Consider the following 57,671-nt stretch of genomic DNA (forward strand, 5'->3'; position numbering starts at 1 on the left):
TTGCAATCTGGCTCTTTGAGAATCCTTTTTTCTTTAAACGATGTATCTCTTGGTAAATCATCCACTTTTCCACTCCTTATTTCCTCCCCCTTCGACATACTCCGATTTAAGTATACCGAAAGGGATATGGAATTAGTAAACCGTTTAGTCTTAATTGGTGAAAACTGTTTACTCTTATTTGTGGAAAACTGTTGAGTCTAGTTTAGCAGTTACAAATAGGCAAATTGCCTTTTATTAACTGATAAGAGGAACCGAAAAAGGCACTTTCTGATGATATTAAAGTAAACAACGGTAACTTTCTATATTAACCATTTTTGGTAAAGACATACATTGCCTTTTTAAGGATTTCATTTTCCTCCCTCAATTCTTGAATAATTTTATCTTTTTCATCGTCTAGGCATGAGGTGCCCTTACCTACGTCCGAAAGCTTTTCATCTCTCTCCTCCTTATAAGTATTGACCCAGTTTCGTAAGGTTTGTATAGAAACATCAAACTCCTCTGCTAATTGTTTAGGCTTTTTTCCTTCTTCTACTACTAATCGAGCAGCATACATTTTAAAATCCTTATCATGGTGTCCCATAAATGTACTCTCCTTTTACAATTTATTCAACAATTTACATATGTTAGTAATTTTATAGTGTTACTCTTAATTTTTTTACCAGTATATATATTGTCACTAGAACAACCAGTAGTATGATAAAAGAGACTAATAAAGAATGTATGTTAAGCCAAATGAAGCCAACATGCAGAATGGCAATAATAATTAAGAGTGGCAGTCCATAAAGTAAACTAATTAATACATTCGGATTCGATTTAGCCGCTTCAGACGGATTGACCCAATCAGTTAATGGTTTTTTACTATCAAAAAGCGGTGTTAACAAGTTGTAGCAGAACACTAAACCGGCTATAATCATTAGCATAACAACAGTTTCAAGTCTCCAATAGCCAAATACCGCAAATAAAATAAAGCTTAAGAGAACGGCTATTAAACTCATTGTTGACGCGATGATCACTTTAGAAAGGTACACGTAGCTTGAATTAAACGGGTTATATTTTAATAAGTCATGGTATTTCCCCTCCCTAGAGTAAGGCGTCCCACTAATATTGTTAATGCAACAAAGAAATAAAACCAGATACGAAAAGTATTTATCAAGAACCCCTTCTTCTGTTATATTTAGAGTTGCTGGAAAAACATCATATTGAATCAGGATTAAGAAAATCAATGAAATAACCGGTGGCAGTAATATTCCTAAAATAACCTGCATTTTAAAGTAAGCCTCTGACTTTATAACCCATACCTCTCTTTGCAAATAGTTAGTCCACTGATTTTCAGTAATATGAACACTCGATCCTTGCAAGTTCGTTTGAACAGCACTCTCATGTATACCATTTTTGTAGTAGTTAATGGATGTATTATAAATAGTGACAAAGTAAAATAGAGTACTTATTAGAATTAAGAAAATAGTAATCAATATAAATGGAATCGAGATGTCATTCGATGTAAATTGTTCAATGATTTCCCTGAGTAATGGAATTTCCATAACATTTTCAAAGAGATAATGGAGTATCGAATGAATCAAATTGATCAAGCCAGCCATTGATTCCAAACCCGTGATTTCAAATAATTCAACTATGTTTTTATTTTTTGAAAATGATGCATATAGTGCTATAGATGCAATGGGAAATAACGACATCAATATAAAATTTGTCATTAAATAAGATGTTTTATTTTTATATTTATAGTAAAACGTACTTACAAATGATAACACAAATAACAACGATAAGATGATGAATCCATTAATGATTGGCATAAGAATAATCAACTTAGCGATTTCTATCATCTTCAGATCAATGATTAACAGTATGAGCGCTGGTACCTGGATGATTAATGACAGGATTAGAGGTACCAATATACTGCTAATCAATTTAGCTGTTGAAATTTTTTTGTACGATATGGGATGAGACGCTAATGCTGGAAATTCTTTGAAAGAAAAGAATTGTATGGTCGACAGGTAACAAGTTAGGGCATAGATGAGAATACTTGAAATGGCTAAATTATAAAACATAAACAGATGAGTATCTGCAATGAGATAAATGGATATATCAACGACAGCAAGCTGGAAAAACATATAGAATAAGGCTATTAATAAAACAACCTGCAACATCTGTTGTTTTGGTTTTTTATAAAAAGATGAAATAAAAAATTTAGTAAGGTTGAGTGTCTCTTTCATAAATTTGCGCCTCCATGAAGATAGACTCTAATGAACTATCACCAATTATATTTTTCACTTTATCATGTAAAATAATTTTACCGTCTTTTAAAATAGCTATAGTATCACAAATTTTTTCTGCGACATCTAATAGATGAGTTGAAAAGAATATCGTCCCACCCCGTTCAACATACTTTTTAATCTCTTCCTTAAAACTGACAACGGCACTTGGATCTAACCCATTTATGGGTTCATCCATAATTATAATTGGAGGATTGATTGTAAAAGCCGCAATCAAAGACATTTTGTGCAACATCCCATATGAATAAGTTCCCATTGATTTTTTAATCGAATCCTCCATATCAAATACCTTTATATATTCATCCAACTTTTCGTTATCCTCGATATTAAATAAACTCATCAAAAAAAGTATCCAATCGTAACCTGGAACATTGTTAAACACATGGATTGTATCTGGAATGTAAAAGAACTGCTTTTTGTATTCCAGACCCGACTTATTAGTCAAGCCATTGATACTAACCGCTCCTTTATCACAATCTAAAATACCCGTTATGATATTTAGTGTTGTTGTTTTTCCGGCTCCGTTTCCCCCTACGAAACCTAAAATTTCTCCCTTCTGAATGTGTAAATTCACGCCATTCAATACCTTTTTGTTTGGATAGCTTTTTTCGAGCTCTGAAATACTTAACACAATCATCACCTCTTCATTTTCACTAAATTAATCAATTCGATACTTTTTTCTAGAGATCCAAGTATTTGATATGTTTATGGCTAACGCGGACAAAATTAAAGTGATTAAAATACTCCAAAAAACATTCGAATTCAATACTCCTCCGACTAATAGTTCCATTCCGTATGTGCTCATGCTCGCTGGATTTATAGTATCCAGAAATGGATTTAAACCAACGATTACTCGACAACCCAATAGAATGGCGATAGATAGTAAAGCAATAACTCCCTGACTATTGAAAATAGTACTAATCATTGTTGTAAATGAAACAATAAACAAAACCCATAGCAAGTATAATAGTAATGCTATACTTAAATCTTCCAAAGGGATTCCCGTAAACAAAAATTGAGTATAAATATATGAAACAATATATCCTACTGCTACACTAAAAGCGATAAATACATAGTGTGAGAAGACCTTCCCACTAAGATATGAGCCAACCTTGACAGGCCTTGTAAGAATAAAAGCTAACATCCCACTCGCTTTATCTGATTGTACAATTCCCATCAACGAAATTACGATAATCATAACCCCTAACTGATCAAATTGAGACCCCAATGTACTAGCAAGAACTTCACCTCCGCTTTGTGCCATCATACTAGGATCTATAGAAATCCCCTGTCCTCCACCAAGCATTTCTAAGATGGAGGGCATGTAATAACTAACAACAGGTTGAGTGATACCTAAGAAAATAAAGACAAGTGGAAACCAAACAAGCTTGATTTCACGTACCAATTGAATAAGTTCTTTCTTTACTAACACGGTAAACTGATTCATTTGTCCACCACCAACTTCAAGAATATTTCCTCAAGAGATTCACTATCTATTTTAAACTGAACAAGGTTTACATTATTTTTTAAAGCATTCTTCAGTAACATATCCTTGTTTAAACCAATATTATCCACTTCCACTTTGACTCTATTTCCAGTTAAATCCACATTCTTCACATAATCAAACGCTCCAATCTCCCTTACCCAATCTTTCACCTTTTCAGTAATTTCAAAGTAAAGTTTATCTTTATTATTTCTTTTTAAGAGGTCAATCATTGTCGCATCTTCTATTTTCCTCCCATCTTTTATAATGACAAATCTTTCACATATTTCTTCTGCATCCCCCAATATATGAGTCGATAATAGAATCGTTGTTTCTTCCTTAATTTCATTAATAATGTTTAATACTTCTCTTCTGCCAATGGGATCCAAAGATGATACGGGTTCATCCATTAATATTAAAGAAGGCTTATGTAATAAAGCCTGAGCAATACCGAGCCTTTGTTTCATTCCACCAGAAAACGTTCCAACCTTAGAATTCTCTTCTCCACTTAAACCTACTTTTGATAAAACCCATGGAATCCCCCTTTCCAAATCATTTTTTCCAATATCAGATAATCTTCCCATAAAGTTTAGCGTTTCATTGGCAGTCATCCATGGGAAAAAATTAGGGTACTGCGGCAAATAACCAATTTCCTTTTTCATTTTCGAAATGTTTTTCCCGTTTAGTAATACTTCTCCTTGATCAGGGTTCATAATATCTGAAATAAGTTTTATGAGGGTCGATTTTCCTGCTCCATTTGGACCTGCTAAAGCAACACATTCACCACTTTGAATCTCCATCGAAAAATGATTAACTGCTGTTTTAGTTTTAAATGACTTTGTGACATTTTTAATTTCTAGCTTCATCTTCCACCACTTTCCTTTCTTCCGATAACAAAGTACAATATCGAACCAATTGTATTAGCAAAAATAATAATAAGTGCCCACATTAAAACATTTTCTCTTCTTTCACGATGTCTATAAAGATCAATCAGCGCAGTTAAAACTAAAATGAGTCCAATCGCCACTATTGGTAAAATAATGGGAAGAAAAGCCACGATATCAAATTCACTTAAATCGTCTAGTCCATAATGTAATTTCATGAGTAGTCACTCCCTTATTCATTATCATTATCAATAATAATAACACAAAGTATAAAATAATACATCAATTTTTTAAAAATTATTGTTTTTTTTTCATTATTAATTATAATAATAGTTACTATACTATTTCTTAACAAGAGTATTCTTACTTAGATAAATCTATAGGAGAGATAAACCAATGACGAATAAAGTTGACATATTAATGCATCCAGTTCGAATAAAAATTTCTCAAGTTTTAATGAGGAACAAGGAAAATGGGTTAAGTCCACGGGAAATGCTTAAAAGTATTAAAGATGTTCCACAAGCAACACTTTATCGGCACATACAAGTATTGTTAGATGCTGGGATTATACGAGTTTTAAAGGAAAAAAAGGTCAGATCTGTATCTGAAAAGTATTATATATTAAATGCAGAGCAGGCACGCCTGAGCAGTGATGATTGGAAAAAAGCATCCTTAGATGAAAAAATAAACTACTATTCTTACTACCAATTATCACTGTTAAATCAATATAAAACCTATTTAACCAACTTAGAAAACGATAATTCTGAAGATGGTTCCACATTCTCAATCGTAGAATTAAATCTGGATGATGATAAATTCAAGGACTTTCAAGTGGAACTTAACAATCTGATGCTGAAATATTACAATGATACAAGTAAAAACAGTGAAAAACATGTACCAATTCGAACAATCGGTGTGACTATTATTCCGGATTCTTAAAATAATGAAGCAGCATATGAGCAAAATTCATTTAAACATTGCTGGTGCATGACAATCAAGCATTTTATACAGTTAATATGTCCCATCTAAATATCATACGCTTAATAACTTTTACGAACTATAGATTGGCGGATTTCCATATTACCCGCCAATCAATGTAATTGTAAGAGGGTACTATCTAGAAATCTCACATCCTCTCAAATTTATCGCTTACTTTTTTGTGAACATATCCATTTAAATTTTTGCCCACTTCTTCTCTTTTGTTCGTTATAAAGTGTATAACCCCCGATGTTTTTCTCATATTAATTTTAATTGTTCATTAAATAGAACGACATAAGAACGGGCAATAGCTTAAATAAAACAAAGATACTAGAACGAAATGACAAGTTTACAAGTGATGACTCTTTGTTGATAGAATTTCTCGGTGAGTTGATCGTTGCCTCTTAACCAGTAAGTTAGAATGGAATTATAATGTATAACGTGATTATTAAAAGGAATGTAGTACAAAATTCGGATTGTAAAAGCTTACAGCGGTAATCAAGTGCTAAATAAACCATTTATCTAATTACAAGTTGGAATGCTTTAAAATAATCGGAAGTGGTGATCTGCACCCTAAAGCAGTTATCCCCCAGCCTTCGCTTATCTTCCAATGCGTGCAAAAAAACCCGCTTTGTTATCTAATACAAAGCGGGGTTACCATACATGTTTTACATATTACTGGATCTTAATAATTTCTTCGTCACCAATTTCTACATTACCTTGTTTCGTTAAGCTGACAGTTTCACCTTCTTTTAAGTTTGTAAAAATGATTGGTGTCATAATCGATGGTGCATTTTCTTTTACATAACTTAAATCAACATTTAATAAAGGCTGTCCTACTTTGACTTCATCATCTTGCGCCACAAGTGCTTCAAAGCCCTCACCTTCCAATTTCACCGTATCGATTCCAAAGTGAATCAATATTTCACGGCCAGACTCTGATTCAATGCCAATTGCATGTTTGGTTGGGAAGAGGTTAACAATTTTCCCGTTCACAGGTGAAACGATTGTCCCATGTGTTGGTAGAATTGCAAAACCATCACCCATCATTTTTCCTGCAAATACAGGGTCAGGTACGTCTGTAATTGGTTTGATTTCACCCGTCATTGGGGAAACAAATGAATCATCCTGTACCGAGTTATTCGAGCTAGTCTCTGTTTTCTTTTGTTCTTCTTCTACTTGTGGCGTTTTACCTGCCATAATATCTTGCATTTGACCTTTAATTATCTCTGAACGCGGACCGAAAATAGCTTGTATGTTCTCTCCAACTTCTAATACACCAGAAGCACCAAGCTTTTTCAAGCGATCTTTGTCGACTTCACTTTGATTGTTAACAGATACGCGAAGTCTTGTAATACATGCATCTAAATGGGCAATGTTCTCTTTTCCACCCATTGCTTCAAGTACCTGGGCAGGTAAACTATTTTGATCAATAGCAGTACCTTCATTCCCGTCTTCACCATTAACCGCTTCACGTCCAGGTGTCTTCAGATTAAACTTTTGAATCATAAAACGGAAAATGACATAATAAATCACTGCAAACACAAGACCTGCAATAACCGCTAACCACCAAGGTTCCTGACCTGGCAAGATTCCAAATAGTAAGAAGTCTATTCCCCCGCCAGAGAAAGTGTAACCAATATTTACACTAAGGTATGTCATAAGCATAAAGGACAGTCCATCCAGGATTGCATGGATTAGAAACAGGATTGGTGATAAGAACATAAATGAAAACTCAAGTGGTTCTGTGATTCCCGTTAGGAATGAAGTTAACGCACCAGAACCGAGTAAACCAGCAACTAATTTTTTTCTTTCCGGACGTGCTGCATGATACATTGCTAACGCTGCAGCTGGAAGTCCAAACATCATAATCGGGAATTCACCAGCCATGAAATTACCAGCTGTTATTTCAACACCATCTCTTAGCTGGGCAAAGAAAATAGTCATATCTCCTCTAACTATCTCTCCAGCAGCCGTTGTATAGCTTCCAAATTCATACCAGAATGGCGCATGGAATATATGATGCAAACCAAATGGAATCAATAAACGCTTAATAAAACCAAACGCAAAAACGGCGAGATATGTTCCTTCTTCAATTAACCAAAGGGACGCGCTGTTCATTGCTTCTTGAACAGGTGGCCAAACTAGCAACATCAGCAAACCTGCAATGAATGAAAAGGCTGCTGTCATAATCGGAACGAATCGTTTACCAGCAAAGAATCCTAAGAAAGACGGCATCTCTATATCATGATAGCGATTATAAGCATAAGCAGCTATTAAACCGATTATAATCCCGCCAAAAACTCCTGTTTGTAATGTCGGGATTCCGAGAACACTAGCAAATCCCGGTTCTGATGCAACCTTGTCGGCAGATAGCCCTAACCATGATCCCATCACCTGGTTCATTACGAGATATCCAACTAACGCAGCAAGCGCTGCAGCGCCGTCACCCGCGAGTCCAATTGCAACCCCGACCGCGAAGATAAGTGCCAGGTTAGCAAATATAATATCACCTGCGTCCTCCATCACCCGAGCACTTAATTGTATCCAATCCGCATCAAGAAACGGCAAAAGCTGTAACATTGCATCCTGTTGCGCGGCATTTCCTAGCCCTAACAGTAAACCAGCTGCTGGCAGCATCGCCACCGGAAGCATCAATGCTTTACCAAGCTTCTGTAAAACACCAAAAAACTTTTTCCACATTTTCTTACTCCTCCAATATTTTTTTAATCGAAGCTAATAAAAACGAAATAAAAAAACAGGCATAAGTTTAGAAGACATTGAAAAGAAGCATGGAGATTCCCCATGTTAAGTCTCTTCAATTATCTTTCATACTTATGCCTGCCTAATCCAGTAACACGTACAGATATAATTGCTATTCATATTTTTTTAAACGTTGAAGATGCATCGTTAAATAAACCGCTTCTGCATCATATACCTTTTTCTTCAAAAATTCTTGCATAACTTTTATTAGCTTCCAAGCTAGATTATAGCATAATGGATATTCATATTTCAACAGCTGGGCAATTTTTTCTGGTTCTTGCACTTTTTCCCCTTGCACAACACGTTCAATCGTAAACCGCAAATGTCGGACAAGCCGCATATAATCCAGGCTTTCCTTATCGAGCTCAAGTTCAAAGTCACTTTCAATAAAATGAATTAATTTTGTAACAAGCTGTGAATGTCTATTTACCTCTCCTAGCTCTTTATTCATTAACGCACTATGTATGTGAAGTGTGATGAATCCAATTTCATCTTTCGGTAAGTAAATGCCTGTCTTTTCCCCAATTATTTCCACTGCATCTTTTGCTAATCCCTGCTCAAAGGGATAAAGAGTGACCGTTTCAGTTAAAAATGGATTAACAATTGTATGTCCACTTCGAACCCGCTCCATCGCAAGTAAAAGGTGGTCTGTTAAACCGATATGGATATGTTCATTTAACTTGCCTGACACTCGTTCACTAATATGGCCAATCGCTTCGATAATCGCACTTTGCCATGCTTCATCAATTTGCGGCAGCAGCTTTTTATATTGTTCTTGTTCTTTTTCATTTTTTAAAACAAATAGTTTTTCCGCTTGTGCTGCTGAGAGGGAATCCCCCTCTTTTCGATTAAAGCCAATTCCTTTCCCTATTACAATGACCTCTCCCTCATCAGGATGTTCAGCCATGACGACATTATTATTTAGAGCTTTAACGATTGTTATCGCTGCCAATGTATTTCCTCCTAAAAACGTACCGTATCTTGCAGTAAGATCCTTGCTGTTTTAATTTTTCCTGCCGATCAACCATAATAATTTACGCCCTTCTATTATATATAATTACAATCAATGAAAGTCAACTTAATACTTTATTTCAAGCAAGTTTTTGATGTGTATAGTTGTAATTACTGAAGTAAACCATCCAAAGTTTCTATTTCTTAACATAAAAATAGGAAACCAGAAAAAAATGGTTTCCCTACCTTATAAATATGAGATTACCTATGCTTAATAATATGGTGATATCATTAAATAGACCAATACTCCAGTAAGGCTCACATATAACCAGAGTGGCATTGTCCAGCGTGCAATTTTCTTATGCTTTTCCACTTGCATATTCAAACCTCTGCCAAGTGTGATCAGAGCAAGCGGCACGATTAAGGCAGCAAGTATAATGTGCGTGATGAGTATAAAATAATAAATGTACATCAGCAGGCCATCTCCGCCGTAACTAGTAGATGCAGCCATTGAGTGATACGTTAAATATGAGATACAGAATAAAAAGGTCGTTGCAAAAGCAGCGATGATGAATCTGCGATGTAATGTAATGTTTTTCTTTTTAATCATAACTAACGCAATCAATAAAAAGATAAAGGTAAAGCTGTTGAATATAGCATTCAGCATCGGTAATACCGTTAATTCGATTCCCCATATTGTACCACCTGGGATTTCCGGCAAGAAATATGTTGCCACTATAACTCCTACTACCACGATAGATAGTAACCAAATCAGCGGATTATAATTTCGCTGTTTAGCGTTGTTGATACCATTATTCATATGTTTTCTCCACTCCTATATAAAATCCCTTATAATAATCATAAGAAAAATAGTTGTAAAGAGCAATATAGAAAGTGGCTCGTTTGCTTTATAAACGGAAAATGTCATTTTTTAGACAAAATTTAAAGTCGATCGCCTTAATAAAAGAGGTGCGTTCTAGTTAAGAACAGTGCCTCTTTTATTCCCCTAGGCCTCACCTAAATAGACACTTAATATAGTCTTGTAATTTTTTACGTTAAAGTCAGAAAAACCTTAAATACTAGAAAACTGTGGAGGCTTGAAAGTAGGCTATTCTCCTTTTCAAGAAGCAGTTTTGTTAGAGTAAAAACTCTTACTTATACGGAGTTTGACTAAAGCATCGAACTCATGGTATGTTCGGTTATATAATCGAATTCATATACGATTAAGAGGAAAAGGAGCTGATTATTCATGGAAAATCAAGTTTCAGTATTCATCATGGATGTAAGCAATTCTTCTAAGGAAGACATTGGAAATGAATTGAGTGAATACCTCCAAGAGTTGCAGATTAGCATCGCTTACTGGACACAATATATTACAACAACAAAGGTTGCACACCGAGCTGGTGATGAATTAGTCGTTGTTAGTAATGGATTTGCATCTGCATATATACTCGCTTTCTATTTAAGTCGTATTTGGAAATACACAGACCATCCACCTTATTTCGGTCTCTCATTTGGCAATATCGAAGGGGAACTAAACAATCTAAACATCGAAACGTGGATTCACCCATTAATGAAACAAGCGAGATTAGCTAATGATTTCCTTAAAAATCAACAAAACAGAATGCAATTTCATTTTGAACTAGCTGGGGCCAAAGAGGCAAGTGGGTTCGAAGTTTATAGTAGCGAGTTCGCAACACTATTAAATACAAGTTTACTTTTACAACAAGAGCAAATAAACGAACAAACTGAGATACAGTCCCTCGTCTGTTCACTTTATTTAATGCTCGGCCAACAAAACAAAGTCAGCGAATATCTCGGCAGGACGAAGTCTACTATATCGAGTCATATGAAAAATGGCAAGACGGATGTCATTTTAGATACGTTTTATAATATTGTAGATGTGTTAAATTCATTGGAAATGGAACCGGTTGGTGATCGAACTGAGGAACTTCAACTCAATATTAGACAAAACGTAAACAACCGTTTACATGTATATTTACCTAAAGAAAGGAGAGTTTAATGGCTGTATTATTGCTGTTACTTGCCCACTTAATTGCTGATTTCTGGCTGCAGACAGATCAAATGGTTAAGGATAAACTAAAATACTTAAAGAAGCATTTTCTCCATCATTTACTGGTCTCGGGAATAGCGCTAGCCATTATCTGGGTCTATCTATTTGAATTTAAACATATCATTCACTATTTTGTTCTGCCCCTATCTTTTATTGTTATCACACACCTACTAATTGATTTACTGAAAATAAAACTAATAGACTCGATTAAGAGTACGAGAACAGATAATATGAAAAGAGTGGTTTTTTTCTTGATGAACCAAGTCTTACATGTGGTAATCATACTGTTATCCTGCACACTCTTCTTTCACATTAGTATTCCGGATATGACTGCAAGTTTTAAAGAGTTATCTGGAACAAGTAGTTTACATCTTGTTAATACGGTTTTATTTATTATTATAGTTTATATTTTAGCCACAAGTGTCAGTGGACACATTGTGAAAAACATTGTTGGTTCATTGCCATCGGAATTTGCGAACTTTGAAGGAGAATTGACATTACGTAATAAAATGATTGATGGAATCGAGAGAGATCAACCAAAGACAGAAAATAGCTTTACCGGGGAATACCACTATTTCACCTACTCTTCCCCAACCCGCTCTCGTGGAAAGCTAATCGGCTATATTGAAAGATTACTTGTTATCGTCCTAACTGTAATAGGCGCATACCCGTCCATCGCTATTATTATCGCCGCCAAATTCATCGCCCGCTTCAAACAGCTAGATGATCGCAACTGGGCGGAATATTTCTTGTTGGGTACTTTATCCTCTATCTTTCTTGGGTTAGTACTTGGTCTTATTGTTCAAGGTGTTCTTATGTAAGAAGCAAGAACCAACTAATATGTTTTTTAAAACTTTAAAAAGCAGCCCGAGTTAGACTTAGTAAAATATTACGACTCCTATGGATCATGCCCCTTACTGGGTTATACTCACAAAAAGTTTCGCTTCATCACTAAAATCATCAAGGGCTGCTTTTCAATTTAAGTTTAGTTTATGATATTGCTTTTATGTCAAGAGGTTTTCATTATTCTTTATTAGTAGCTCTTGCACCTTTCCAGCGATATAGTTTCTTAACAAGAAAAGTTCAGCTTCATCAAAAGGCTAGCTATCTTTTCCATCTGCACCTACAAAGTTATCATCTATAATTTCTTTAATCCTTTCTTTCAATTTAAAGATAAAGGTCTTTATTTCGGTAGCACACGATCTCCAATCATCACTCATTTTAAAACTCCTGACACTTTTTTACTAATTTGTCTCTATCCAATATAAGTTTATGGATTGCTCCAATTATTACATCCGGTCTATCGAGATGAATCATATGGCTTGACGTAGTTGCAAATATCAATTCACTGTTCTTGCTCAGTTTAGCTTGCTGCTTGATCAACTCTTGCCACTTCTCTTCCAATAAGCGTAATTCCGCTTCCGGTTCACCCTCCATCATTCCTAACCTGATGTTATACTCTTTATCCCGACCAATAACAACTAGAGGAATTTGTGGGAATTTCCCTAAGTTCTTAATCATATCAGCATCTTGTTTCCAATTATTTATTTCAGAATGCATCGTTCTATACATAAAAGGATTGGTATAAAAATCTAATAAAAGTTTTTGAAAGTGAAGTGATCAATTGAGGGGGCAGCAAATCATTAGTGGCTTCATCCCCTATATTGATAGGATTGATTTCCAAAGATTTTCTCTTCCTTATTAAAAAAACTGGATTTCATTACCTGAAATCCAGCTTTTATATTATGCTATGTCGTATCCTTGATCTTCAATTGCTTCTTTCATAGCAGGTACATTTACTTTGGAGTCATCAAAAGTGACATCTACTTGACCGGCATCTAAATTGACTTCAGCGTCTGTTACGCCGTCCAATTTTTTCAACGCACCTTCTACTGACATTTTACAATGGCCACATGTCATGCCTTGTACGTTTAACGTTTCTTTCATAATCATTTTCACCTCCTTTAAATTGAGCTGTTTTATCGTGCGGGGTGAAGAAAAATCCCCACTGATTGAAGTTTCACTTTATAATTTCACTCTCTTCAAGCGAAGTGAATTCGTAACAACACTTACGGAACTTAAAGCCATTGCGGCTCCCGCAATCCATGGAGCAAGCAGTCCGATTGCTGCAATTGGGATTCCGGCAGTATTATATCCGAATGCCCAGAATAGGTTTTGTCTGATGTTTTTAATCGTTTTATGGCTGATCTTGATCGCTTTAGGGATGAGCAATAGCTCTCCTCCCAGAATCGTTACGTCAGCGGCTTCAATAGCCACTTCAGTTCCCGTTCCAATCGCAATTCCGATATCAGCTACAGCAAGCGCTGGAGCGTCATTAATTCCGTCTCCAACCATCGCTACCTTCTTATCTTCAGCTTGAAGTTCTTCTATCTTCTCAGCCTTTTCTTCCGGTAACACTTGAGCGATGACCTTGCTGATGCCTACTTGTTTAGCTATTGCTTCAGCAGTTCGTTCGTTATCTCCTGTAAGCATGATAACTTCCAGTCCCTGGTTTTTCAGCTCTTTAATTGCATCTTTGGCAGTTTCTTTAACGGTATCCGCAACCGCAACAATACCACGGTATACACCATTGACTGCAATTAACATCGCTGTCTTGCCTTCGTTTTCCAATTGCACCATTTCTTGATCTGCATTCTTGATTTCAACTTGATTATCCTGCATCAGCTTTCGGTTACCAACAAGGATTTCTTGTTTGGAAATAACGGTTTTTATACCGTGCCCCGGTATTGCTGTGAAATCATCTACATTAAGAAATTCAATATCATTTTCTGTAGCATAGGCAACGATAGCTTCTGCAAGTGGATGTTCAGAACCTTTTTCCGCACTTGCAAGCAGCTGTAATGTTTCCGTGTCACCTGTAAAGTTCGTAACTTCTGGTTTTCCTTTTGTAATGGTTCCTGTTTTATCTAAGACGATTGCATTTAGTTCATGTGTACGTTCGAGATGTTCTCCACCTTTAAAGAGAATTCCACTCTCAGCTGCTTTCCCTGTTCCAACCATAATGGAAGTTGGTGTCGCAAGGCCTAAAGCACATGGGCAAGCAATAACGAGAACAGCGATAGAAACAATCAAAGCCGGTTCAACTTGACCGGGCTGGACAAACAGCATCCAAATGGAAAACGTCAATATTGCTATGACGACGACAATCGGTACAAAATAACCGGAAATAACGTCTGCGAGACGCTGAATTGGAGCTTTTGACCCTTGTGCATCCTCTACTACTTTAACGATTGATGCAAGTGCCGTATCCTTACCTACTTTGGTGGCTTCCATTTCGATCGTACCATTTTTATTGATTGTTGCCCCGATAACGTCAGCATCTATTCCTTTTTCAATTGGGATAGATTCTCCGGTAATCATTGATTCGTCAACAGAGGTTCGTCCTTTTACTACGGTACCATCCACGGGTATCTTCTCTCCGGGCTTTACAACTAAACGGTCACCAACTGTGACTTCTTCCACTGGAATCATTGTTTCGACTCCATCTCTCAGTACACGAGCCTCTTTTGCCTGCAGATTAAGCAAGGAAGAGAGTGCGTTCGTCGTCTGACTCTTCGCCCGAGCTTCCAAATATTTACCGAACAGGATGAGCGTAATAATCACCGCACTTGTTTCAAAATATAAATGCGGTTCATACGCTGGATTACCGATTGTGCTGATACCTTCATATAAACTATAGAAATAAGCAGCACTTGTACCTAAAGCAACCAGTACATCCATGTTTGCTCCGCCACTTCTCAAGCTTCTATAGGCTCCGGTGTAAAATTGCCAGCCGATAATGAATTGAACGGGTGTAGCGATTGCAAATTGAAACCACGGATTCATGAAGATTGCCGGGATTGTCATATTGAATAAATGGACGAACATTGTGATAAGCAATGGTGCTGTAAGTATTGCTGAAATAATCAGCTTTGTCTTCATGCTTTTGAGTTCTTTTTCTTTATGACTTTGTTTCTCTTCTGCTTCCGCTTTCGGTTTAGCGTCGTAACCTAAATTTTTAACTTTTCCGATTAGAGCATCGGTATCGACCAAGGCTGGGTTATATTCAACAACCGCTGTTTCCGTTGATAAATTAACTGTCGCAAGCTTCACTCCGTCTTGTTTATTCAATATTTTTTCAATTCGATTGGAGCAGGCTGCACAGGTCATCCCGAATACGTCCAGCTCTGTTTTATCAGTCAGAACACCGTAACCGATATTCTCGATTTTTTTCGTAATATCTTCTATCGACGTCTTATCTGCGTCATAATCAAGTGTTGCCTTTTCCGTCGTTAAATTAACCTGTGCCTCTACCCCATCCATCTTGTTCAATACCTTTTCAACACGGTTGGAACAAGCCGCGCAGGTCATGCCTGTTATGCCAATGGTTGCATGATTTCTCTCCCTCATGGTCATTCCTCCTTACTTGGAAAATTGCTTTAAGACACCCATTAATTCCTCAATCGTTTCTTTTCCTTCACCTTGCTGGATTGCATCTGTGACGCAATGATTAATATGTCGTTCTGTAACAGCGAAGCCTACATTTTTCAGGGCGGACTGGATTGCACTAATTTGCACTAAAATATCCATACAATAGCGATCTTCCTCCACCATTTTTTGCACGCCGCGTACTTGACCTTCGATACGCTTTAAGCGATTAATAACCTTATCTATTTCATTCTGTGTTCTTGGTTTTCTTGGGTGATCATGTAAAAACTTATCCAAATGAATCACATCCTTTTCCTTTTCTAACCACATCATACCCCCGTATGGTATGGTTGTCAAATGAAAATTATACTTGTTTTAAATTAACGTGTTATACGTTTCTCCTTCAATCGCTCGTTTTATCGTAGTTTATGCCTCCACCATATTCGTATTAAGTTTTTTGATTAAAGATAAGAAAATATAGGATAAATTCAGTTGACTTATCCATACTAAAAAAGACTAGCTAGACAGATGGAGGTCACGTATGCGCCCTGTAAAGAAACAAGCAAATCAAGTAGATTTTCCGCTTTCTATAGATGGATTGAAAAACAAACTGGAAACAGAGATTCTTAATAGTCAGGATCTAAGTTTCACGGTTTATAAACAAGAAAATAAGCAGATTGCTGTTTTTTACATCCCCTATCTCGTTGATCTCGCTAAAATCGAGCAACAGGTGTTAAGTAAACTATTGGATGTGCAGATAGATTGGACAATGGATTCGATATTAAGTGAGATACCGCTTTCTTCAGGTGAAGCGTTTTACGATGTCAAGACGATTATAGATAAACTTATTAATGGTTACATTGGCCTTTATGGCGAATATGAAAATGCGATTATTATGTACGAAATTGGCAAGGCAGAAAAACGTCAACTGGAAAAAGCTGAAACCGAATCGATGGTCATCGGTCCACAGATTGCCTTTACGGAATCACTTACGAGTAATATGAATGTCATCAACTGGCGAATGAATACACCAGACCTTGCAATGGAAAAAGTTGAAGTCGGAAAAAGAAATCCCAAAGAAACAAGAATAATATATCTAAAATCTGTCGCAAATGAAACTGACGTTAATACAATGAGACAACGATTAACAGATCTTGATGTCGATATGATTGAAGACATTCAAATGCTTAAACAATTTATTTTAGATTCCTCCACTTCTGTTTTCCCGCAATTTGTAGCCTCAGAATTGGTGGATCGTTCCATGTATGCAATAAAACAAGGGAAAATTATTGTTCTTGTTGAAGATAGTCCTTCAGCCTTTATCGCACCTTCGACACTGTTTAGTTTCTTTGAATCCACAGAAGACCGTTATTTTCATTGGGGATTAAGTACGTTTGTTCGCTTTCTCCGTTTTCTTGCAGCATTTGTTACTTTATTGTTAACACCGATGTATGTCGTTGCAACTACATATCACTATGAACTCATTCCATCCCAGCTCTTAGTTTCACTCGGTGAGTCTCGGGCTATCGTGCCTTTTCCACCCCTCATCGAAGTACTCCTGATTGAACTCGTAATTGAACTATTACGGGAAGCTGGAGCAAGGCTGCCCACTAAAGTTGGACAGACAATTGGTATTGTTGGTGGTGTGGTTGTTGGGACTGCTGCGGTCCAAGCTGGAATTACAAGCAATATCCTGATTATCTTAGTAACCATGAGTGCTTTAGCATCCTATGCAACACCTAGTTATGTCATGGGTAATACAATTCGATTTGTTCGTTTCCCATTGTTTATTCTTGCAGGTTTTTATGGAATTATCGGGCTGATGTTTGGTATTTGTTTGTTAGTCATCCATTTAGTCCGTTTAGAGTCATTAGGCAGACCTTATCTCTCACCACTTTATCCACTCCGGCTTGCAGATTTTAACAAGGCCTTTTTCCGTCTGCCAAAGCAAATGCAAAATGAACGATTTTTATCGTATCGTCTAAAAGATAAACAGTTATTTAACAAAGAGGAAGCTACGGAAAGAAGAGATATTGATGAGTAGGGATTATAAATGAAAGTTAATCTTCAGATACCAAAAGGGGAACAATTCCGTTCTTTCTATATGTTTTTTATTATCGCCTCCATGCAGCTTGGAGTTGGATTGATTGGAATTCCAAGAATTCTTTATTTGAAAGCTGGACATGATGCATGGATTTCGATTCTCCTTGCCTATCTATATATTGCCTTGCTCCTTTTTGTCATGTTATATATTTTAAGGCAATATGAAAACACGGATATTCTCGGTGTCCAGACCGATCTATTTGGCAGTTTTATTTCGAAAGTGCTCGGAACGGTGTACATCGTTTATTTTATATTTTATATTTTATCAACACTTGTAACCTATATCCAAATTATCAAGGTATTTGTTTTACCGAATAGTAATGTCCTCGTGCTGGGAGGTATGCTCCTTATCATTGCTGTATATACGGTATTTGGTGGCTTAAAAGCAGTGATTGGTATTACCTTTCTCTTTTTTATAGTCTCGACTTGGCTATTTCTTTTATTAATTGAACCCGTACAACAAATGGACTTTCTCAATTTCCTGCCTGTGATGGACCGAGGGGTAACAGATATATTACGAGGAACAGTTGCTACATCTTATACATTTACAGGATTTGAAATCTTGTTTTTTATCTACCCCTTTGTAGCCAACAAGGAAAAGATTGGGAAGCCTGTTTTCTTAGGGATATCCTATTTTACTTGCGTCGTCCTTCTTGCAACAAATATAGCAATCGGATTCTTAAGTCCAGCTCAATTGGAAAGAAGAATTTGGCCCGTATTGAACTTGTTTAAAATTCAAACTTCTCCCATCATTGAACGATTGGATTATGTTGCGATTGCGGAATGGATGATGGTTGCGATGCCAAAAGTTATTATTCTGATGTGGTGCATCACCTATATAGCAAAGCGCATTTATAATCTTCCGTCGAAAATTAGTGTTTATGCAAGTGCTAGTATCATTTTAATATTGATACCTTTTTTTAACGAGCATTTTAAAATCCAACATTTAATTGATAACGTTAGCATGGTATCTTATGGAATTGTCTATATTTATCCCTTCCTTCTATTGCCACTCGTTATTTTGAAGAAAAAAATAAGGAAAAATAAGGAGGGAAAATAAATGCGAGCAGTAAAATTATTACCGTTTTTTATACTTATCGTACTTCTGCAGGCTTGTCTGGAAACGAGGCAAATCGAGGAGTCGGCAATCATCAATACACGTGGGGTGGACCTGATAGATGAAGGGGAAAAACGAATGATTGAAACGACAATCATTCCCTATATTTTTGATCCGCATGCCCCGGATATGACAAGTCTGTTGATTGGGAGGGGGCATACGATTAAAGAGGCTCGCATTGAAGCTGAAAAACAATCACCGTACCCATTAGTTCCTGGAAAAATCAGTATAGAATTTTACGGAAAAGAGGCAGCTGAATCAGGTATTCTTCCCTTCTTGAACACACTAGTTCGTGATGCAACTGTTTCTGACATCATGCAGCTAGCCGTAACGAATCAAACTGCAAAGGAACTTCTCGAAGTAGAGCAAGAAAGTGTAAAATTAAATCGGACGGAGTATTTGGAAGACTTAATGAAAAAAGAAGTGAAAAAGGGTACATTGCCGCGGAATACCTTGGAGTTTTTCACACGATTAGTGCAACAAGTTGGTATTGATCCGATTCTTCCAGTAATAGATGTAGTAAACGGCAAACCCACACTGACTAGAGCAGCTGTATTTCGAGAAGACCGGTATGTTGGTAGCATATCCATAAAAGAATCATTTATGGCTAATCTTTTGAGACAACGTTTGGGTGGAGCTCCACTTGATGTAGGTGTACCTCTTGAAAATTATTTGGACGAGATTGCTTATCAAGGAGAAGCGACAGAAATGGAAGATACGATATTTCTTTCTTTAATGCTTAATACAGGTAAAGGAAAAATAAAAATTGTCGACGCTAGTTCCTTAACGTTTAAGGCAGATATTACGATGAAACTGGAATTATTAGAAACCTCGATCCCGATGAATATTAAATCAGAAGATACTTCTCGGAGATTCGAACGTGATATAGAGAAATATTTTGTAAGGGAGTACGAAAAACTATTCGCAAAACTTCAAGAGGTGAACTCCGATGCATTAGGTCTTGGCAGAAAGTATATTGCTTCAAGAAAAGGAAGTAAAACAACGGACAAGGAATGGATGGAAAAATACCAAGATGCCAGTATGGAATTTGATATTGATGTGACAATTATAAACTTTGGAGCGATTGATTAATAAAACGGACAGGCAAAACCCTAATGGGTTAGCTGTCCGTCTATTTTTGATTACAGTGTACGCACTGAAACCGAGCTAACCATTTTCAAAACATGTGACATTTATGAAAACTTTTGCTATGCTAGATTCGAACGAATTATTATGAAACTACTAGGGGTGCCCTAACTGGGCTGAGAGGAAAGTGTTTTTCCGACTCTTATCGACCTGATCTGGTTAGTGCCAGCGTAGGGAAGTAGTGAGATTTATTCTCATAACTATTTTCTTGTGAAGCCAGGTCTCATCATGACCTGGCTTTTTTAATTGGTTGATTCTCCCCTTCAAGATTGGAGGTCAAAGGATGAATAAAACACGTCTCATCACAACGATGGCCGTCTTTGTTGCAATTGGAACAATCAGCGCACAATTAATCTGGTTTCCTGCTGGTATTGCCCGTGCTTATCCGGTCCAGCATGCCATTAATGTCATGGCCGCTGTCACGCTGGGACCCGGTCCAGCAGTCGTGATTGCCTTCATGATTAGTCTATTACGCAATATGCTCGGGCTTGGAACTTTATTAGCCTTCCCTGGTGCAATGGTCGGCGCTTTTCTTGCAGGGTTCCTGTATAAGAAAACGAAGAAGAAACCACTCGCAGCATTAGGCGAAGGAATTGGCAGCGGTGTTATCGGTGCGTTGTTTGCAGTACCATTTGCTTATGTGTTTATGAGTTCGTCCGCCGGTGCATTTGCTTTCATTCCCCCATTCCTTGTAAGCAGTATATCCGGAGCAATTCTAGGACTGCTCGTTGTATCTAAGGTTCATAACAAAGGAATAATCAAAAATTAAGCATTATGTTGCTTGAAAACAAAATGAAAAAGGAGAATAATCAATGAAAAATGTTGCATGTGCTCTAACTATAGCGGGTACGGATCCGAGCGGCGGTGCTGGAATTCACGCCGATTTGAAAACATTCCAGGAATTGAAAACTTACGGGATGTCGGTCATCACTTCCATCGTGTCGCAAAATACGACAGGTGTTCAAGCGGTTTCTCATGTCTCCTTTGATATGATTGAACAGCAATTGGACTCCATCCTCTCCGATATGCCCGTTCATGCCTTTAAAACTGGGATGATTGCCAACCAGGATATGATGGAATTGATTTATAAGAAGATTAAACATTTGGATGCACCATTTGTTATGGATCCGGTCATGGTTGCTACAAGCGGTGACACATTGATTGAGCGTAATTCCCGTAATTATTTGCGGAAAAATCTGCTTCCGCTTACAACGATTGTAACTCCGAATATCCCGGAAACGGAATATCTAACAGGTGAAAAAATTGAAACAGATGATGACATGAAACAAGCAGCGGAAATGCTAGTGCGAAATTTCGGGGCGAAAGCAGCGCTAGTTAAAGGTGGTCACCGCGAAGGCGATGCGGTTGATTTCCTTTATGATGGTTCTAAGATTCATCGCTTTTCGGCTCCAAGAATAAATACAAAAAACACGCATGGAACAGGCTGTACTTATGCAGCAGCAATAACTGCTTATTTAAGCCAAGGCCTTCCTCTTTATGATGCGGTCAACCAGGCGAAAGAATATGTAACACTAGCAATTAAATATTCCTTGGACCTCGGAGCTGGAAGCGGCCCAACCAATCATTGGGCACCACGAATTGAAACAAGTAATTTAACGACAAACGAGGTGAAATAACGATGTCATCATTTAATCCATCACGATTAAGAAAATATTTCATTATGGGAAGTCAAAATGTTGAAGGAAATCCTGTAACTGTTCTAGAGCAAGCGGTGCAAGCTGGAATCACGATTTTTCAATTTCGGGAAAAGGGACCAGGCTCCCTTTCAGGAGATAGCAAATTGAAGTTAGGAGAAGAATTGCGGACAGTTTGTAGAGTGAATCAAATCCCCTTTATTGTTAATGATGATGTCGCACTAGTGGATAAATTAGATGCAGACGGGATACATGTAGGGCAAGATGATCAATCGGTGAAAGAATTACGTGAGATGTTTCCTGAGAAAATCATCGGACTATCCGTTTCCAATCAGAATGAATTAAATAATAGTCCGCTAGAATATGTTAATTATATAGGTGCTGGCCCGGTGTTCCCTACTACAACGAAAGTGGATGCGAAGTCCACTGTCGACTTGGATTGGATTCGCTTCTTACGTAAAAAATTCCCTAAGTTTCCGGTAGTAGGAATCGGTGGGATTGACACAACAAATGCGAAGAGAGTATTAGAAGCTGGAGCTGATGGCGTTTCTTTTATATCCGCTGTAACGAAAGCGGAAAATATTAAAGAAGCTGTGAATAAATTATAATGTTCTTCTCACTCATTTTCTAAAAATGAGATAAAAAATCAGGGATCCTAATAATAATGGAATCCCTGATTTTTCATCTAACTTTGCACTGCCATTTCACCTGAATGTATCTTCTCAATATGGTGACAAGCTGCGCGGTGACCTTCTTTCATATGATCGAGATTTCTAAGCTCCGGAACTTTCGTACGGCAAATTTCCGTAGCAAATGGACATCTCGTATGGAACCGGCAACCTTGTGGCGGATCGATTGGTGAAGGCACGTCGCCTTTTAATACGATACGTTCTTTCTTTTTCTCTGGATCTGGAATCGGAATTGCCGATAATAATGCTTTTGTATATGGGTGCTGCGGATTTTCAAATAAAGATTTCTTATCCGCAATTTCCACAATTTTCCCTAAATACATCACGATAATTCGGTCTGATATATGACGAACCACTCCTAGGTCGTGAGCGATGAACAGATAAGTTAGATTGAATTCTCGCTGCAATCTTCGCAATAAGTTCAGGACTTGCGCTTGGATTGATACGTCTAGAGCAGATACCGCTTCATCCGCAATAATTAGCTTCGGATCGACGGATAATGCTCGGGCAATTCCAACTCGCTGCCGCTGGCCGCCAGAGAATTCGTGGGGGTAACGGTCAATCTGTTCCTTATTAAGTCCGACCGTTTCGATTAATTCGATGGCGCGTTTTCGTTGTTCACTTCTTGGAACAACTTTCTGGATCTGCATAGCTTCCATTAAAATTTGACCAACTGTTTGTCTTGGGTTTAGAGATGCGTATGGATCTTGGAAAATAACTTGCAGGTCCTTACGTTTTTCTCTCATTTCACGCTTATTTAATGCTAGAAGATCTTCTCCTTCAAAATGGATTTCACCATCTGTTGGTTCTTCCAAACGTAAAATCGCCCTTCCAGTTGTAGACTTTCCACAACCGGATTCTCCAACGACACTTAATGTCTCCCCTTCATAAATTTCGAAGGTTATATCATCAACTGCTTTTACATGGTTTACCGTTCTTCCAAGGAAACCACCTTTTACAGGGAAATACTGTTTTAAATTATTTACCTTAAGTAGTTCTTTCTTCATTTCTTACACTCACCTCCGGATCTCCGTCCCAGCGGTCACTGTAAATCCAGCAACGTACTTCAGAGCCGTCTTCTTTCCGATCAAGCTCAGGAAGTTCTGTTACACATAGCTCCGTAGCAAACGGGCATCTAGGCGCAAAACGGCAGCCCTTTGGCATATTCCGAACGCTTGGGACATTTCCTTTAATCGGTTCAAGCTCATCAACATCCACATCATGCCGCGGCATCGAATTCAACAAACCAACTGTATAAGGATGTTTTGGATTTTTAAATAATTCTTTCACTTCCTGATATTCAACAACCTGTCCACCATACATTACCGCTACATAGTCACATGTTTCTGCAACTACACCTAAGTCATGGGTAATCATAATTACGGACATGCCAAGCTCTTCCTGCAGATCATTGATCAGGTCAAGAATTTGCGCCTGAATGGTAACGTCGAGTGCTGTTGTTGGTTCGTCAGCAATCAGAAGCTTCGGATTACAAGCAAGTGCCATCGCAATCATTACCCGCTGACGCATTCCCCCAGATAATTCATGCGGATATTGCTTCATCCGTTGTTTTGGGGACGGGATTCCAACTAATTCCAGAAGTTCAACAACCCGCTTGTCTCCTTCTTTCTTATCCATGCCTTGGTGTACTTTCAATGCTTCATATATTTGTTTTCCAATCGTATATACAGGATTCAAAGAAGTCATTGGCTCTTGGAATATCATTGAAATATCATTTCCTCTGATATCACGGATTTCTCTTTCACTTAGCTTCGTGAGATCTTTTCCATTGAAGAGGATTTCTCCTCCGACAACTTTACCATTTTTGGCAATCAGACGGAGAATGGAAAGAGCAGTGATACTCTTACCTGAACCGGATTCTCCAACAATCCCTAAGGTCTTACCCTTAGGCAATTCGAAGGAAACACCATCAACTGCTTTTATTTCAAAGTCTTCATCAAAGAAGGAGGTTCTTAAATCGCTCACTTCTAATATGATTTCTTCTTTCATGTTTTCCACCTCTTTCTTAAATCAGTAGTCTAATCCATATCGATTCGTTTATTTAGGAACTTATACGAAATATCGACAAGCAGATTAATAAACACGAAGACTACCGCAATAACTAGTATTCCTGCCTGGACGACCGGAAAATCGCGTGCAAGAATTCGGTCGACAATCAATTTACCCATCCCATTAATAGAGAACACCGATTCCGTAAGAACCGCACCTGCCAGCAAACCACCGAACTGTAGTCCAATAACCGTTACAACTGGAATAAGTGCGTTTTTAAGAGCGTGGCGGTAAGTAATAACTCGTTCTTTCAACCCTTTCGCTCTTGCGGTACGGATATAATCCTGGGAAATGACATCGAGCATACTGGAACGTGTCATTCTCGCAATTACAGCTGCTCCCGATGTACCTAGTGTGATGACCGGTAATAAAATCTGCGAAGCGGAACCCCAACCGGTAGGCGGGAACCATCCCAGATTAATGGAGAACCATTGCATTAACATTAAACCAAGCCAGAAGTTCGGCATTGACAAACCGAAAAGCGCGATAAGCATCACGCTGACATCCGCCCAAGAATATTGTCTGACGGCAGATATAATACCAGCTGCCATCCCGAATACAATACTGAATATCATACTATAGATCGCCAACTCTAAGGTGACCCAAAACTTCGGCCAAAGTTCCGTACTCACTGGCAAACTCGTTCTCCATGAGTTACCAAAGTCGAATGTTGCTGCATCTTTCACGAAATGAAAGAACTGTACTGGTATTGGTTCATCCAATCCAAGTCTTTTTTCTATTTGTGCAACTGTTTCAGGTGTTGCACTTTCCCCCGCAATGATTTGCGCCGGGTTACCTGGTGTCAAATGCATAAGGGAAAACACGATAATCGTTACCCCTAGTAAAACTGGTATCAGTTGTAATAATCGACGTACGATAAATTTTACCATGATTACTTACCTCCCTTACTTCATTTTCGGATCTAAAGCGTCTCGTAATCCGTCTCCAAATACGTTAAACGCTAGAACAATAAGCATAATAAAAAGCCCTGGGAAAAATGCGATATGTCCCGCATCCCAAATAAAGTCACGTCCATCACTTAATAATGCTCCCAGCTCTGGAGAAGGCGGCTGTTCACCTAAACCAAGGAAGGAGAGCCCACTGGCTGATAGTACAGCACTTGCGATGAAAACACTGCCTTGCACGATAATCGGCGATAAAATGTTAGGGAGAATATGTAGGCTGATAATCCGAATGTCTGATGCTCCTAACGCCTTCATCGCGTCAATATACTCGAGGTTTTTAACCGAGAGCGTCGAACCTCTGACAATTCTGGCAAATGTTGGAACTGCGAACAACGCGATGGCAATAATAACGTTCTGTCTGCTTGCACCAAGAATACTAATTAAAGCTAATGCTAACAGAATACCTGGGAAAGCTAGGAGAATATCCATAAAACGCATAATAATTGTATCAATTCTTCCACCGTAATAACCGGAAATAATACCCAATAAAATGCCAACAATTCCGCCTAAAATAGTTGAAGCAACACCAATTATCATCGTAATGCCTAAACCATGAATAATTCTAGTGAAAATATCTCTTCCATGGTGATCGGTGCCAAACCAATGTTCTGCAGATGGACCTTCTAATTTCACAGCGTAATCTACTTGGCTGGGATCTGTTGTTGTGATATAAGGTCCAACGATGGCAACAATAATAAGAAATAAAATCAAGTATCCCCCAATTAATGCCGTTTTGTTCTTTGCAAGCCGCTTGTAAAATTCCTTAAAATTATTCCAAAAGAGCGAGCCTTTCGTTGATTGCTCAGCTAGATACTCTTTGTCTTGTTGTGATTGCTGACTGGACATTCAAAAACCTCCTTTGTTACATGTTAATGTTTCACAATAAAAAAATTCTGACATGTAAAACACTAGTGTCCTTCTCCGACTTACTACTTACAATCAAACATTCAATTACTAGTTTTCAGACATTATAATTTTCGTATTCCTCACGATAATTTTCCTGGTAAAGGAAAATTATGAAAATCCACTCCCCTTTTCTATCTATTAATCTTACATATAGGATTATCACCATAAAAATAAGTATAAGATAAATTTTATTTTAAGTAAACAATTACTATGCAGAAGAAGTATAAACTTGCTTTTTATCAAAAAATATTCTAATATTAGAAAAGAATTATGCGAGTTTGCATAATTTAGGAAACATAAATATTTTAAGGGGGTATTAAGAGTATGAAGTCAAGAAAATTATGGTTTCTTGTGTCTCTCATTCTAGCAATGGGTCTAGTCCTAGCTGCTTGTGCGGGAGACGGCGAGCCGACTGAAGAGCCGGAAGATGATTCTGCGACTGAAGACGGTTCAGAAGAGACTGCAGAAGGTGGAGATGGTGGCGGTGACTTAGTCATTGCTATCGGAGCTGACGTTGTTTCCCTTTCTGCTCAAGGATCAAACGATGTTCCATCAAGTAACGTAGGTGAAAACATCTATGAAACATTAACAAGACTTGATGAGAACCAAGAACTACAGCCTGGTCTTGCAGAATCGTGGGAAGCAGTAGATGAGACCACTTGGGAATTTAAGCTACAAGAAGGTGTTACTTTCCATGATGGTGCAGAATTTAATGCAGAAGCAGTAAAAGCGAACTTTGATCGTTTAGTTGATGAAGATATTGCATCTCCTCGTGCATTCTTATTTGAGGCAGTAGAAAGTGTTGAAGTGGTAGATGATTATACACTTCGTATCAATCTAGAATATCCATACGCTCCTCTACTATCTAATTTGGCTCATAGTGGTACAGCTATCATGAGTCCAGATGTAATAGAAGAAGATTATGCACAACTGGAAGATGGCGGAGACGTTGATGCATACATCAACCAAAACCCGGCAGGTACAGGTCCTTTCAAATTTGACAGCTGGACACCTGGTGAAAGTGTTGTATTAACACGTAATGACGATTACTGGGGAGAAACAGCTAAACTGGATTCAGCTACATTTAAAGTTGTTACAGAGCAAAGCGCTCGTATTGCTGAACTTGAAACAGGAGTCAGCCATGTAGTTGACGCAATCGGACCGAATAACATTTCCCGTGTAGAAGGTGCGGATGGTGTAAGTGTTCTGCAAGAACCAAGTGTTTCCTTATCTTATATTGGCTTTAACGTTCAAAAAGAACCATTTGACGATGTAAGAGTTCGTCAAGCAATCTCAATGGCAATTAACAAACAAGAGATTATTGATGGTGTATATAATGGTATCGGAATCGAAGCTGTTGGACCTTTAGCTCCTCCAGTATTCGGTTATGATGAAAACGTAAGTGGTATTTCACATGATCTTGAAGGTGCTAAAGAACTATTAGCAGAAGCTGGATATGAAGATGGCTTCTCTACTACAATTTGGACAAACGATAGCGAGGAACGTGTTGACACGGCAATTGCTGTTCAAGCCCAATTGAAAGAAATCGGTATCGATGTTAAAATTGAAGAACTTGAGTGGGGTGCTTACCTCGAAAGAACAGCAAATGGCGAACATGACATGTTCATTCTTGGTTGGTCTGTTGTAACATCTGACGCTGACTATGGAATGTATCCATTATTCCACTCTTCTAATGTAGGTGAGCCAGGTAACCGTTCTTTCTTAGAAGATGAAGAACTGGATGGCGTTCTTGATGATGCACGTAGAGCAACTGAACCGGAGGATAGACAAGCACTTTACTCTGAAGCACAAGAGATGCTTGTAGAACTTGCTCCAATGCTTTATATTCACCACCAAGACTACCTATTTGGCGTTAGCGATAACGTAAAAGATTTCGCAGTCGATGCACAAGGTATTTATCAAATCAAACAAGCTTATATTGAAGAATAAGCATAGAAAACAGCCTCGTACATGTTGTACGAGGCTGTATTTTTATCTTGTTTTTCTTGGAAGCAATTGCTCATCAATCGGGATCTCCGGCCGGATGTCTAAAAGCGTGGAGATGAATTTCTCCCTGTCCTGCGGGGATACAGCTACTACATCGTACTTTCCGCAAGATATCTGTATTCGTTTAAAAGATAACGCTGGAGAATTAATCGGCATTTTTGAAATCATGATTAATTTTATTTCAGGTATATGAACCGTTTGACGGATTGGCCCATAATAAATTTTTATTTTATTCTCTTCAATTTTATATCCTGTACGGAACCAAAACCAGAGCAAAAATCCTGATAACCCGAGCATAATCAATGTTGTAACTACCTGTCCCTTCAAAAGTGGAAATAAGATGCCAAGAAGTGAGACGCTCCAGACAACACCTGTTATCCATTTATCTCTAATCGATGGGAAATACATATGCTTCCTCCCTACTTGACGGTTTCTGCAAACATACGATCCAAATTTTTGAATTCCAATGATTCAAGTTTTGGTTCAATTTTTGTTCGCTCAAATCTCTTTCTTGCTGTTTCCAGTTCACAATAAACGGGAACATCACATTTAATTTCGGCAAGTTTTCTGGAAAGATGGAGCATTTCAAGATCTGTTTCCAACTTCGTCCGGATCCCTTTCGTTAACTGTTCCATATTGGCAAGCAGGCCTTCAATGGAATGATGCTCTTTCATTAAACGGATCGCAGTTTTTTCACCAATCCCTTTTACACCAGGGTAATTATCTGCACTATCCCCCATCAATGCCTTCATATCAACGATTTGATGCGGGTGAATTCCCTTTTTCTCAAAGAAATTATCAATCGTGAATAATTCATAGTTTCCTTGTCCTTTTCTCATAATCGAGACATTAATATTCTGGTCAACGAGTTGAAGCATATCCTGGTCCCCTGTGAGAATAATGACTTCATGATTGTCCTGATACATTCTTGCAAGCGTACCGATACAATCATCTGCTTCATAGTTTTCGAGACCAATATTTGGAATATTAAAGGCTTCGACAACTTCTTTAATTAAGTCGAATTGGGGCACTAATTCTTCTGGTGGTGCTTCACGATTTCCTTTATATGGTGGATAAATTTCGTTGCGGAAAGTTTTGCTTCCCATATCCCAACAACAGATAACATGACTTGGCTCATACGTATCAACCGCATCAAGAAAATACCGTAAAAATTGGTAGATGCCATTTGTTGGTATGCCTTCACTTGTTTTCATAAAGTTTCCTCGGAAGGCCGTTGCGAAAAATCCTCTAAATAACAGGGCCATTCCATCTACTAATAAGATCTTATTATTTTCCATTTATAATTCTACTCCTACTTTCTCTTCTTTAACGAGTTCTTCCAGCTGCTGTAAATTAGCTTTTAACCTTGGAAGCTCGGCTGGTGTTGCAAGCATCGTGAAGTAATTATTTACTTGCTGATCCAGGCGCTTCACAGACGATTCTTTCATCCTGCCGATCAACTCCTCCCATTGCTTCCTGTAGCCTGATGTCATTTTATCCTTATTTACCTTGATAAAATGCTCAGCTAATGGGAAGAGCAACTCATACAGTTCTTCTTTCATCGTTTCTTTTTCATTTTGTACGAAAAATGCTTTCGTTCCTTTATATTTCCCGATAATATGCTGGAAGTGTTTCAGCTGGACGTCTATCAGCTTCTCTTCATAATCTGGTGTATACAATTCATAATCAAACTGATTCGGCAAAGCAAATAAAGCATCGATTTCTTTATTCCTTACTTGCATCGCTTGGTATACTTCATTTGCTAACCGGAGGACATAGTGTTCCATCCGTAATGAAACGGCCTGAAGTTCTTGATTCAATTCGAAACGAATATATTCGATTAAATTTTCCAAGGCGTTCTTCAATTGATTATTTGCTTTTCTGCCATTTTCCGTGATGGTTGTTGGATTGAACATTTCTTTGAACATGTCGTGATAGCGAATGCCAAGTCGTTCTAAGACATAATAGAGTTGTTTTTCAACCCGTTGCTCCAGTTGTTGCTTGTATACATCTGTTTCATACGTATTAATATAAGCAGCTGCTTGTGCTTTATCTTGTTTCATGCGTTGCTTTTGCTGTTCTTTACTAGCTTCATCAAGTGTGATGGAAGCTATGTAGTGATCCATTGTTTCATAGATTCGCCTCATATCCCATATCGCACCCTCGAGTGTGAGAGCTGCCAGGTCATGATGGATGAAGAAATAGAATTGTTGTTCAAATGCATCCATCTGTTTATTTAATGGGAGTTGCTGCAACTTTTCTTCCAAGGAAAGTTTACTGGATACTGGAAATAATCGGCCATTGCGAATGCCTAATTTTGTTAATTCATCCTTTACGTAGGAGGTAACGAGTTCCAGTTCTTCTTCGCTTTCCGCAAGATCAGCAGCATTAACAATGAAAAACATCTTATCGAGTTGGAACGCTTCCTTCACCCGACCAAGCTGTAAAAGGAAATCTCGGTCAGCGCTCGACAAAGCGTGGTTATAATACGTGACGTACAGGATTGCATCTGCGTGTTTAATATAATTGAAAGCTACGTTTGTATGACGGGCATTCACCGAATCGGCACCAGGGGTGTCAACTAAGGTAATACCTTGTCTTGTAATAGAGCTATCATAATAAACATCAATTGTTTCAACAAAACAAGCCATCATTTCATCGGCGACAAAGATACCAAATTCATCAAATGAAATTTCACGTTCTTTTCCAATATATTCTTTATTGGCAATATAGCCCTTCATCACTGCACGGATATATGCTTGGTACATCTTATTTAACCGAGCGTCTCCGGTAATATTCTTTTTTTCAATCCACGTAAGCAGCCGTTCCAAGTTCTCCCCCTTTGGAGAAAATTTACGCGTCATCGCCATTAATTCTTCATATAAATCTGTTTCTTGTTTCATCGTGACAATGACTGTTCCGTGTGGGTGTTCATTGGTGACGGGATGAATTCGGTTTACTGTTGCTGTCGTAGGATTGGGGGAAACTGGTAACACCTTCTCCCCGATTAAAGCATTCGAAAAAGATGACTTCCCTGCACTGAATGCACCAAACAAAGCTATAGTAAATGTTCGATTATCAAGCCTGTCTTGCTTTATCTTCAGATCCGCTATTAAATCTGCAAAACCGGGAAGTCCTTCAGTTAGCTTAATCGTTTGCTCAATTCGACTGAGCATTTGTTCAGCTGAGACATTGACGATGTCTGTTACCTCTTGGTTCGCATCATGTATTTCTTCCTCTATTTCCACCGGATTCTTTTCATAGACAGCTCGTTCCATGATAACAAATTTCTTTTGCTTTTGCTTCACTTTATTCAAGGTCTGTTCCCAGCTTTTATCATCTATCTGTGGTGTGTCGAACATGCGGTCGACTGCTCGTTGCTTCCCTTCCAACTCTTCATATATTTTATTGTATTTCTCGGTAACTATCCGTACTTCCTCCAGGTTTTCAATGGATGGTTGTTGATTATTTAACTTGTCCGCATGCTTCTTCGATAATGTTTGTTTCATCGTTTGCAATAAGCTTAAGGAGCGGCGTCTGAATTTAGCTTTAATATCGCTGGCAACGTCATTCGTATAGTTTAAGATATACTCTCCATTTACCTGAGCACCCTGCTTTAATAGCCTTTCAAAATCAGAGCTATCGTAGTGAATCGAAAAATTATTCACTTCTTCCATTAATGCTTGATCCGTTAGTCCATAATCTTTCGAAAGCTGCACGTATTTATCCCTTAGCTTCCACTGGACACTAGAGCGAATGGTTTCTTGTATTGCTTTTTCAAATTCATTTTGACGGTTTAGTTTTTCTTCCGTCGTTTTCTTTTTAGAGCCGAACAAACCTATTTTAAAACCTGGCTGTTCCGCTTCAAGAAATCGTGCTGCTAAATCACGTAATTCTTTAGGCATAAGATATGCGTTTTGTAACGTTTGTTTTAATTCTGCTTGAAACGCCTCTTCCAATTCTTCTGGTTCCCACTCCATGATTTTCATTTGTTCCTCTGCTTGTTCCATTTCAGTTAATTGCAGCCTGATGGCTTCATCAACATCAATTTTATTTTTTAAATCTTCATATTGCTGTTCGAGAAAAGCTTTATGCTTTTCCATTACCTGTTTTACGGAAGCTTGAATATTGAAATGGGTGTTTTCCGTATTTTTCAGGATGGAAAACAGCGTATTTTTCACGTTTTTAAATTCATTAATCGCTAAGGAACGATCATAAAGTGAAGTATAGAAAACATCTTTAGGGTAAATATTCCAAGCTGCAAAGGTTTGTCTGATGCTTTCTTTGAAACTTGCAAAGGATAATTCTTCTTCATTATGTTTATCAACTTGATTAATAATTAAGTAAAATGGGATACGATTATCTTGCAGTGATTGAAGAAAATATAAATTAACTTCCGATTGGACATGATTATAATCCATGACATAAAATAAACAATCGACTAAATGAAGTGAGCTCTCGGTCATTAAACGATCCGCATCATCTGCTGCATCAATTCCCGGAGTATCCATAATAGCTGCCGCCTGAGGTATGATTGCATCTTTCGTACTGATTTCAATTCGTTTTATTTCATCTTTATCTGTAGAATATGCCTTAATCATATCGAGATCATAAGGCTCTTTATATTCAACTGGATTACCATGCTTGAAGAACACTCTTGCCCAGCCTTCTCCAGACATTAATTTAACAGTATTTGCACTCGTTGGGATTGGACTCTTCGGCAAAATATCCTGTCCAAGCAGTGCGTTGATCATCGACGACTTCCCAGCAGAAAAATGACCAGAGAAACTCACAACAAGCTCTTTCTTTTGTAGTTTCTGATACAAATCCAATATTTTTTCCGCATTGTCCGCATCCTGATTCGCCTGCATCATTTGATAAAGAGCTGCAAATGACTCTTGCCTAAGCCCGCTCACTGTATTAACCTGTACCATGACTACCGTCTCCTGCCCCTCATAAAATAACGATTTCACTCTATTATACGCAATTATCACAAAAATTTCTACCAAACGCCTCTAATTAACATAATATAATTATTGTAGACAAGAGACGTGGGGTCAGAGCATTTGTCCCACTTTTTGCAAGAAAAAACCTTGACTTAGATTTCAAGCCAAGGTTTCTTTATTCAACGCTATTTCGAAATTAAACTGGGTAAACTCCATGTTTTCTTTCTGTAAATGTAAGATTTTTATCTTCGTAGATTTCGTATCGTTTTATCAATTCTTCCCGTAAGCGATCCGGGTGGATAATATCATCTATAACCATTTCAGAAGCCAAACGATAAATATCAATTTCTTCTCTGTAGGCGTCCTGCTTTTCTTGAATAAACGCACTTCTTTCTTCCTCAGAGAGCTGGGCGATTTTATTCGCATGAACCGCATTTACCGCTGCTTCAGGACCCATCACAGCAATTTGAGCGTTAGGGAATGCAATCACACTGTCAGGCTCAAAAGCAGGCCCTGCCATCGCATAAAGCCCTGCTCCGTATGCTTTCCTCACAATAACTGAAATCTTCGGTACGGTCGCTTCACTCATGCTGGAGAGCATCTTTGCACCATGCCTGATAATCCCTTCCCGTTCCACCTTCGTTCCAATCATAAATCCAGGGACGTCTGTTAAGAACAGGAGCGGAATATTAAACGCATTACAGAGCTGAATGAATTTAGCTGCTTTATCGGCAGAATCAGTAAAGAGCACGCCGCCTTTTACTCTGGGCTGGTTCGCGATAATTCCAACACTTCGTCCGTTAATACGCGCTAATCCGGTAATCAGTTCTTTTGCAAATTCTTTCTTCACTTCAACCAGACTGCCTTCATCAATGACTTGATCAATCAAATCCAGCATATTAAAAGCAGCATTCTGATTTTCGGGTACGATTTCCGCAATTGTTTTTTCCGACGCTTTCACGTCTAGCGGATCAGTTACGGGAGGATTATATCTGAAGTTCGCAGGGAAATAGTTAAGATATTTCCTTGCATACGTTATTGCTTCCTCTTCTGTTTTCACTAGAACATCACCAACACCAGAAATGGTACAATGCATTCTCGCTCCGCCCATTTCCTCTAACGTCACTTTTTCACCAATGACTTTCTCTGCCATTCTAGGTGAACCAAGATACATAGAAGCATTTCCTTCCACCATGACGACGATATCACAAAAGGCTGGGATATATGCCCCGCCTGCTGCAGATGGACCGAATAACAAACAGATTTGTGGTACTCTTCCAGATAATTTTATTTGATTATGGAAAATTCGGCCCGCTCCTCTTCGACCTGGGAACATTTCGATTTGATCCGTGATTCTTGCACCAGCTGAATCAACAAGATAAATAATCGGTATTTCAAGTTTAAGTGCCGTTTCTTGGATTCTGAGTATCTTCTCTACCGTCCGTTTCCCCCATGAACCAGCCTTTACAGTCGAATCATTAGCCATCACACAAACATTTTGGCCATTAATTTTACCAATTCCCGTCACAACACCATCTGATGGTAAATCTCCGGCCATACAATTAGCGAAAAAGGCGTCTTCAATCTCCATATCTCGGTCAAATAAAAGCTCTAAACGTTTCCGTACAAACAATTTTCCTTTTTTCGTGTTTGCCTCATGGTACTTATCTTTACCACCTTGTTTGATCGTTTCTGCTCGTTGTTCTAATTCCTCGATAAATGACATGTTTCAATCCTCCCCCAACTATTCACCTTTATAGATCGGTTTACGCTTCTCACTGAATGCTCGCAGTCCTTCTTCCCTATCACGTGTCGGTATCGTTTTCTGATAAGCTAGATGCTCGATTTCAAGACCGGTCATGAGATCTGTCTCCAGTCCGCGATTGATGGCAAGCTTTGCCTGCTCCAGCGCAACTGGACCTTTCGTTGCAATCGTGTCCGCAAGTGCTTTAGATCCATGAAGCAGTTCACTGCTGGAAACGACTTCTTCTAAAATACCGAGCTTCTTTGCTTCATGGGCGGCAACCGACTTGGCGGTATAGATAAGACGCTTGGCTTGCCCTGGGCCGATTAACCGTGATAAACGCTGGGTCCCGCCTGCACCTGGAATAATTGCTAATGAGGTTTCCGTAAGTCCAAGCTTCGCATGTTCTGCAGCAATTCGCAGGTCACAGGCAAGAGCCAGCTCAAGCCCACCCCCAAAAGCGACACCATTGAGTGCTGCAATAACCGGCATACGCATGCTTTCAACCCGGTTCACTGTTTGCCCAATATATCGAACGGCTCGAACAACTTCCCGGTCAGTCATCGTTTTCCTTTCTTTCAGATCGGCTCCTGCACAAAACGCTTTTTCTCCTTTACCTGTAAGAATGGTGCAAAAATTATCATAATTTGCGTCTACAGAATCAAGTGCTTTATTCATTTCATCCAACAATGCAGTAGACATTGCGTTCGCTGCTTCCGGTCGATTTAATGTAATGATGGATACATGACTTTCTACATGAACTTCAATCATATTGCTGCTCCTTTCCTCATTGACTATTCGATAATTGCAATCTCGTCTCCTTCATTAACAAAGTCTCCTTCAGCAACTTTCAATTCTTTAACAATACCGTCCCCTTCAGCTGAAATTGGAATCTCCATCTTCATAGATTCCAAGATAACGACATCCTCTCCTGAGCTAACTGCATCCCCTTCGTTTTTAACAATTTTCCATACATTTCCTGCCATACTTGCTACTATTTTTTCCATGAAAACGCCTCCTATGAATTTTGTATTAGTGGTATATAATAATCTTCTACAAAGCTAGTTGTTGTCGTTCCTTTTTGAAATTGGGGTATTGTGACCGTTTTAGCGAGCATGGGCAGATTCGTTTTGATTCCATCAATCTGATAGTTTTCCAATGCCTGTTCCAATAGATTAACGGCTTGTTCCCTTGTCTCCCCTTTTACAATCAACTTACCAATCATCGGATCGTAAAAAGGGGTTACTTGATAGTTTTCGGTGAAGGCGATATCATGCCGAATCCCTTCCCCTTCAGGTAAATTCACGCTTGTAATTTTACCTGGTGAAGGGAAAAAGCGTGCAGGATCTTCCGCATAAATTCTTGCTTCAATGGCGTGCCCGCTCCGCTTTATGTCCTGTTGTTCGAAAGGAAGCTTTTCGCCATTTGCAACCCGGATTTGCATTTCAATAATGTCGATACCTGTAATTTCTTCTGTTACCGGATGCTCAACTTGAACCCTTGTATTCATTTCCAAAAAATAATAATTCTCTTCTTCATCTACAAGAAATTCAATTGTGCCCGCATTTGAATAGGAAAGTGCTTTCGCTGCTTGAACGGCAGCTTCACCCATTTTAATCCGCGTCTCCTCCGATATGAATGGGGAAGGAGCCTCTTCTATTACTTTTTGATTACGGCGTTGGATGGAGCATTCCCGATCAAATAGATGGACGACATTGCCATGTTCATCTGCGAGAATTTGAATTTCAATATGATGCGCATTTTCAATCTTTCTTTCTAAAAACATGGAACCGTTACCAAAAAAATTCAACGCGCGTTCGGAATTGCTTGTAAATACCTTCCTTAGTTCCTCTTCTTCCCCGACAACTTGCATCCCAATTCCGCCACCACCTGCAGCAGCTTTTAACATAATGGGATAACCTATTTCTGCTGCAAATTCTACCGCTTGTTCCACGTCCGTAATTGCTCCCGCTGTTCCTGGTACAACCGGTACATTTGCTGCAATCATTGCATTCCTGGCGTTTACTTTATCCCCCATTTGTGTAATGACGTCACTATTTGGTCCAATAAAACAGATGCCTGCTTTTTCACAGCGTTCTCTAAATGCTGCATTTTCACTAAAAAATCCGTACCCTGGATGAATCGCATCTGCTTCTGATTTTTTGGCGACTTCAAAAACTTTATCTATATTCATATAGCTTTCATTCACTTGAGAAGCTCCTAACAAATAAGCCTCATCTGACGCCTTGACAAATGGCGCTTCTTTGTCGGCCTCTGAATAAACCGCAATGGAAGTAATCCCAAGGCGTTTACATGTCCGGATAATCCGGGATGCGATCTCCCCTCGATTAGCAATTAAAATTCTCTTAATCATTGGCTGCCCCCTCTAGAAAATTACTGTCATCATTTGACAAACTAGCATCCAAGATGTCTCGCAATCACGAGACGTTGAACCTCAGAAGTCCCTTCTCCGATTTCTAATAGTTTAGCATCGCGTAAATAACGCTCCACTTCATATTCTCTCATGTAGCCATAGCCACCATGGATTTGAATGGCCTGATCGGAAGTGCGTACTGCAGTTTCGGAAGCAAATAACTTTGCAAAAGCCGCTTCTTTACCAAATGGCTTATTTTGATCTTTCAGCCAAGCTGCTTTATGAACCATTGTCCGTGCAAGCTCAACTTCCATTGCCATATCCGCCAATTTAAATTGAATCGCTTGGAATTTTGATATGGACTGACCGAACTGCTTTCTTTCTTTTGCATATTCGAGTGCTTTGTCTAAAGCTCCCTGAGCAATCCCAACACCTAGTGCTCCAATCGATATTCTTCCTCCATCCAGCGTCGATAAGAATTGCTGGAATCCTTTATTTACTTCACCAAGCACATTTTCTTTCGAAACAACGACTTGATCAAGCACGATTTCAGCAGTATCCGATCCTCTGACACCCATTTTATCGTAATTGCTTGTAATGGTAACGCCTTCCGTGTCTGTTGGTACAATGATGGATGAGATAAGTTTCTTTCCAGATTCATCCTTACCGGTGACTGCAGTAACGATTAAAATTTTCGCGAAGCTTGCATTCGTTATAAAGCATTTCTCGCCATTTATAACATAGTTTTCGCCCTCCAGCACCGCTGTTGTCATTGTCCCTCCTGCATCCGACCCGGCATTCGGTTCCGTAAGTCCAAAAGATCCCAGCGCCTTTCCTTCTGCTAAAGGTTTTAAGAATTTCTCTTTCTGTTCATCGGTGCCAAAGTAATAAAGCGGACTTGCCCCCAGTGAAACTGCTGCCGCATAACTAAGTCCCGTACTGCCACAAACCCTGCCGATTTCTTCTACAGCAAGTGCATAAGAAACCGTATCTCCTCCAGAGCCACCGTATTTTTCTGGAAATGGAATACCGAGCAGTCCTAATTCACCAATCTGCTTAAATATATCCTCAGGGAATTCCGCCTTTGTGTCAATTTCAATTGCCCTCGGTCGAATTACTTCTTCGGCAAAATCTCTTACCATTTTCCTGATCATGACTTGTTCCTTTGACAATTCAAAATTCATCCGTCATGTTCCCCCTTGTTTTATTTAATGAAAGTGAGACCGACTGGTTGGTCGGTGCCGCATTAAAAAAATACTCCCTTAGGAAGTTCCTTCTCCCATGCGTATGTTTTCATTCTCACTAACTGCATGAAGAATCAAGTCAGTGTATATATCGGCTATTTCCTCAATCCGTTTTTCTCCATTTCTCTGATACCATTTATATGTCCAGTTCACCATACCGAGAATCGCCATTGTTGTAATTTCAACGGATAAATCACTGCGAAAATCTCCAGTTATAACCCCTTCTTCAATTACATCTTGAATAATCGTTTTAAATTCATTCCGTTTCTTTCTTACAATTTCTTCATGTTCTGTTTTTAGATAGATGCTTTCTTGATAAAAAACGGTTAAATGAGCTTTGTAAATATCGAATACGCTCACAAAGTCTTTGATGATTAGTCGCAAACGTTCTTTCGCTGGCAAGTTCTGTTCGTTTGCCTTACTTGCTCGTTCGAGTACATACGTGATGAAAATATCGTGGATGACAAATAACAGCTCATCCTTTGAAGTGAAGTGGTGATAAAAACCTCCCTTTGATATGCCGGCAGCATCAACAATTTGGTTGACTGTGACACCATGGAAACCATATTGTTCAAATAATTTTAGTGAAGCTTCGATGATTCGCTCTCGTAACTCCGCTGGAATCCATCCTCCTTTCCCTTGGAAGCGTTAACAATACTTTATCATATAATTTTAGAATGAGAAAGAATAAAATGAAATTTCATTCAGTGGGGGTATTAAGACCGTTAGTGCTTGATAAAAAAACAACTATCGCTTTCATACAGCGTGAGTGATTTGCTCATTCTCTAGACTGGAGTTCTAATCGCCGTTCAGTTGCCCGGTGGACGGATGCGCATCCTTGGGCACTGCTAGAGCTCCTCGGGCTGAGCACTAAGGGGTCTCCAGGATCGTGCTGTTCCCGCAGGAGTCACCGTCCCCCGGGCAACTGAACTGGTGAAGATGATTATGATAAATAGAAATTATCCCATCATTACAGCAGTGTGAGGAATGCATTTATAGAATAATAAATAGTGTTCTAAATTAGATTTTTCCTGGTAGCAGTCCAGACACCTCGAGACTCCTGCGGGAGGATAGGCTTGATGAGACCCCTTAATGCTCAGCCTGAGGAGGCTCGTCAGCCGCCCGCGGAAAGCAAGAAGTGTCTTTGCGGGCCTTCAGTGGAGAGTTTCGGAGGTTGGCACACTTACGCTGTATGAAGGCGTTGGTTGCTCTTTTTATATTGTAGATAGGAATGGAAATTAGGGTCATCATACTTGATATGAAAAAGCCTGGAGGCTGCTCCAGGCTTTTGGGTGATTGTTATTTATCTTGTTCTTCCAGATCTCCTGCTTGAAAAGGTTTTTCATAGGCAATTTCCTTCCATGCTTCAGTTACTTCGCCGTCATGGTCAGTGTCAATGACAAAGGAGCCGTTGCTGACTCGGTCGCTCATGGATAATTCAAGCGGATAGATTGAATGGGTGACTCCATTAGCGGTTTGGATGCTTATACTGTCATTATCACTAACTGTAAAGAACCCAACGACGCGATGCGGCTTGCTCTTCAATTCTCTTAACATGTGCAGGCCACGTTTTGCTCGCGTTGTTTTTTCAAACTCTGTAAGTCCCATACGTTTTACAGCTCCGCGTTGTGTAACAAGCACTAAGGATGGGTCTGCCAAGTCATCAAATATTTGACCACTTACAACGTATTCATCGCCCCTTAAATTCATCGCCTTTACCCCGGCTGTTCGCTGACCTGTCGGATTTACTTCTGACTCATGGTACCATAGTCCATAGCCTGTATTAGATGCCAGGAAAACATCCGAATAGCCAGTTGTTTTTTGCACATCAATCAATTCATCATCTGCCTTCAGATTAATCGCAATCATTGCTCGACCCTGTCTTTGGGTTTCATATTTGTCGAGTGCAGTTCGTTTAATCATCCCATCTTTCGTGAAGAAAATTAAATATTTCTGGTCTGAAAACTCCTGAACCGGGACGACCTGTACAAGTTTCTCATCTTCTTCAAGGCTGGAGAAATGTGAAATGTGGGCGCCCAAATCTTTCCAGCGAATATCTGGAAGTTCATGGACAGGGAAATAAATGAACCTACCTTTATTCGTAAATAGAAGAAGATGATCTGTCGTATTCAGTTCATAGAGCCCGATAAGATAATCCAATTCCTTCATCGTCAAATCATCGTTATTCGAAGCACCATAAGAACGTAAACTCGTACGTTTTAAATACCCATCCTTCGTAACAGAAACAACTACATCTTCACTAGGGATTAGTACTTCAATATTTATTTTCAACTCTTCTATTTCATCTTCAATCACGGTTAGTCGCGGTGATTTGAACTTTCTCTTAATTTCCCTTAAATCTTTCTTGATCGTTTTCATTAATGTCGCTTCACTTGCTAGAATTGCTTCATAGGAGTCGATATTCTTTTCCAATTCCTGTGCTTCTTTTTCTAACTGTGTAATATCGGTGTTCGTCAGTCGATACAATTGCAAGTTAACGATCGCTTCAGCCTGGGCATCAGTGAAGTCGTATGCTTTCATTAAGTTCTTCTTCGCATCTCCTTTATCTTTAGATGAGCGAATTATTGCGATTACTTCATCAAGGATAGAAATTGCTTTTATAAGACCTTCAATAATATGAGCTCTTTTTTTCGCTTTATCCAAATCAAATGTCACTTGTCTTGTAACGACTTCTTTTTGGTGATTAATAAATGCGTCCAAAATCTGTTGTAAGGACATCAATTTCGGGGTTTTATCTTCAATTGCCACCATATTGAAGTTATAGGAAACTTGTAAATCCGTATTTTTATATAAATAATTTAAAATCCCCGTAGCATCGGCATCTTTTCTTAATTCAACGACTACACGCAAGCCGGTTCGGTCTGATTCATCGCGGACTTCTGCAATCCCTTCTACTTTCCGGTCGATTCTCAGTTCATCAATCTTCTTCACCATCGTTGCTTTATTCACTTCATAAGGAATTTCATCAATGACGATTTGTTCTCTGCCGCCGCGAATTGTTTCAATTTCCGTTTTACCGCGAACAATCACTCTTCCGCGGCCCGTTTCATAAGCTTTTTTAATTCCTTCAACACCTTGAATAATTCCGCCTGTCGGAAAGTCCGGACCTCTCATTACTTTCATCAGCTGCTCAACGGTTGCTTGCGGCTTGTCCATTCGCATGATGACGGCATCAATTACTTCTTCCAGATTATGGGGTGGAATGTCTGTTGCATAACCGGCAGAAATTCCTGTTGACCCATTCACTAAAAGGTTAGGGAATTTAGCAGGCAGCACAACCGGTTCAAGTGTTGTTTCATCAAAGTTATAGATAAAATCCACCGTTTCCTTATCGATATCCCGGAGCAGCTCGGAAGCAATCTGTGATAATCTTGTTTCCGTATAACGCATTGCTGCTGGCGGATCACCGTCAATACTTCCGTTATTTCCGTGCATTTCAATTAATTCCTTTTGCAGCTTCCAGTCCTGACTTAAACGGACCATCGCCTCATAAACGGAAGTATCCCCGTGGGGATGGTAGTTACCGATAACAGTTCCAACGGTTTTGGCGGCTTTTCGAAAGCCCTTATCGAATGTATTCTTCTCCATATGCATGGCATATAATATTCTTCTTTGAACTGGCTTTAATCCGTCCCGGGCATCTGGCAGGGCCCGATCTTGAATAATATATTTACTATACCTTCCGAAGCGGTCGCCAATCACTTCTTCAAGGGATAGATCTAGAAATTTTTCTGGTTGCATCCGTTAATATCCCCCTCCTGGATTCTTAGAGACATTGCTTCCTAACTAAACACGAATAAATAATGATTATTCTTTTCTTATTTTTTCATTTTCAATAATATTGGTTTCTTCGTCCAAGCCAAATTTTACGTTCGATTCAATCCAATTTCGACGTGGTTCCACTTTATCGCCCATTAAGGTTGTGATTCTTCTTTCGGCACGGGCAATGTCTTCAATTGTTACTCGTATTAGTGTTCGTGTTTCCGGGTTCATCGTCGTTTCCCATAATTGGTCGGCGTTCATCTCACCAAGACCTTTATAACGCTGAATGATATAACCGTTTTTAAATTTATCTATCGCATCTTTCATTTCATCTTCTTCCCACGCATAAATGATTTGCTCGTTTTTACCTTTACCTTTTGAAATCTTAAATAATGGCGGGAGTGCAATAAATACTTTACCAGCTTCAATCAGATTTCTCATATAGCGGTAGAAAAATGTCAAGAGGAGCACTTGAATATGAGCTCCGTCTGTATCCGCATCGGTCATAATAATGATTTTATCATACTGGACATCTTCCAAGTCGAAGTCACCGCCGACTCCAGCACCAATAGTATGGACGATTGTTGCGATTTCTTCATTTTTAAAAACGTCTTCAAGCTTAGCCTTTTCCGTATTGATTACTTTACCTCTTAACGGCAAGACAGCTTGGAATTTGCGGTCCCTTCCTTGCTTAGCTGAGCCCCCGGCAGAGTCTCCCTCCACTAGGTATAGTTCATTTTTCTTCGGGTTTCTGGACTGGGCTGGGGTCAATTTCCCACTTAGAAGTGAATCTTTTCTTTTACGTCTTTTCCCTGTCCGGGCCTCTTCTCGTGCTTTTCGTGCAGCTTCTCTCGCTTCCTTCGCTTTAATGGATTTATTGATTAGAAGTTTTGAAGTGTCCGCATTTTCTTCGAGGAAATATGCCATTTGTTCCGATAGGACAGCATCAACTGCTGAACGGGCTTCTGGAGTACCGAGTTTCGCTTTCGTCTGTCCTTCAAACTGCAGCAAATCTTCTGGGATCCGCACGGAAACAATTGCAGTCAACCCTTCTCTTACATCCGTTCCCTCTAGATTTTTATCTTTTTCTTTTAAAATAGAAGTTCTTCTTGCGTATTCATTGATTGTTCTTGTAATTGCGCTCCTTGCTCCAAATTCATGGGTTCCTCCGTCTTTCGTGCGTACATGGTTGACAAAGGATAGCATGCTTTCTGCGTACCCGTCATTAAATTGAAATGCAAATTCCACTTCAATCCCGTTATGTTCTCCTTCAAAAAAAGCAACAGAATGGAGAACATCCTTCTCTTCATTCAGATAATCGACGAATGACTTTAATCCATCCGGATACTGAAAAACATCCTTCGTCTCCGATCGTTTATCTTCCAGTTCAATTTGCAGATTTTTTAATAAGAATGCTGACTCACGCAGTCTTTCAGAGATTGTTTCATAATCATATACGGTTGAGGTAAAAATTGTTTCATCCGGTTTAAAATGAATAATTGTCCCTGTTTTTCTCGTTGGTTTCCCTTTTTTCAGCGTACCGGCTGGTTTACCGCCATTTTCGAATCGCTGAAAATAGGTGTAACCATCCCGGAAAATAGTTATTTCCATCCATTCGGAAAGAGCATTCACAACAGATGCACCTACACCATGGAGTCCACCGCTCGTCTTGTAGCCACCTTGACCAAACTTTCCCCCTGCATGAAGGACAGTAAAGATGACCTCTACCGTTGAAATCCCCGTTGCATGCATCCCCGTTGGAATTCCTCTTCCTTTATCTGTAACAGAAATACTATTATCTTTATGTATCGTCACGTTGATTTCATTTCCATAACCAGACAACGCTTCATCTACCGCGTTATCAACGATTTCAAAAACGAGATGATGGAGACCTCTTTCATCGGTACTCCCAATATACATTCCCGGCCTTTTCCTGACCGCGTCTAGTCCTTCTAACACTTGGATGGAATCATCGCTATATCGATTTGCTTGATTAGCCAATTTTGATTTTCCCCTTTCCACCTGAACCCATTCACTGCTTTATTCCCTGCTAAACTTTTTCTTTATCATACATTAATCTTAGAACAAATGTTTGTAAATGTAAACATAAACATTGCAATCATAAGCTTTCACTAAACTATCTTAACCTAAAAAAAGAAAAAAATATACTGTAAGCATGATTTTCGTTGCTTTCTTAATCCTGAAATACTTAACCTACGCAGTCCGAAAAGTTCGTGATCCTTTCGTGTAATGAGTAATACCAACAATTTAATCATAAAATCCATAAAGAAAAAAAGAACAGGATGAGTTTATTCATCCTGTTGATCTGTCTATTTAACTAATACAGCATGGACTACTTTAATGCAAAGATCCATAATGACGGTAAAGTCTCTTTCTTTCAAGTAGTGATAAGCTTCTTCATTGATAATTCCTTGCTGTGCCCAAAATATTTTGCAATCTGTTTCAGCTGCATCCTTTGCAACATCTGGCAAATGTTCAGGACGTCGGAAAACGTTGATAATATCAATTTTATCTGGTACATCTTTGAGCGTTGGATATGCCTTTTCCCCAAGAACTTCATCTACGGTCGGATTGACAGGAATGATACGGTAACCTTCTTCCTGCATAATTTTCGATATTTGATAGGCGGTCTTCTCTTCATTTTTTGATAATCCCACGACTGCTATTGTCTTGGCATCTTCTAAAGTCTCTTTCAATTTTTCTTTCGATGGATTTTCCCAGCTCATGTTTTTCATCCCTTCTTCAGAGTCTCATACATCAAGTCATTCTAGTCACATCATAAGTAGAATAAGCTGAATAGTCAACCGTATCACTTTCTTGCATGCTTTTTTTACTTGGAATTTATTCTTACTGCAGAATAAATTCCAAGTAACGGTACTTTTTAATCGAAATTCATGCTAGAATAAGCATAGTACAGCTTCAAAAAGTTGATGGAAAGTAGGATGAATGATGGAATTTGTATTATTTGCAATTATCGCTTATTTATTAGGTTCGATTCCTTCTGCTTTATTAGTAGGTAAAATCGCTTTCAATAAAGATATCCGCGAGCACGGAAGCGGAAACCTTGGAGCTACAAATGCTTTCCGAGTGCTCGGAATGAAAGCTGGAATTATCGTTACGTTATCTGATATCTTAAAAGGAACAGCAGCAACGGTAATCCCGATTCTATTCGATGCTTCTGTCCACCCGCTCATTATCGGCCTATTCGCGGTTATCGGGCACACTTATCCGATATTCGCTAAGTTTAAGGGTGGTAAAGCAGTCGCAACATCGGCGGGGATTATATTGGGGAGTTTCCCATTATTATTTGTCATTATGATTATGACCTTTCTACTCTCCCTATACTTATCCAAGTATGTTTCACTATCTTCTATCATAACTGGAGCAGTCACGATTCTTATCTCGTTGTTTTATAAGGACATTGTCTTAATTATCATTATTTCACTCCTTACTTTGTTTGTTATCTACCGTCATAAGGAGAACTTGAAACGAATTAAAAATGGTACCGAACCGAAAATTACTTGGATGTAAAAAAGAAGTGCTCTTATCAAGGGGTACTTCTTTTTAGTAGAGGAAACCTGCGACTTCCATCTAAGCACAGAAGCCCCCCACCGATAGCAAGAAGTATCGGTGGGGGGCTTCCAGTAGGATTTTTCGAATTCTATTCTCAGCGAAAAACGTTTAAATTGAATAAGATTAGGTGTTTCGTTATACTGAAATCTAGTCAATGATAGAAAGTAGGAACGATTATGACTCAAACAAAAATAAATGCATTCAAACAACTTCCTCAAAAGAAGGAAAGACATAAATTATTCGGCTCTGTGGAACCGATCGAAAAAACAAAACCAATAGAAAAAGATAAGATGCATGATATTCAGAATGAAAAGAAAGACTTTCTTTTTGAATTGGATGCGGTTGGGATTGCAAACGTCAAACATCCAATAATAATTGAAAGCAATATGAATCCTAAAACACAAACAACTATTGGAACGTTCAGTTTCAGCTCTTCCCTGCCCCAAACGAGCAAAGGAACGAATATGAGCCGCTTTACTGAACAACTAAATAACTATTATAAAGATGGCCTCATTATAAGTTTTTCTTCTCTAAAGACATTTGCAAAAGGGTTAAGTGAGCGCTTGGAGCAACAGGATGCTACAATTGAGATAAGCTTTCCATGGTTTTTTGAAAGAAAGGCTCCACACACAGAACTTAGCGGATTAAATCATGCAGACATTACAATGACAGTTACGTATGATAAGTTATCTGGTTACACCATGCGTGCAAGTCTTGGCGGTAAGGTGGCTACGCTTTGTCCGTGCTCGAAGGAAATTAGTGAATATAGTGCTCATAATCAAAGAGGCAATATTACAATGGAAATCGAGTTTACAGAAGATTTCACGGAGAATGATGCCGATTGGAAATTCCATCTATTAGAAGCAGCGGAAAGCAATGCTTCAAGCAGATTATATCCTGTTCTAAAACGTCCAGATGAAAAAGTTGTCACCGAAACTGCTTATGAAAATCCGCGTTTTGTAGAAGATATGGTGCGGCTTGTTGCAGCTGATCTTTATGAACTGGACTTTGTGTCTAAATTTAAAGTAAGCTGCAGAAATGAAGAATCCATTCATCTGCATGATGCCATTGCTTCTGTTAGTTTCGACAAATCTGCGAAAAAGTAGTGAGTAACATGAAATATATTTTTATTGGACTCGTAAGGTTCTACCAACTTGCAATAAGTCCGTATACGCCTGCGTCTTGCAGGTTTTATCCGACTTGTTCCAGTTACAGTCTGGAAGCATTCAAACGATTTGGTGCCATCAAAGGACTGTATCTCAGCGTTAAACGGATAAGCAAATGCCATCCATTCCATCCAGGTGGTGTTGACTATGTACCTGAAAGGAAAGAAAAACAGAAGAAGACCCGATAATTGGATGCATCATCCAATCACCGGATCTTCTTTTATTACGATGCGATTATATGGAAAAAATCCTGCTTTCATTTACAGATTAAACCTTTTAATCTGTTCCCAAATTGCTTCTTTGCGGAGAATTTCTCGTTGATATTCCCCAAATAAATCGTAATGAGGATATTTGTCTTTATAATCAATCCAATGTTCATCAAGCTCATGACTTCTTCCCCAAGTTTTCAGCTTTTCAATATCACTACATCCTACCTTTGTTACGGTATCACAGCCTGGGAACCGTTCATCAATCCAGTAATGCGTCAGAAACGCGATTTGACCGCTACTGACTTCTAGCTTCCAACGATGTAATTCTTGCCGATTAATTCCAAAAGCCATTTTTATTCACCTTTAATCTCCTTACTATAAATATCATGCCATTCTGGAAATTTCCTTCTCAGTGATAAAGGGCGAAACGTATCTTTATTGACGATAACATGTCTAGTCAAGCCTCTAACAGCAACTTCACCATCTTCTCCAACCACTTCATAACCATAAGCAGAACGAATTCCGTCATATTCTGCCAACCATGTATCAATATATACGGTTTCTCCGTAACGGGTCGGCTTAATAAAGGAAAGCTCTGCATCTATAACCGGCGAAACGACACCTTGTTTTTCCATTTCCACATAGGACAGTCCTAAAGCTTTAATGAATTTCGTTCTGCCAATTTCAAACCAGATCAAATAATTGCCATGATAAACAATACCCATTTGATCTGTTTCCTGGTAGCGTACTTCTATTGGTGTTCTTACTTTATTCAAAATAAATACCTCCATTATCCTGCTGTTTCATCAATAATATGTATAGTAATATCGTATCACGAATCCATCTGCCTGCAAAAAAACAAGACCTCAAAATTAGATGATTTTGAGGTCTTGTTTTTAATTATTTATCTTGATGATGTGATTCATCTTTAATTTCTTCACGAAAGCCTTCAATAGCTTCTTTGCGACGTTTATTTTTAGCTAAAATCTGCTCTTTCCCTATTTCATCAGAGAACTCCAGCGTACCTTCCGCTTCTTCGATATTTTCTAACGTATCATGGATCATATGCTGCAGTTTTTCCACGTTATCACTGCGATCATCCGGCTTTGGTTTGTTTTTATCTGGCGACATATAACTACTCCTTTCAACTGTAGTAGTTGTATGTTTTACAGGAACAAGTGAAAATATGCAATTAATTTAATGTGTTAAGCATTTCTTCCATAAATTCGTAATCCATTGGCCCGACATGGCGTTGTTCTTGGATAATACCCTCTGAGTTGATGAAATAGGTTGTCGGCAATGTGATTACACCATAATCCGTGCCAGTCGCCCCATCGCTGTCCAGTGGGCTTGGAAATGTATATCCAAATTCCTCGAGGTAGTCCTTTACCTTTTCATCTTTTTCATTAAAATTAACAGCAATTACCTTAACATCATCTTGATGAGCGTCATAAAACTTCTGCATTTCTGGCATCTCTTCGCGGCATGGCGGACACCAGGTTGCCCAAAAATTGAGGATCACTTTTTCGCCTTTTAATTCGGACAGGCTGACTACTTCACCGTCTAATGTTTCCAGCGAGAAGTCAGGAGCAGCTTCTCCAGGTTGGATACCAACGCTTTCAACAGGTGCAATCATCCCGCCTGAAACCGATGTATCTCCTGTCACATCATATCGATTTGGCCCCGCTTCTTCATTTTTATCGGCAGCTATATCTCCAATCATGATTCCGACTAAAATAACAAGAAAACTGATTCCAAATATTATTTTTTTCACAATATCTCCCCCGACTTTCTTAACCTTACTTTAATAGTAATTTGCATAAGGAAAGAAGTAAAGATATTAGCGTCATTGTTCGGAAATTAGTCAAGAAAGAGCCGCTAAGCATTTGCTTAGCGGCTCTTATCTTTATAGTGATGTTTAAGCTAATTTTTCACGTAGAACCATTTGCAAAATTCCGCCGTGACGGTAGTAGTCGATTTCAACCGGGCTATCAAAACGAGCGATAGCTGTAAACTCGGTAACTTTATCGTCTTCTGCTACTGCAGTAACTTTTACCGGGCTATTTGGTTGTACATTTTCGTCGATATCAACATGGAACGTTTCTTTACCTGTCAAGCCAAGTTTCTCAGCACTATCGCCTTTTACAAATTGAAGTGGTAATACACCCATCATGACAAGGTTCGAACGGTGGATACGTTCATAACTTTCCACAATAACCGTCTTAATACCTAAAAGGTTCGTTCCTTTTGCAGCCCAGTCACGGGAAGACCCCATTCCGTAGTCTTTACCACCGATAACAACTAATCCGGTGTTATCTTCTTTATATTTCATTGCAGCGTCATAAATTGGCATTACTTCTTCCGTTGGCCAGTAGGTTGTGTAGCCGCCTTCTGTACCCGGAGCAAGTTTATTACGAATACGGATGTTCGCAAATGTACCACGCATCATAATCTCGTGGTTACCACGACGGGAACCATAAGAGTTGAAGTTTCTAGGTGATACACCTTTTTCTTGCAGATATTGACCAGCAGGCATATCTTTCGCAATTGCTCCTGCAGGTGAAATATGGTCTGTTGTAACAGAGTCACCGAAGTAACCAATTGCACGTAAATTACTTAATTTCTCAACCGTTCCTGCCTCTTTTCCTAAACCTTCAAAGAATGGCGGATTTTGAATATATGTCGAGTCCTCATCCCATTCGAATAATGGTTCGTCTGTTGTATCAATAGCGTTCCATTTTTCATTGGAATTAAAGACGTTCTCATACTCTTTACGGAAGATTTCCGGCGTTACAACTTTCGCAACTTCTTCTTTAATTTCTTGTGCTGTCGGCCAGATATCATTCATGTATACTGGTTTTCCATCTCTATCCGTTCCAAGTGGGTCTTCATTTAGATTAATATCCACTGTACCTGCTAGTGCGTATGCCACAACAAGTGGTGGGGATGCTAGGTAGTTCGCTTTAACAAGCGGGTGAATTCTCCCTTCAAAGTTCCGGTTACCGGATAATACGGAAGAAGCGATTAAATCGGAATCAACAATTGCTTTTTCGATTTCTTCCAGTAAAGGACCGGAGTTACCGATACAGGTTGTACAGCCATAACCAACAAGGTTAAAGCCAAGTACATCCAAGAATTTTTGTAATCCGGCATCTTCCAGATAACGGGTTACAACTTTAGATCCTGGTGCCAACGAAGTCTTAACATAATCAGGTACTTTCAGTCCTTTTTCGACTGCATTTTTCGCAACTAAACCTGCACCTAACATTACATATGGGTTAGACGTGTTTGTACAAGAAGTGATTGCAGCGATTGCTAGGGAGCCTGTCTTCAGGACAGATTCCTTACCATTTTTATGGGTAACGGTCACTTCTTTATCGAATTCAGACTTATCTTTTCCAAATCCTTGGTTGCCCTCAGGAGCTGTAATGGCTTTATTGAATTCCTTTTGCATATTAGATAAAGAAATCAAGTCTTGCGGACGTTTTGGTCCGGATAAATTCGGCTCTAATTCAGACAGGTCGATAATGACAACGTCTGTATATTCTGGATCGCCGTCTTCCGGGTCGTACCATAGACTGTTTTCTTTACTGTATTTCTCAACAAGGTCAATTAGTTCTTGACTTCGCCCTGTCAAATGTAAGTAGCTTAATGTTTCTTCGTCTACAGGGAAGAAACCACAAGTTGCACCATACTCAGGAGCCATGTTAGAGATCGTTGCACGGTCAGCTAGCGGCATGTCTTTCAGGCCTGGACCGAAGTATTCTACAAATTTACCTACTACATTTTTCTCACGTAGCACTTGCGTAACTTTTAGGGCAAGGTCTGTTGCTGTAGTTCCATTCGGGAAACTTCCAACAAACTTAACCCCAATCACCTCTGGTGCCGGGAAATAGGACGGCTGACCGAGCATTCCAGCCTCAGCTTCAATACCACCAACACCCCAACCGAGGACACCAAGTCCGTTAATCATCGTCGTATGAGAGTCTGTTCCTACAAGTGTATCTGGAAATGCTTCGAACTCTTTCGCTTCATTTTCAAGGGCGTGCACAACATTCGCAATATATTCCAAGTTAACCTGGTGAACAATACCTGTTGCTGGAGGAACAGCACGATAGTTGTCAAACGCTTTTTGAGCCCAATTTAAGAATTCATAACGTTCAGCGTTTCTTTCAAATTCAATGTCCATGTTCGCTTGTAGGGCATTTGGTGTACCATATTGGTCTACTTGTACGGAGTGGTCGATAACTAAATCAACCGGTACTTCAGGATTAATCTTGTCTGGTTCGCCCCCCATATCCACCATTGCTTTTCTTAAAGAAGCTAGGTCAACAACGGCCGGAACCCCAGTGAAGTCTTGCAAGATAACACGCGAAGGTTTGAATGGTACATCGACACCTTTCGCATCTTTCTTACCCCATTTCGCAAGTGCTTTGACATGTTCATCTTTAATTTGATGGTCATCATGTTGACGAAGTACGGATTCTAAAAGAACTCGTACAGAGAATGGCAAGCGGCTAATTTTGCCGAGACCTTGTTCCTCTAAAGTTTTCAGATCATAGTAATTGTAGGTCTTGTCGTTTAATTCAAATTGCTTTCTCGCTTTAAATGCATCATTTGACATTCCATACTACCCCTTTCTAAGTTGCTACCAGTCTATGTTGTTCGTAAACTGGTACTTTATCATCCCATCACACTTTAAAAAAGAAAGAATAATAAACCTTTACTTATATACTATCGGATTGTAAGCGATAAAACAAATCATTCGTCAATTAAGCTGTATATTAAATTATTATTCTAGTTGATAAGTTATACTTATACAAAAAAGAATGGACAGTTTGCCTGTATTGTCCATTCTTAATGATTAAACGTTTTTGGGAAAATTATTTGAAATGTGCTGCCTTTCGATTCATTTCTGAAGAATTTAAGAAGTCCGCCATGTTGTTCCATTATTTCTCTTGTAATATTCAATCCAAGACCTGTACCATTTTCCTTCGTAGTGAAAAATGCTTCCCCCAACTGATCCATTAGTTCCTGTGGTATACCGATCCCTTCATCCACTACGTTGATAATCGTTTGTTCTTTCATGAAATCGACGGAAATGCTAATGTCTCCTGGTTCTTCCATTGCCTCAATCGCATTCTTTACTAAATTGATCAATACTTGTTTGATCTGAGATGGATCACAGTAGATAACTCCGGAAATTGACTCATCATATTTGATTGTAACGTTTTTAAATTTTGCCTGGGATTGCAATAACACCACTACATCACTGATTAGTTTACCTATATGTTCTTTTTTCTTTTTATTTGAAGATGGTTTTGACATAAATAGAAGTTCTGATGTTATGGATTCAATCTTTTCAATCTCATCTTCCATAATCCTGTAGTATTCTTCTTTATGATTCACTCCTGCTTTAAGCAACTGCAGAAATCCTTTAATTGATGTTAATGGGTTTCTAATTTCATGGGCAATACTTGCAGTAAGCTGACCTACGACAGACATTCTTTTTGCTTGTACAATCATTTCCTTTGCTTCTTTATAAGCCGTCAAATCCTTCAACAACCCAGCAACATATTTGCGATTACTTGACTGATCTTCAATTCGAGCTAAGCAAACCTCCACGTAAACGGTGTGATTATTCTTATGGATAAGTTCAACATGTATGCCTTCTTTTCTTTCTGCGGCTAAATATTGTTCTACACACTTCGGCTCGAGGGGTTGAATTCGTTCATACCACGGGTTGCCAATAAGCTCTTCTTGCTTATAACCTAATAATTTTTTAATCGATTGACTGACAAAGCAAATCCGATCCTTTTCATCCCAGACAATAAAGGCATCATTTAAATGGCTTCCCATCCATTCCAATATATTCGTCGGCAATTTGGGAAAATTGGAAAATAATAGCTGTTGTTGATCAAACTTTAGTGAATAAACTTCCCCTATCTTCATTCAATTGTCCCCCTTTATAATTAGTTAAAAGCTAAGAACTTCCCCCTTTAAAGTAAAAACGATAAAACGCTATGTAATATTATGTTTATGATCTGTTACAGTTTTTATTCTAATAGAATCAATTGTCATGATTCTATCGATTATAATACTTGTTACTTAGACCGTTTATTCATATAATAATGTTACGTATATTTTCTATCTTACTATAAAATATTCTAAAAATAAATTATTCAATTGTCTATCATCCCATTATTAGTAATTTTGTCATAAAGTGAAACTTCATTCAGTGAGAATCACTGAATGTTAGTTGAACAGAATCAGGGATTTACGGACTGTTCATTCCCCACTTCACATTTTGGGCTTCCTTCATGTTTAGAGGTGGGGGATTACAGACCGTTAATGCGTGATAAAGTAAAGAAATAGGTGAATATTATTGAGTATAATACTTGTGTTGTGGGGATTTCTTCTAATTTCGCTAATGGGAATTGGCGGTTTCTTCATGTTCCGTAAATTCTTAAAGAGTTTGCCGAAAGAAGATGGGAAATCTGTCTTGGATTGGCAAGAGCATTATGTCGATTTGACCAAAGATATGTGGGCGGATGAGGAAAAAGCATTATTGGAGGAACTTGTTTCCCCTGTTCCTGAATTATTCCGTGATGTCGCTCGTCAAACAATTGCCAGTAAGATTGGTGAAGTTGCTCTGGATAAGAAGGAAGAAATGATAACGCAGGATACATTGATTGAAGGTTACATCGTCGCCACACCGAAACGTGACCATAAATTTCTGCGTAAAAAACTAAAAGAAAAAGGAATTCCTGTGGAACCTTATGAACATTTATTCCAGCTTTCTAAAAGCGACTATCGTGACAACTGGCAGGAGAGTTATAAAAAATAAAGACAAACAAGCACCTGGCTCTATGCAAGGTGCTTTTGTTCTGTCATTGACTTTCTAAGTTGCAAGAATTGATAGAGCATGGCAATCCGCCATGTAAGGATCATCCCGAACGCAAGCATAAAGAAGATTCCACCCGTCTCTCCAAGTGAAATATAGCCACTGATTAATACCTTTAGTGCTAAACGAACGACAAGAAGTCCAAATAGGATAAGTGGAAATGCTTTTGATGGATTTAAATAAATTTCACCGTCATGAATTTTAAATTTCGATGATTTAATCAGGATAATAGAGAAAACCATCCCAAGTGCAAAGGATTCAATGACTTGGAACCAGCTGATTTGAAATATCGGGAAGATATACATCAGAGCTCCGGTACTCATAAATAGAGGCGGTAAGATGATTTTTTTTAGAGATGCAGGTCTCTTCCCCATTTTCAATCGAACAAAAATCATAATGACAGCCATCATTGTGGCTCCGATTGTACTAGCAATACCCCAAAACATGTTTTAATCACTCTTTCAAAATTACTTACTCCCTATTATATCATTAATATCTTTATTAAAAACCGGAGAATCCAAACCAGTCAGCGAGATATGCTGTGACAACGGTCATCCAGTCAAAGAAAAGGGCCACACCGAAGAAAATCATTACATAGCCACCAACTTTAACAATCTTCATGCTATGGTTTCTAATCCAGTTCATTCTGCCGATAAAGAATGCCATAACGAGGAATGGAATCGCAAACCCTAAAATATAGGCAATCATCATAATCATTCCTAGCTCTGGATTAGAGACTGCAAGTGAGAACACCACCGCTAGGATTGGCCCGGTACATGGTGTCCAGCCAAGAGAGAATGCAATACCAATCAATAATGTACCAAGATAACCACTTGGACGATTTTTAAACTGAATTTGTCTGTTTTTCATCAGGAATTTAAAGTTTAAAATACCAACAATGACCAATCCAAAGAATATAATTAAGATGGCCCCGACTTGTCTAATGATATCTTGATAAGTCAAGAGAAATTCAGAGATAACCGAAGTTGAAAAACCGATTGCAATAAAAATACTCGAAAAACCGATTAGGAAAAAAATCGTATGAAGTAATGCTTGCCGATTCATTTTTTTATTATCTTCTTTCATTTCATTAATGCTCATGCCAGTAATATAGGATAAAAATACCGGGTACACAGGTAAGACACAGGGTGAAACAAAAGAAAGAAATCCAGCACCAAAGGCTAGAAATATATTGATTTCTGACATATAATCTCCCCTACATTTTTATTATGTGCATCTATTTTATCAGAAAGGACATGTGGTAACGCCCTTGTTTTTGACAATTAGACAACACTTACATCGTTTTGCGATGTTCTCGAAATAAGTATATAAGAAACGTAAATCCGTGCCGACGGATTTACCCTGTAAACGTATACTTATCTCGAAACATAGGAGTTACCGGCCATCCAAAAACGGTAAGGATAGTCACGGGCTTCTTCTGTATTTGGTATTCCAATACGCGGTCCTGTCATGATTTCATCAATCCGGGCACCTTCTGTGATATATAATGGTTGTTTATATATTGGTTCGCCATACATTTGCATCGTTATCCCTAGCGCTTTCGTCAGTTTCCCCGGTCCGCTCGTCAAATTTTGTATTTTTTTGACTGGACGTTTTTGCATCATTAAGTCTACTCCACTATACGGTTCAATCGCGCGGATAAGGACTGCTTCCGGCTCACCAACTTCTCCGCTCACGATATTCAGGAGGCAATGGGTATGCATTTGATACGTGTAAATAAGGCCAGCTTGATGATACATAATTTCCGTTCGCTTCGTTCGCCTGTATCCATAACTATGAGCTGCGCGGTCCAGAGCACCGAGATAAGCTTCTGTTTCAACAATCACCCCAGAACTTAATCCTTCTTCTGTTTCATGGACAAGTATTTTACCGATAAGTTGTTTGGCAAGCGTGAGCGTCGGCTGCTTATAGAAACTTTCGGGTAGTAATTGAAAACTATTTTCATTGGTTATCATTCGGCATTTCCTTTCTGGTGATTATACGATATATAAAAACCACTCTGTTCTGTTCCATTTTAACAGAAAAAGTGGTTTTGGATTTGTATGATGATATTTTTACTTATCTACCTGGTTATTCATTGCGCGCATCATTTGATTAATCTTCTTTTGTGATGGCTTTTGGCCCATTTGCATCATTAATGTACGAAGCATTTGCTCATTGATTGGCGGATTCTTTTTCAAGTAGTTCATCATATATTTTCTTGCGATAAAAAACCCAAGAGCAACACCTGCTACTAAAGCTGCAATAGCAATTAATACTACCCAAATTGTGCTCATGTCTGTCTTCCTCCTTCGTTACTCTCTTCATCAAGTATATATAATCATGGGTAAGAATACAATATTTGATTATTGATCAATTTATGATTTTTAACAGATAACCAACCATAATCATTCAAACGATTATTTATGACAAAATAAAATCCTGGTGATTGACGAAGGATTGGAAAAAAGAATTCTTCTGCCTCTTGAATGGATGAACAAGTTAGTTCAATATGGTGACCATCCTCATAGATCGTCAAACTTTTACCTTCCCAAAAAAGCTGTATGTATTTATCTTTCTTTTCTACGTTCACGTCATCGGTTAAGGTTCGCAGATAAGCTGCAATGAGCGATAACTGGAGTGGTTCAATGACATAATTATATTGTAACTGCAAATAAGTTAGCTTCGGACAATCCTTAAACTCTTTAAAGAACCGGAACAGTACCCCCGTCTTATAGAAATAATGTACGGCTATCTCAGCTTTAACAGAAAAAATAGAATACGTATACATGGAAAGCACTCCTTTTCATCCCATTATACGTATTCCGCGACACGATTACTGTCATATTCTGTTGTAAACTTCCACTAGTTTTGTCGATTAAGAGACCGGATCTCTAAAACAGCTGGTGTTTAGAGATCCGTTCTTCTTAATTGAATCTAGTTAACCTTAGTTGTTAACAAGTTTTTCAGTAAGTTGAACGACATTTTGGACAGTAAAGCCATATTCTGCTACAACGGTATCTCCAGGAGCGGATGCACCGAAGCGGTCAATCGCTAGGATATCGCCTTCTGCTCCTGTGTAACGGTCCCATCCAAAAGATGCGCCCATTTCTATACCAAGTCGTTTTGTAACATTCTTAGGAAGTACACTTTCTTTATATGCTTCGTCTTGTTTGTTAAAGCGATCCCATGATGGC

The 57,671-nt window shown here is 38.7% G+C and carries 55 protein-coding genes and 1 riboswitch (1 of these 56 running past the window's edge); of the genes, 14 read left to right on the plus strand and 41 right to left on the minus strand.

Annotation, left to right across the window (positions count from 1 at the left end; all coding sequences use genetic code 11):
* Positions 1 to 304: 304 nt before the first annotated feature.
* The 6 genes from LZD48_RS03935 to LZD48_RS03960 are packed head-to-tail and all read right to left on the minus strand — an operon-like array spanning position 305 to position 4,876.
* Positions 305 to 580, minus strand: a complete 276-nt coding sequence (locus LZD48_RS03935) for a transposase (protein ID WP_235761438.1) — start codon at positions 578 to 580, stop codon at positions 305 to 307.
* 52 nt (positions 581 to 632) lie between these two features.
* The gene (locus LZD48_RS03940; RefSeq protein WP_235761439.1) at positions 633 to 2,165 is read right to left on the minus strand and encodes a hypothetical protein; all 1,533 of its coding nucleotides are present in this window, start codon (positions 2,163 to 2,165) and stop codon (positions 633 to 635) included.
* A gap of 40 nt (positions 2,166 to 2,205) precedes the next feature.
* The gene (locus LZD48_RS03945; protein ID WP_235761440.1) at positions 2,206 to 2,922 is read right to left on the minus strand and encodes an ABC transporter ATP-binding protein; all 717 of its coding nucleotides are present in this window, start codon (positions 2,920 to 2,922) and stop codon (positions 2,206 to 2,208) included.
* Between the two features lie 27 nt (positions 2,923 to 2,949).
* Positions 2,950 to 3,738, minus strand: a complete 789-nt coding sequence (locus LZD48_RS03950; protein ID WP_235761441.1) for a DUF2705 family protein — start codon at positions 3,736 to 3,738, stop codon at positions 2,950 to 2,952.
* The gene (locus LZD48_RS03955) at positions 3,735 to 4,640 is read right to left on the minus strand and encodes an ABC transporter ATP-binding protein (RefSeq protein WP_235761442.1); all 906 of its coding nucleotides are present in this window, start codon (positions 4,638 to 4,640) and stop codon (positions 3,735 to 3,737) included. Before LZD48_RS03955 ends, LZD48_RS03950 begins: the two co-directional genes overlap by 4 nt.
* On the minus strand, positions 4,637 to 4,876 hold the full coding sequence (locus tag LZD48_RS03960; RefSeq protein WP_235761443.1) for a PLD nuclease N-terminal domain-containing protein: 240 nt from the start codon (positions 4,874 to 4,876) through the stop codon (positions 4,637 to 4,639). The genes LZD48_RS03955 and LZD48_RS03960 overlap by 4 nt, the downstream gene beginning before the upstream one ends.
* A 178-nt stretch (positions 4,877 to 5,054) precedes the next feature.
* Here LZD48_RS03960 and LZD48_RS03965 point away from each other — a divergent pair, with 178 nt between their 5' ends.
* Positions 5,055 to 5,597, plus strand: a complete 543-nt coding sequence (locus LZD48_RS03965; protein WP_235761444.1) for a helix-turn-helix domain-containing protein — start codon at positions 5,055 to 5,057, stop codon at positions 5,595 to 5,597.
* A gap of 714 nt (positions 5,598 to 6,311) precedes the next feature.
* Here the strand turns inward: LZD48_RS03965 and ptsG are convergent.
* The 3 genes from ptsG to LZD48_RS03980 form a co-directional block, all read right to left on the minus strand.
* Positions 6,312 to 8,339 carry a glucose-specific PTS transporter subunit IIBC gene (ptsG, locus tag LZD48_RS03970; protein ID WP_235761445.1) on the minus strand — a complete coding sequence of 676 codons (2,028 nt, stop codon included), beginning with the start codon at positions 8,337 to 8,339 and terminating at the stop codon, positions 6,312 to 6,314.
* 172 nt (positions 8,340 to 8,511) lie between these two features.
* The gene (gene glcT / locus LZD48_RS03975) at positions 8,512 to 9,351 is read right to left on the minus strand and encodes a glucose PTS transporter transcription antiterminator GlcT (RefSeq protein WP_255770509.1); all 840 of its coding nucleotides are present in this window, start codon (positions 9,349 to 9,351) and stop codon (positions 8,512 to 8,514) included.
* Between the two features lie 270 nt (positions 9,352 to 9,621).
* Positions 9,622 to 10,170 carry a DUF420 domain-containing protein gene (locus LZD48_RS03980; RefSeq protein ID WP_235761446.1) on the minus strand — a complete coding sequence of 183 codons (549 nt, stop codon included), beginning with the start codon at positions 10,168 to 10,170 and terminating at the stop codon, positions 9,622 to 9,624.
* Between the two features lie 429 nt (positions 10,171 to 10,599).
* Here LZD48_RS03980 and LZD48_RS03985 point away from each other — a divergent pair, with 429 nt between their 5' ends.
* Both LZD48_RS03985 and LZD48_RS03990 read left to right on the plus strand, forming a co-directional pair.
* Positions 10,600 to 11,373, plus strand: a complete 774-nt coding sequence (locus LZD48_RS03985) for a hypothetical protein (protein ID WP_235761447.1) — start codon at positions 10,600 to 10,602, stop codon at positions 11,371 to 11,373.
* Positions 11,373 to 12,245, plus strand: a complete 873-nt coding sequence (locus LZD48_RS03990) for a DUF3307 domain-containing protein (protein ID WP_235761448.1) — start codon at positions 11,373 to 11,375, stop codon at positions 12,243 to 12,245. The genes LZD48_RS03985 and LZD48_RS03990 overlap by 1 nt, the downstream gene beginning before the upstream one ends.
* A 400-nt stretch (positions 12,246 to 12,645) precedes the next feature.
* On the opposite strand, the gene LZD48_RS03995 is transcribed toward LZD48_RS03990, so the two are convergent.
* The 4 genes from LZD48_RS03995 to LZD48_RS04010 form a co-directional block, all read right to left on the minus strand.
* On the minus strand, positions 12,646 to 12,945 hold the full coding sequence (locus tag LZD48_RS03995) for a hypothetical protein (RefSeq protein ID WP_235761449.1): 300 nt from the start codon (positions 12,943 to 12,945) through the stop codon (positions 12,646 to 12,648).
* Between the two features lie 222 nt (positions 12,946 to 13,167).
* A complete protein-coding gene (gene copZ / locus LZD48_RS04000) occupies positions 13,168 to 13,374 on the minus strand; it encodes a copper chaperone CopZ (protein WP_235761694.1) in 207 nt (68 codons plus the stop codon).
* Between the two features lie 75 nt (positions 13,375 to 13,449).
* Positions 13,450 to 15,834 (minus strand): heavy metal translocating P-type ATPase, encoded by a 2,385-nt coding sequence (locus LZD48_RS04005; RefSeq protein WP_235761450.1) that lies wholly within the window; start codon positions 15,832 to 15,834, stop codon positions 13,450 to 13,452.
* A 12-nt stretch (positions 15,835 to 15,846) separates the two neighbouring features.
* Positions 15,847 to 16,149 carry a metal-sensing transcriptional repressor gene (locus LZD48_RS04010; protein WP_235761451.1) on the minus strand — a complete coding sequence of 101 codons (303 nt, stop codon included), beginning with the start codon at positions 16,147 to 16,149 and terminating at the stop codon, positions 15,847 to 15,849.
* 244 nt (positions 16,150 to 16,393) lie between these two features.
* Here LZD48_RS04010 and LZD48_RS04015 point away from each other — a divergent pair, with 244 nt between their 5' ends.
* From LZD48_RS04015 to thiE, 6 genes are all read left to right on the plus strand, one after another.
* Positions 16,394 to 17,896: a spore germination protein gene (locus LZD48_RS04015; RefSeq protein WP_235761452.1), complete on the plus strand. Its 1,503-nt coding sequence runs from the start codon at positions 16,394 to 16,396 to the stop codon at positions 17,894 to 17,896.
* Between the two features lie 9 nt (positions 17,897 to 17,905).
* On the plus strand, positions 17,906 to 19,015 hold the full coding sequence (locus LZD48_RS04020; RefSeq protein WP_235761453.1) for a GerAB/ArcD/ProY family transporter: 1,110 nt from the start codon (positions 17,906 to 17,908) through the stop codon (positions 19,013 to 19,015).
* Positions 19,016 to 20,164 carry a Ger(x)C family spore germination protein gene (locus LZD48_RS04025; RefSeq protein WP_235761454.1) on the plus strand — a complete coding sequence of 383 codons (1,149 nt, stop codon included), beginning with the start codon at positions 19,016 to 19,018 and terminating at the stop codon, positions 20,162 to 20,164.
* A 142-nt stretch (positions 20,165 to 20,306) separates the two neighbouring features.
* A riboswitch (TPP riboswitch) is annotated at positions 20,307 to 20,412 on the plus strand.
* A gap of 89 nt (positions 20,413 to 20,501) precedes the next feature.
* Complete coding sequence (thiW, locus tag LZD48_RS04030; RefSeq protein WP_235761455.1) at positions 20,502 to 20,987, plus strand: energy coupling factor transporter S component ThiW; 486 nt, start codon at positions 20,502 to 20,504, stop codon at positions 20,985 to 20,987.
* A 43-nt stretch (positions 20,988 to 21,030) separates the two neighbouring features.
* A complete protein-coding gene (gene thiD / locus LZD48_RS04035; protein ID WP_235761456.1) occupies positions 21,031 to 21,855 on the plus strand; it encodes a bifunctional hydroxymethylpyrimidine kinase/phosphomethylpyrimidine kinase in 825 nt (274 codons plus the stop codon).
* 2 nt (positions 21,856 to 21,857) lie between these two features.
* Positions 21,858 to 22,481 carry a thiamine phosphate synthase gene (gene thiE / locus LZD48_RS04040; RefSeq protein WP_235761457.1) on the plus strand — a complete coding sequence of 208 codons (624 nt, stop codon included), beginning with the start codon at positions 21,858 to 21,860 and terminating at the stop codon, positions 22,479 to 22,481.
* A 77-nt stretch (positions 22,482 to 22,558) separates the two neighbouring features.
* Here thiE and LZD48_RS04045 read toward each other — a convergent pair whose 3' ends face one another.
* The 4 genes from LZD48_RS04045 to LZD48_RS04060 are packed head-to-tail and all read right to left on the minus strand — an operon-like array spanning position 22,559 to position 26,443.
* Positions 22,559 to 23,569, minus strand: a complete 1,011-nt coding sequence (locus LZD48_RS04045; RefSeq protein WP_235761458.1) for an ABC transporter ATP-binding protein — start codon at positions 23,567 to 23,569, stop codon at positions 22,559 to 22,561.
* A complete protein-coding gene (locus LZD48_RS04050) occupies positions 23,550 to 24,572 on the minus strand; it encodes an ABC transporter ATP-binding protein (protein WP_235761459.1) in 1,023 nt (340 codons plus the stop codon). Before LZD48_RS04050 ends, LZD48_RS04045 begins: the two co-directional genes overlap by 20 nt.
* Positions 24,573 to 24,601: 29 nt before the next feature.
* The gene (locus LZD48_RS04055; RefSeq protein WP_235761460.1) at positions 24,602 to 25,522 is read right to left on the minus strand and encodes an ABC transporter permease; all 921 of its coding nucleotides are present in this window, start codon (positions 25,520 to 25,522) and stop codon (positions 24,602 to 24,604) included.
* Positions 25,523 to 25,537: 15 nt separating this feature from the next.
* Positions 25,538 to 26,443: an ABC transporter permease gene (locus LZD48_RS04060; RefSeq protein ID WP_235761461.1), complete on the minus strand. Its 906-nt coding sequence runs from the start codon at positions 26,441 to 26,443 to the stop codon at positions 25,538 to 25,540.
* Between the two features lie 384 nt (positions 26,444 to 26,827).
* On the opposite strand from LZD48_RS04060, the gene LZD48_RS04065 reads away from it, so the two are divergent.
* Positions 26,828 to 28,453 (plus strand): glutathione ABC transporter substrate-binding protein, encoded by a 1,626-nt coding sequence (locus LZD48_RS04065; protein WP_235761462.1) that lies wholly within the window; start codon positions 26,828 to 26,830, stop codon positions 28,451 to 28,453.
* Between the two features lie 42 nt (positions 28,454 to 28,495).
* On the opposite strand, the gene LZD48_RS04070 is transcribed toward LZD48_RS04065, so the two are convergent.
* The 12 genes from LZD48_RS04070 to LZD48_RS04125 form a co-directional block, all read right to left on the minus strand.
* Positions 28,496 to 28,918, minus strand: coding sequence for a PH domain-containing protein (locus tag LZD48_RS04070; RefSeq protein WP_235761463.1), 423 nt, complete (start codon positions 28,916 to 28,918; stop codon positions 28,496 to 28,498).
* Positions 28,919 to 28,929: 11 nt separating this feature from the next.
* Positions 28,930 to 29,808, minus strand: a complete 879-nt coding sequence (locus LZD48_RS04075) for a 5'-3' exonuclease (RefSeq protein ID WP_235761464.1) — start codon at positions 29,806 to 29,808, stop codon at positions 28,930 to 28,932.
* Positions 29,809 to 33,444 carry a dynamin family protein gene (locus LZD48_RS04080; protein ID WP_235761465.1) on the minus strand — a complete coding sequence of 1,212 codons (3,636 nt, stop codon included), beginning with the start codon at positions 33,442 to 33,444 and terminating at the stop codon, positions 29,809 to 29,811.
* A gap of 208 nt (positions 33,445 to 33,652) precedes the next feature.
* A complete protein-coding gene (locus tag LZD48_RS04085; RefSeq protein ID WP_235761466.1) occupies positions 33,653 to 35,182 on the minus strand; it encodes an acyl-CoA carboxylase subunit beta in 1,530 nt (509 codons plus the stop codon).
* Positions 35,183 to 35,200: 18 nt separating this feature from the next.
* Entirely contained in the window at positions 35,201 to 35,971 is a 771-nt protein-coding gene (locus tag LZD48_RS04090) for an enoyl-CoA hydratase (RefSeq protein ID WP_235761467.1), read from the minus strand.
* 23 nt (positions 35,972 to 35,994) lie between these two features.
* Positions 35,995 to 36,207: an acetyl-CoA carboxylase biotin carboxyl carrier protein subunit gene (locus tag LZD48_RS04095; protein WP_235761468.1), complete on the minus strand. Its 213-nt coding sequence runs from the start codon at positions 36,205 to 36,207 to the stop codon at positions 35,995 to 35,997.
* Positions 36,208 to 36,218: 11 nt separating this feature from the next.
* Positions 36,219 to 37,574, minus strand: coding sequence for an acetyl-CoA carboxylase biotin carboxylase subunit (locus LZD48_RS04100; protein WP_235761469.1), 1,356 nt, complete (start codon positions 37,572 to 37,574; stop codon positions 36,219 to 36,221).
* Between the two features lie 41 nt (positions 37,575 to 37,615).
* The gene (locus tag LZD48_RS04105; RefSeq protein ID WP_235761470.1) at positions 37,616 to 38,758 is read right to left on the minus strand and encodes an acyl-CoA dehydrogenase family protein; all 1,143 of its coding nucleotides are present in this window, start codon (positions 38,756 to 38,758) and stop codon (positions 37,616 to 37,618) included.
* Positions 38,759 to 38,836: 78 nt separating this feature from the next.
* The gene (locus LZD48_RS04110) at positions 38,837 to 39,442 is read right to left on the minus strand and encodes a TetR/AcrR family transcriptional regulator (RefSeq protein WP_235761695.1); all 606 of its coding nucleotides are present in this window, start codon (positions 39,440 to 39,442) and stop codon (positions 38,837 to 38,839) included.
* Between the two features lie 675 nt (positions 39,443 to 40,117).
* Entirely contained in the window at positions 40,118 to 42,580 is a 2,463-nt protein-coding gene (parC, locus tag LZD48_RS04115) for a DNA topoisomerase IV subunit A (protein ID WP_235761471.1), read from the minus strand.
* 66 nt (positions 42,581 to 42,646) lie between these two features.
* Positions 42,647 to 44,602, minus strand: a complete 1,956-nt coding sequence (gene parE / locus LZD48_RS04120; RefSeq protein ID WP_235761472.1) for a DNA topoisomerase IV subunit B — start codon at positions 44,600 to 44,602, stop codon at positions 42,647 to 42,649.
* Between the two features lie 329 nt (positions 44,603 to 44,931).
* Positions 44,932 to 45,348: a CoA-binding protein gene (locus tag LZD48_RS04125; protein WP_235761473.1), complete on the minus strand. Its 417-nt coding sequence runs from the start codon at positions 45,346 to 45,348 to the stop codon at positions 44,932 to 44,934.
* A 223-nt stretch (positions 45,349 to 45,571) separates the two neighbouring features.
* Between LZD48_RS04125 and plsY the strand changes: the two genes are divergently transcribed.
* From plsY to yidD, 3 genes are all read left to right on the plus strand, one after another.
* Positions 45,572 to 46,153, plus strand: a complete 582-nt coding sequence (gene plsY, locus LZD48_RS04130) for a glycerol-3-phosphate 1-O-acyltransferase PlsY (protein WP_235761474.1) — start codon at positions 45,572 to 45,574, stop codon at positions 46,151 to 46,153.
* A 218-nt stretch (positions 46,154 to 46,371) separates the two neighbouring features.
* Positions 46,372 to 47,301 (plus strand): GTP cyclohydrolase FolE2, encoded by a 930-nt coding sequence (gene folE2 / locus LZD48_RS04135; RefSeq protein ID WP_235761475.1) that lies wholly within the window; start codon positions 46,372 to 46,374, stop codon positions 47,299 to 47,301.
* 8 nt (positions 47,302 to 47,309) lie between these two features.
* Complete coding sequence (yidD, locus tag LZD48_RS04140) at positions 47,310 to 47,549, plus strand: membrane protein insertion efficiency factor YidD (protein WP_235761476.1); 240 nt, start codon at positions 47,310 to 47,312, stop codon at positions 47,547 to 47,549.
* Between the two features lie 72 nt (positions 47,550 to 47,621).
* Here yidD and LZD48_RS04145 read toward each other — a convergent pair whose 3' ends face one another.
* From LZD48_RS04145 to LZD48_RS04170, 6 genes are all read right to left on the minus strand, one after another.
* Positions 47,622 to 47,921, minus strand: coding sequence for a hypothetical protein (locus LZD48_RS04145; RefSeq protein WP_235761477.1), 300 nt, complete (start codon positions 47,919 to 47,921; stop codon positions 47,622 to 47,624).
* 2 nt (positions 47,922 to 47,923) lie between these two features.
* Complete coding sequence (locus LZD48_RS04150; protein WP_235761478.1) at positions 47,924 to 48,346, minus strand: acyl-CoA thioesterase; 423 nt, start codon at positions 48,344 to 48,346, stop codon at positions 47,924 to 47,926.
* A 124-nt stretch (positions 48,347 to 48,470) separates the two neighbouring features.
* Positions 48,471 to 48,701, minus strand: a complete 231-nt coding sequence (tlp, locus tag LZD48_RS04155) for a small acid-soluble spore protein Tlp (RefSeq protein WP_235761479.1) — start codon at positions 48,699 to 48,701, stop codon at positions 48,471 to 48,473.
* Positions 48,702 to 48,762: 61 nt separating this feature from the next.
* Positions 48,763 to 49,344 carry a TlpA family protein disulfide reductase gene (locus tag LZD48_RS04160; protein ID WP_235761480.1) on the minus strand — a complete coding sequence of 194 codons (582 nt, stop codon included), beginning with the start codon at positions 49,342 to 49,344 and terminating at the stop codon, positions 48,763 to 48,765.
* Between the two features lie 144 nt (positions 49,345 to 49,488).
* A complete protein-coding gene (gene acnA / locus LZD48_RS04165; protein WP_235761481.1) occupies positions 49,489 to 52,194 on the minus strand; it encodes an aconitate hydratase AcnA in 2,706 nt (901 codons plus the stop codon).
* 233 nt (positions 52,195 to 52,427) lie between these two features.
* Entirely contained in the window at positions 52,428 to 53,522 is a 1,095-nt protein-coding gene (locus LZD48_RS04170) for an ATP-binding protein (protein ID WP_235761482.1), read from the minus strand.
* A gap of 433 nt (positions 53,523 to 53,955) precedes the next feature.
* On the opposite strand from LZD48_RS04170, the gene LZD48_RS04175 reads away from it, so the two are divergent.
* Positions 53,956 to 54,417: a DUF2621 family protein gene (locus LZD48_RS04175; protein ID WP_255770522.1), complete on the plus strand. Its 462-nt coding sequence runs from the start codon at positions 53,956 to 53,958 to the stop codon at positions 54,415 to 54,417.
* Positions 54,418 to 54,437: 20 nt separating this feature from the next.
* Here LZD48_RS04175 and LZD48_RS04180 read toward each other — a convergent pair whose 3' ends face one another.
* From LZD48_RS04180 to tkt, 6 genes are all read right to left on the minus strand, one after another.
* Positions 54,438 to 54,920: a CcdC family protein gene (locus LZD48_RS04180; RefSeq protein WP_235761483.1), complete on the minus strand. Its 483-nt coding sequence runs from the start codon at positions 54,918 to 54,920 to the stop codon at positions 54,438 to 54,440.
* A 55-nt stretch (positions 54,921 to 54,975) separates the two neighbouring features.
* The gene (locus LZD48_RS04185) at positions 54,976 to 55,680 is read right to left on the minus strand and encodes a cytochrome c biogenesis CcdA family protein (protein WP_235761484.1); all 705 of its coding nucleotides are present in this window, start codon (positions 55,678 to 55,680) and stop codon (positions 54,976 to 54,978) included.
* 170 nt (positions 55,681 to 55,850) lie between these two features.
* Positions 55,851 to 56,450 carry a DNA-3-methyladenine glycosylase gene (locus LZD48_RS04190; RefSeq protein WP_235761485.1) on the minus strand — a complete coding sequence of 200 codons (600 nt, stop codon included), beginning with the start codon at positions 56,448 to 56,450 and terminating at the stop codon, positions 55,851 to 55,853.
* Positions 56,451 to 56,549: 99 nt separating this feature from the next.
* The gene (locus LZD48_RS04195; protein ID WP_235761486.1) at positions 56,550 to 56,771 is read right to left on the minus strand and encodes a YneF family protein; all 222 of its coding nucleotides are present in this window, start codon (positions 56,769 to 56,771) and stop codon (positions 56,550 to 56,552) included.
* A 44-nt stretch (positions 56,772 to 56,815) separates the two neighbouring features.
* Entirely contained in the window at positions 56,816 to 57,265 is a 450-nt protein-coding gene (gene sirA / locus LZD48_RS04200; protein ID WP_235761487.1) for a sporulation inhibitor of replication protein SirA, read from the minus strand.
* Between the two features lie 156 nt (positions 57,266 to 57,421).
* Positions 57,422 to 57,671, minus strand: partial view of a transketolase gene (gene tkt / locus LZD48_RS04205; protein WP_255770526.1) — the end only. The gene runs 1,751 nt beyond the window's last position; 250 of the gene's 2,001 nt are visible here — the last part of the coding sequence; its start codon lies beyond the right edge, outside the window; it ends in the stop codon at positions 57,422 to 57,424.

Origin of the sequence: Oceanobacillus alkalisoli, assembly GCF_021556485.1 — a bacterium.
GTDB lineage: Bacteria > Bacillota > Bacilli > Bacillales > Amphibacillaceae > Oceanobacillus > Oceanobacillus alkalisoli.

Bases quoted from the DNA above. Each gene is read 5' to 3' on its own strand.
- LZD48_RS03935 (WP_235761438.1), bottom strand. From the start codon at position 580: ATGGGACACCATGATAAGGATTTTAAAATGTATGCTGCTCGATTAGTA.
- LZD48_RS03940 (WP_235761439.1), bottom strand. From the start codon at position 2,165: ATGTTGCAGGTTGTTTTATTAATAGCCTTATTCTATATGTTTTTCCAG.
- LZD48_RS03950 (WP_235761441.1), bottom strand. From the start codon at position 3,738: ATGAATCAGTTTACCGTGTTAGTAAAGAAAGAACTTATTCAATTGGTA.
- LZD48_RS03955 (WP_235761442.1), bottom strand. From the start codon at position 4,640: ATGAAGCTAGAAATTAAAAATGTCACAAAGTCATTTAAAACTAAAACA.
- LZD48_RS03960 (WP_235761443.1), bottom strand. From the start codon at position 4,876: ATGAAATTACATTATGGACTAGACGATTTAAGTGAATTTGATATCGTG.
- LZD48_RS03965 (WP_235761444.1), top strand. From the start codon at position 5,055: ATGACGAATAAAGTTGACATATTAATGCATCCAGTTCGAATAAAAATT.
- ptsG (WP_235761445.1), bottom strand. From the start codon at position 8,339: ATGTGGAAAAAGTTTTTTGGTGTTTTACAGAAGCTTGGTAAAGCATTG.
- LZD48_RS03980 (WP_235761446.1), bottom strand. From the start codon at position 10,170: ATGAATAATGGTATCAACAACGCTAAACAGCGAAATTATAATCCGCTG.
- LZD48_RS03985 (WP_235761447.1), top strand. From the start codon at position 10,600: ATGGAAAATCAAGTTTCAGTATTCATCATGGATGTAAGCAATTCTTCT.
- LZD48_RS03990 (WP_235761448.1), top strand. From the start codon at position 11,373: ATGGCTGTATTATTGCTGTTACTTGCCCACTTAATTGCTGATTTCTGG.
- LZD48_RS03995 (WP_235761449.1), bottom strand. From the start codon at position 12,945: ATGATTAAGAACTTAGGGAAATTCCCACAAATTCCTCTAGTTGTTATT.
- LZD48_RS04005 (WP_235761450.1), bottom strand. From the start codon at position 15,834: ATGAGGGAGAGAAATCATGCAACCATTGGCATAACAGGCATGACCTGC.
- LZD48_RS04015 (WP_235761452.1), top strand. From the start codon at position 16,394: ATGCGCCCTGTAAAGAAACAAGCAAATCAAGTAGATTTTCCGCTTTCT.
- LZD48_RS04020 (WP_235761453.1), top strand. From the start codon at position 17,906: ATGAAAGTTAATCTTCAGATACCAAAAGGGGAACAATTCCGTTCTTTC.
- LZD48_RS04025 (WP_235761454.1), top strand. From the start codon at position 19,016: ATGCGAGCAGTAAAATTATTACCGTTTTTTATACTTATCGTACTTCTG.
- thiW (WP_235761455.1), top strand. From the start codon at position 20,502: ATGAATAAAACACGTCTCATCACAACGATGGCCGTCTTTGTTGCAATT.
- thiD (WP_235761456.1), top strand. From the start codon at position 21,031: ATGAAAAATGTTGCATGTGCTCTAACTATAGCGGGTACGGATCCGAGC.
- thiE (WP_235761457.1), top strand. From the start codon at position 21,858: ATGTCATCATTTAATCCATCACGATTAAGAAAATATTTCATTATGGGA.
- LZD48_RS04045 (WP_235761458.1), bottom strand. From the start codon at position 23,569: ATGAAGAAAGAACTACTTAAGGTAAATAATTTAAAACAGTATTTCCCT.
- LZD48_RS04050 (WP_235761459.1), bottom strand. From the start codon at position 24,572: ATGAAAGAAGAAATCATATTAGAAGTGAGCGATTTAAGAACCTCCTTC.
- LZD48_RS04055 (WP_235761460.1), bottom strand. From the start codon at position 25,522: ATGGTAAAATTTATCGTACGTCGATTATTACAACTGATACCAGTTTTA.
- LZD48_RS04060 (WP_235761461.1), bottom strand. From the start codon at position 26,443: ATGTCCAGTCAGCAATCACAACAAGACAAAGAGTATCTAGCTGAGCAA.
- LZD48_RS04065 (WP_235761462.1), top strand. From the start codon at position 26,828: ATGAAGTCAAGAAAATTATGGTTTCTTGTGTCTCTCATTCTAGCAATG.
- LZD48_RS04070 (WP_235761463.1), bottom strand. From the start codon at position 28,918: ATGTATTTCCCATCGATTAGAGATAAATGGATAACAGGTGTTGTCTGG.
- LZD48_RS04075 (WP_235761464.1), bottom strand. From the start codon at position 29,808: ATGGAAAATAATAAGATCTTATTAGTAGATGGAATGGCCCTGTTATTT.
- LZD48_RS04080 (WP_235761465.1), bottom strand. From the start codon at position 33,444: ATGGTACAGGTTAATACAGTGAGCGGGCTTAGGCAAGAGTCATTTGCA.
- LZD48_RS04085 (WP_235761466.1), bottom strand. From the start codon at position 35,182: ATGTCATTTATCGAGGAATTAGAACAACGAGCAGAAACGATCAAACAA.
- LZD48_RS04090 (WP_235761467.1), bottom strand. From the start codon at position 35,971: ATGATTGAAGTTCATGTAGAAAGTCATGTATCCATCATTACATTAAAT.
- LZD48_RS04095 (WP_235761468.1), bottom strand. From the start codon at position 36,207: ATGGAAAAAATAGTAGCAAGTATGGCAGGAAATGTATGGAAAATTGTT.
- LZD48_RS04100 (WP_235761469.1), bottom strand. From the start codon at position 37,574: ATGATTAAGAGAATTTTAATTGCTAATCGAGGGGAGATCGCATCCCGG.
- LZD48_RS04105 (WP_235761470.1), bottom strand. From the start codon at position 38,758: ATGAATTTTGAATTGTCAAAGGAACAAGTCATGATCAGGAAAATGGTA.
- parC (WP_235761471.1), bottom strand. From the start codon at position 42,580: ATGCAACCAGAAAAATTTCTAGATCTATCCCTTGAAGAAGTGATTGGC.
- LZD48_RS04125 (WP_235761473.1), bottom strand. From the start codon at position 45,348: ATGAGCTGGGAAAATCCATCGAAAGAAAAATTGAAAGAGACTTTAGAA.
- plsY (WP_235761474.1), top strand. From the start codon at position 45,572: ATGGAATTTGTATTATTTGCAATTATCGCTTATTTATTAGGTTCGATT.
- folE2 (WP_235761475.1), top strand. From the start codon at position 46,372: ATGACTCAAACAAAAATAAATGCATTCAAACAACTTCCTCAAAAGAAG.
- yidD (WP_235761476.1), top strand. From the start codon at position 47,310: ATGAAATATATTTTTATTGGACTCGTAAGGTTCTACCAACTTGCAATA.
- LZD48_RS04145 (WP_235761477.1), bottom strand. From the start codon at position 47,921: ATGGCTTTTGGAATTAATCGGCAAGAATTACATCGTTGGAAGCTAGAA.
- tlp (WP_235761479.1), bottom strand. From the start codon at position 48,701: ATGTCGCCAGATAAAAACAAACCAAAGCCGGATGATCGCAGTGATAAC.
- acnA (WP_235761481.1), bottom strand. From the start codon at position 52,194: ATGTCAAATGATGCATTTAAAGCGAGAAAGCAATTTGAATTAAACGAC.
- LZD48_RS04170 (WP_235761482.1), bottom strand. From the start codon at position 53,522: ATGAAGATAGGGGAAGTTTATTCACTAAAGTTTGATCAACAACAGCTA.
- LZD48_RS04180 (WP_235761483.1), bottom strand. From the start codon at position 54,920: ATGTTTTGGGGTATTGCTAGTACAATCGGAGCCACAATGATGGCTGTC.
- LZD48_RS04185 (WP_235761484.1), bottom strand. From the start codon at position 55,680: ATGTCAGAAATCAATATATTTCTAGCCTTTGGTGCTGGATTTCTTTCT.
- LZD48_RS04190 (WP_235761485.1), bottom strand. From the start codon at position 56,450: ATGATAACCAATGAAAATAGTTTTCAATTACTACCCGAAAGTTTCTAT.
- LZD48_RS04195 (WP_235761486.1), bottom strand. From the start codon at position 56,771: ATGAGCACAATTTGGGTAGTATTAATTGCTATTGCAGCTTTAGTAGCA.
- sirA (WP_235761487.1), bottom strand. From the start codon at position 57,265: ATGTATACGTATTCTATTTTTTCTGTTAAAGCTGAGATAGCCGTACAT.